At 64.8% G+C, this 54,949-nt stretch carries 58 protein-coding genes and 2 tRNA genes (2 of these 60 only partly in view); 27 read left to right on the top strand and 33 right to left on the bottom strand.

Features of this window, described 5'->3' with window-relative positions; translation table 11 throughout:
* Nucleotides 1–7, top strand: the 3' end of a protein-coding gene (locus FS845_RS02390; protein WP_144630529.1) for a Bug family tripartite tricarboxylate transporter substrate binding protein. The gene continues 962 nt to the left of window position 1, outside the view; only the last 7 of its 969 coding nucleotides appear in the window; its start codon lies beyond the left edge, outside the window; the stop codon is at nt 5–7.
* A 60-nt stretch (nt 8–67) separates the two neighbouring features.
* Nucleotides 68–1,411 carry a glucarate dehydratase gene (gudD, locus tag FS845_RS02385; protein ID WP_144630528.1) on the top strand — a complete coding sequence of 448 codons (1,344 nt, stop codon included), beginning with the start codon at nt 68–70 and terminating at the stop codon, nt 1,409–1,411.
* A gap of 93 nt (nt 1,412–1,504) precedes the next feature.
* On the opposite strand, the gene FS845_RS02380 is transcribed toward gudD, so the two are convergent.
* Nucleotides 1,505–2,038 carry a carboxymuconolactone decarboxylase family protein gene (locus FS845_RS02380; protein ID WP_144630527.1) on the bottom strand — a complete coding sequence of 178 codons (534 nt, stop codon included), beginning with the start codon at nt 2,036–2,038 and terminating at the stop codon, nt 1,505–1,507.
* 164 nt (nt 2,039–2,202) lie between these two features.
* Here FS845_RS02380 and FS845_RS02375 point away from each other — a divergent pair, with 164 nt between their 5' ends.
* Nucleotides 2,203–3,066: an AraC family transcriptional regulator gene (locus FS845_RS02375; RefSeq protein WP_144630526.1), complete on the top strand. Its 864-nt coding sequence runs from the start codon at nt 2,203–2,205 to the stop codon at nt 3,064–3,066.
* A gap of 144 nt (nt 3,067–3,210) precedes the next feature.
* Here FS845_RS02375 and ptsJ read toward each other — a convergent pair whose 3' ends face one another.
* Nucleotides 3,211–4,518 (bottom strand): transcriptional regulator PtsJ, encoded by a 1,308-nt coding sequence (ptsJ, locus tag FS845_RS02370; protein WP_144630525.1) that lies wholly within the window; start codon nt 4,516–4,518, stop codon nt 3,211–3,213.
* A gap of 60 nt (nt 4,519–4,578) precedes the next feature.
* On the opposite strand from ptsJ, the gene FS845_RS02365 reads away from it, so the two are divergent.
* The 3 genes from FS845_RS02365 to FS845_RS02355 all read left to right on the top strand — a co-directional run bounded on the left by FS845_RS02365 (nt 4,579) and on the right by FS845_RS02355 (nt 6,774).
* The gene (locus FS845_RS02365; RefSeq protein ID WP_260986108.1) at nt 4,579–5,361 is read left to right on the top strand and encodes a YggS family pyridoxal phosphate-dependent enzyme; all 783 of its coding nucleotides are present in this window, start codon (nt 4,579–4,581) and stop codon (nt 5,359–5,361) included.
* Nucleotides 5,358–6,056 carry a glutamine amidotransferase gene (locus FS845_RS02360; protein WP_144630523.1) on the top strand — a complete coding sequence of 233 codons (699 nt, stop codon included), beginning with the start codon at nt 5,358–5,360 and terminating at the stop codon, nt 6,054–6,056. Before FS845_RS02365 ends, FS845_RS02360 begins: the two co-directional genes overlap by 4 nt.
* A 241-nt stretch (nt 6,057–6,297) precedes the next feature.
* Nucleotides 6,298–6,774, top strand: coding sequence for a hypothetical protein (locus FS845_RS02355; protein WP_144630522.1), 477 nt, complete (start codon nt 6,298–6,300; stop codon nt 6,772–6,774).
* 3 nt (nt 6,775–6,777) lie between these two features.
* Here the strand turns inward: FS845_RS02355 and FS845_RS02350 are convergent, their stop codons facing one another.
* Complete coding sequence (locus tag FS845_RS02350; RefSeq protein WP_144630521.1) at nt 6,778–7,218, bottom strand: VOC family protein; 441 nt, start codon at nt 7,216–7,218, stop codon at nt 6,778–6,780.
* Nucleotides 7,219–7,305: 87 nt separating this feature from the next.
* Nucleotides 7,306–7,749, bottom strand: coding sequence for a DUF3592 domain-containing protein (locus FS845_RS02345; RefSeq protein ID WP_144630520.1), 444 nt, complete (start codon nt 7,747–7,749; stop codon nt 7,306–7,308).
* Between the two features lie 499 nt (nt 7,750–8,248).
* Between FS845_RS02345 and FS845_RS02340 the strand changes: the two genes are divergently transcribed.
* Nucleotides 8,249–9,091 carry an alpha/beta fold hydrolase gene (locus FS845_RS02340; RefSeq protein ID WP_222129948.1) on the top strand — a complete coding sequence of 281 codons (843 nt, stop codon included), beginning with the start codon at nt 8,249–8,251 and terminating at the stop codon, nt 9,089–9,091.
* Nucleotides 9,092–9,137: 46 nt separating this feature from the next.
* On the opposite strand, the gene FS845_RS02335 is transcribed toward FS845_RS02340, so the two are convergent.
* The 9 genes from FS845_RS02335 to FS845_RS02295 all read right to left on the bottom strand — a co-directional run bounded on the left by FS845_RS02335 (nt 9,138) and on the right by FS845_RS02295 (nt 18,747).
* Nucleotides 9,138–10,193, bottom strand: coding sequence for an RNA methyltransferase (locus FS845_RS02335; protein WP_144630518.1), 1,056 nt, complete (start codon nt 10,191–10,193; stop codon nt 9,138–9,140).
* 34 nt (nt 10,194–10,227) lie between these two features.
* Complete coding sequence (locus tag FS845_RS02330; RefSeq protein ID WP_409929243.1) at nt 10,228–11,283, bottom strand: DUF72 domain-containing protein; 1,056 nt, start codon at nt 11,281–11,283, stop codon at nt 10,228–10,230.
* A 74-nt stretch (nt 11,284–11,357) separates the two neighbouring features.
* A tRNA-Gly gene (locus tag FS845_RS02325) sits at nt 11,358–11,431 on the bottom strand.
* Between the two features lie 206 nt (nt 11,432–11,637).
* Nucleotides 11,638–12,414, bottom strand: a complete 777-nt coding sequence (locus FS845_RS02320; RefSeq protein WP_144630516.1) for an SDR family NAD(P)-dependent oxidoreductase — start codon at nt 12,412–12,414, stop codon at nt 11,638–11,640.
* A gap of 1 nt (nt 12,415) precedes the next feature.
* Nucleotides 12,416–14,041, bottom strand: coding sequence for an aldo/keto reductase (locus FS845_RS02315; RefSeq protein WP_144630515.1), 1,626 nt, complete (start codon nt 14,039–14,041; stop codon nt 12,416–12,418).
* A 358-nt stretch (nt 14,042–14,399) separates the two neighbouring features.
* Nucleotides 14,400–15,332, bottom strand: a complete 933-nt coding sequence (locus FS845_RS02310; protein WP_409929256.1) for a Bug family tripartite tricarboxylate transporter substrate binding protein — start codon at nt 15,330–15,332, stop codon at nt 14,400–14,402.
* A 213-nt stretch (nt 15,333–15,545) separates the two neighbouring features.
* Nucleotides 15,546–16,493: a hydroxymethylglutaryl-CoA lyase gene (locus FS845_RS02305; protein WP_144630513.1), complete on the bottom strand. Its 948-nt coding sequence runs from the start codon at nt 16,491–16,493 to the stop codon at nt 15,546–15,548.
* A complete protein-coding gene (locus tag FS845_RS02300; RefSeq protein WP_144630512.1) occupies nt 16,490–17,683 on the bottom strand; it encodes a CaiB/BaiF CoA transferase family protein in 1,194 nt (397 codons plus the stop codon). Before FS845_RS02300 ends, FS845_RS02305 begins: the two co-directional genes overlap by 4 nt.
* A 158-nt stretch (nt 17,684–17,841) precedes the next feature.
* Complete coding sequence (locus FS845_RS02295) at nt 17,842–18,747, bottom strand: LysR substrate-binding domain-containing protein (RefSeq protein WP_144630511.1); 906 nt, start codon at nt 18,745–18,747, stop codon at nt 17,842–17,844.
* A 119-nt stretch (nt 18,748–18,866) separates the two neighbouring features.
* Here FS845_RS02295 and trmB point away from each other — a divergent pair, with 119 nt between their 5' ends.
* From trmB to FS845_RS02275, 4 genes are read left to right on the top strand one after another with little or no spacing between them, the layout of a single operon-like run.
* Nucleotides 18,867–19,631, top strand: coding sequence for a tRNA (guanosine(46)-N7)-methyltransferase TrmB (trmB, locus tag FS845_RS02290; RefSeq protein WP_144630510.1), 765 nt, complete (start codon nt 18,867–18,869; stop codon nt 19,629–19,631).
* A gap of 41 nt (nt 19,632–19,672) precedes the next feature.
* On the top strand, nt 19,673–20,623 hold the full coding sequence (gene pip / locus FS845_RS02285) for a prolyl aminopeptidase (RefSeq protein ID WP_144630509.1): 951 nt from the start codon (nt 19,673–19,675) through the stop codon (nt 20,621–20,623).
* A gap of 17 nt (nt 20,624–20,640) precedes the next feature.
* The gene (gene thiS, locus FS845_RS02280; protein WP_144631209.1) at nt 20,641–20,841 is read left to right on the top strand and encodes a sulfur carrier protein ThiS; all 201 of its coding nucleotides are present in this window, start codon (nt 20,641–20,643) and stop codon (nt 20,839–20,841) included.
* 54 nt (nt 20,842–20,895) lie between these two features.
* Complete coding sequence (locus FS845_RS02275; RefSeq protein ID WP_144630508.1) at nt 20,896–21,675, top strand: hypothetical protein; 780 nt, start codon at nt 20,896–20,898, stop codon at nt 21,673–21,675.
* A gap of 40 nt (nt 21,676–21,715) precedes the next feature.
* Here the strand turns inward: FS845_RS02275 and ffh are convergent, their stop codons facing one another.
* The gene (gene ffh / locus FS845_RS02270; protein ID WP_144630507.1) at nt 21,716–23,119 is read right to left on the bottom strand and encodes a signal recognition particle protein; all 1,404 of its coding nucleotides are present in this window, start codon (nt 23,117–23,119) and stop codon (nt 21,716–21,718) included.
* A gap of 88 nt (nt 23,120–23,207) precedes the next feature.
* Between ffh and FS845_RS02265 the strand changes: the two genes are divergently transcribed.
* The 3 genes from FS845_RS02265 (at nt 23,208) to ampD (ending at nt 25,050) form a co-directional block, all read left to right on the top strand.
* Nucleotides 23,208–24,053 carry an inner membrane protein YpjD gene (locus FS845_RS02265; RefSeq protein ID WP_144630506.1) on the top strand — a complete coding sequence of 282 codons (846 nt, stop codon included), beginning with the start codon at nt 23,208–23,210 and terminating at the stop codon, nt 24,051–24,053.
* A gap of 1 nt (nt 24,054) precedes the next feature.
* Complete coding sequence (locus FS845_RS02260) at nt 24,055–24,339, top strand: PP0621 family protein (protein ID WP_144630505.1); 285 nt, start codon at nt 24,055–24,057, stop codon at nt 24,337–24,339.
* Nucleotides 24,340–24,471: 132 nt separating this feature from the next.
* A complete protein-coding gene (gene ampD / locus FS845_RS02255) occupies nt 24,472–25,050 on the top strand; it encodes a 1,6-anhydro-N-acetylmuramyl-L-alanine amidase AmpD (protein ID WP_144630504.1) in 579 nt (192 codons plus the stop codon).
* A gap of 102 nt (nt 25,051–25,152) precedes the next feature.
* Here ampD and tam read toward each other — a convergent pair whose 3' ends face one another.
* The 3 genes from tam to htpG form a co-directional block, all read right to left on the bottom strand.
* On the bottom strand, nt 25,153–25,926 hold the full coding sequence (tam, locus tag FS845_RS02250; protein ID WP_144630503.1) for a trans-aconitate 2-methyltransferase: 774 nt from the start codon (nt 25,924–25,926) through the stop codon (nt 25,153–25,155).
* Between the two features lie 132 nt (nt 25,927–26,058).
* Nucleotides 26,059–26,952 (bottom strand): spermidine synthase, encoded by an 894-nt coding sequence (locus FS845_RS02245; RefSeq protein ID WP_144630502.1) that lies wholly within the window; start codon nt 26,950–26,952, stop codon nt 26,059–26,061.
* 102 nt (nt 26,953–27,054) lie between these two features.
* Nucleotides 27,055–28,956, bottom strand: a complete 1,902-nt coding sequence (gene htpG / locus FS845_RS02240; protein ID WP_144630501.1) for a molecular chaperone HtpG — start codon at nt 28,954–28,956, stop codon at nt 27,055–27,057.
* A gap of 313 nt (nt 28,957–29,269) precedes the next feature.
* Here htpG and FS845_RS02235 point away from each other — a divergent pair.
* The 6 genes from FS845_RS02235 to FS845_RS02215 all read left to right on the top strand — a co-directional run bounded on the left by FS845_RS02235 (nt 29,270) and on the right by FS845_RS02215 (nt 35,245).
* Nucleotides 29,270–29,354, top strand: a tRNA-Leu gene (locus tag FS845_RS02235).
* 19 nt (nt 29,355–29,373) lie between these two features.
* Nucleotides 29,374–29,595, top strand: coding sequence for a hypothetical protein (locus FS845_RS26690; RefSeq protein WP_222129947.1), 222 nt, complete (start codon nt 29,374–29,376; stop codon nt 29,593–29,595).
* 62 nt (nt 29,596–29,657) lie between these two features.
* The gene (locus tag FS845_RS26685) at nt 29,658–30,218 is read left to right on the top strand and encodes a type IV secretion system protein (protein WP_222129946.1); all 561 of its coding nucleotides are present in this window, start codon (nt 29,658–29,660) and stop codon (nt 30,216–30,218) included.
* A gap of 535 nt (nt 30,219–30,753) precedes the next feature.
* Nucleotides 30,754–31,134, top strand: coding sequence for an antitoxin VbhA family protein (locus FS845_RS26930; protein WP_260986107.1), 381 nt, complete (start codon nt 30,754–30,756; stop codon nt 31,132–31,134).
* 165 nt (nt 31,135–31,299) lie between these two features.
* The gene (locus FS845_RS02220; RefSeq protein WP_144631204.1) at nt 31,300–32,133 is read left to right on the top strand and encodes a Hachiman antiphage defense system protein HamA; all 834 of its coding nucleotides are present in this window, start codon (nt 31,300–31,302) and stop codon (nt 32,131–32,133) included.
* A gap of 46 nt (nt 32,134–32,179) precedes the next feature.
* A complete protein-coding gene (locus FS845_RS02215; protein WP_186332125.1) occupies nt 32,180–35,245 on the top strand; it encodes a DEAD/DEAH box helicase in 3,066 nt (1,021 codons plus the stop codon).
* 455 nt (nt 35,246–35,700) lie between these two features.
* On the opposite strand, the gene FS845_RS02210 is transcribed toward FS845_RS02215, so the two are convergent.
* The 5 genes from FS845_RS02210 to FS845_RS02190 all read right to left on the bottom strand — a co-directional run bounded on the left by FS845_RS02210 (nt 35,701) and on the right by FS845_RS02190 (nt 39,885).
* Entirely contained in the window at nt 35,701–36,264 is a 564-nt protein-coding gene (locus tag FS845_RS02210) for a hypothetical protein (RefSeq protein ID WP_144630499.1), read from the bottom strand.
* Nucleotides 36,265–36,375: 111 nt separating this feature from the next.
* Entirely contained in the window at nt 36,376–37,761 is a 1,386-nt protein-coding gene (locus tag FS845_RS02205; protein WP_144631202.1) for an MFS transporter, read from the bottom strand.
* Between the two features lie 83 nt (nt 37,762–37,844).
* Nucleotides 37,845–38,702: an NAD(P)-dependent oxidoreductase gene (locus FS845_RS02200; RefSeq protein WP_144630498.1), complete on the bottom strand. Its 858-nt coding sequence runs from the start codon at nt 38,700–38,702 to the stop codon at nt 37,845–37,847.
* Between the two features lie 50 nt (nt 38,703–38,752).
* Nucleotides 38,753–39,052: an EthD family reductase gene (locus FS845_RS02195; protein ID WP_144630497.1), complete on the bottom strand. Its 300-nt coding sequence runs from the start codon at nt 39,050–39,052 to the stop codon at nt 38,753–38,755.
* An 8-nt stretch (nt 39,053–39,060) separates the two neighbouring features.
* Nucleotides 39,061–39,885, bottom strand: coding sequence for an oxidoreductase (locus FS845_RS02190; RefSeq protein ID WP_144630496.1), 825 nt, complete (start codon nt 39,883–39,885; stop codon nt 39,061–39,063).
* A gap of 165 nt (nt 39,886–40,050) precedes the next feature.
* Between FS845_RS02190 and FS845_RS02185 the strand changes: the two genes are divergently transcribed.
* Nucleotides 40,051–40,911, top strand: a complete 861-nt coding sequence (locus FS845_RS02185; RefSeq protein WP_144630495.1) for a LysR family transcriptional regulator — start codon at nt 40,051–40,053, stop codon at nt 40,909–40,911.
* 3 nt (nt 40,912–40,914) lie between these two features.
* On the opposite strand, the gene FS845_RS02180 is transcribed toward FS845_RS02185, so the two are convergent.
* The 5 genes from FS845_RS02180 to FS845_RS02160 form a co-directional block, all read right to left on the bottom strand.
* The gene (locus FS845_RS02180) at nt 40,915–41,607 is read right to left on the bottom strand and encodes an aspartate/glutamate racemase family protein (protein WP_144630494.1); all 693 of its coding nucleotides are present in this window, start codon (nt 41,605–41,607) and stop codon (nt 40,915–40,917) included.
* Between the two features lie 48 nt (nt 41,608–41,655).
* Entirely contained in the window at nt 41,656–42,426 is a 771-nt protein-coding gene (locus FS845_RS02175) for an ABC transporter substrate-binding protein (RefSeq protein WP_144630493.1), read from the bottom strand.
* 62 nt (nt 42,427–42,488) lie between these two features.
* The gene (locus FS845_RS02170) at nt 42,489–43,286 is read right to left on the bottom strand and encodes an ABC transporter ATP-binding protein (protein WP_144630492.1); all 798 of its coding nucleotides are present in this window, start codon (nt 43,284–43,286) and stop codon (nt 42,489–42,491) included.
* A complete protein-coding gene (locus tag FS845_RS02165; protein WP_144630491.1) occupies nt 43,283–43,993 on the bottom strand; it encodes an ABC transporter permease in 711 nt (236 codons plus the stop codon). The genes FS845_RS02170 and FS845_RS02165 overlap by 4 nt, the downstream gene beginning before the upstream one ends.
* A complete protein-coding gene (locus FS845_RS02160) occupies nt 43,990–44,685 on the bottom strand; it encodes an ABC transporter permease (RefSeq protein ID WP_144630490.1) in 696 nt (231 codons plus the stop codon). Before FS845_RS02160 ends, FS845_RS02165 begins: the two co-directional genes overlap by 4 nt.
* Before the next feature lie 205 nt (nt 44,686–44,890).
* Between FS845_RS02160 and FS845_RS02155 the strand changes: the two genes are divergently transcribed.
* Nucleotides 44,891–45,982 (top strand): succinylglutamate desuccinylase/aspartoacylase family protein, encoded by a 1,092-nt coding sequence (locus FS845_RS02155; RefSeq protein WP_144631200.1) that lies wholly within the window; start codon nt 44,891–44,893, stop codon nt 45,980–45,982.
* Between the two features lie 15 nt (nt 45,983–45,997).
* Here the strand turns inward: FS845_RS02155 and FS845_RS02150 are convergent, their stop codons facing one another.
* Nucleotides 45,998–46,816: an IclR family transcriptional regulator gene (locus FS845_RS02150; RefSeq protein WP_144630489.1), complete on the bottom strand. Its 819-nt coding sequence runs from the start codon at nt 46,814–46,816 to the stop codon at nt 45,998–46,000.
* 313 nt (nt 46,817–47,129) lie between these two features.
* Between FS845_RS02150 and FS845_RS02145 the strand changes: the two genes are divergently transcribed.
* The gene (locus tag FS845_RS02145; protein WP_260986105.1) at nt 47,130–48,239 is read left to right on the top strand and encodes an aminotransferase class V-fold PLP-dependent enzyme; all 1,110 of its coding nucleotides are present in this window, start codon (nt 47,130–47,132) and stop codon (nt 48,237–48,239) included.
* A 57-nt stretch (nt 48,240–48,296) separates the two neighbouring features.
* Here the strand turns inward: FS845_RS02145 and FS845_RS02140 are convergent, their stop codons facing one another.
* The 3 genes from FS845_RS02140 to FS845_RS02130 form a co-directional block, all read right to left on the bottom strand.
* Nucleotides 48,297–49,361, bottom strand: a complete 1,065-nt coding sequence (locus FS845_RS02140; RefSeq protein ID WP_144630487.1) for an alpha/beta fold hydrolase — start codon at nt 49,359–49,361, stop codon at nt 48,297–48,299.
* A gap of 143 nt (nt 49,362–49,504) precedes the next feature.
* A complete protein-coding gene (locus FS845_RS02135; RefSeq protein WP_144630486.1) occupies nt 49,505–50,020 on the bottom strand; it encodes a thioredoxin family protein in 516 nt (171 codons plus the stop codon).
* Nucleotides 50,021–50,038: 18 nt separating this feature from the next.
* The gene (locus tag FS845_RS02130; protein WP_144630485.1) at nt 50,039–50,728 is read right to left on the bottom strand and encodes a cytochrome c biogenesis CcdA family protein; all 690 of its coding nucleotides are present in this window, start codon (nt 50,726–50,728) and stop codon (nt 50,039–50,041) included.
* Nucleotides 50,729–50,943: 215 nt separating this feature from the next.
* Here FS845_RS02130 and FS845_RS02125 point away from each other — a divergent pair, with 215 nt between their 5' ends.
* Nucleotides 50,944–51,678: a response regulator gene (locus tag FS845_RS02125; protein ID WP_144630484.1), complete on the top strand. Its 735-nt coding sequence runs from the start codon at nt 50,944–50,946 to the stop codon at nt 51,676–51,678.
* A 6-nt stretch (nt 51,679–51,684) separates the two neighbouring features.
* On the top strand, nt 51,685–52,989 hold the full coding sequence (locus FS845_RS02120; RefSeq protein WP_144630482.1) for an ATP-binding protein: 1,305 nt from the start codon (nt 51,685–51,687) through the stop codon (nt 52,987–52,989).
* 51 nt (nt 52,990–53,040) lie between these two features.
* On the opposite strand, the gene FS845_RS02115 is transcribed toward FS845_RS02120, so the two are convergent.
* Nucleotides 53,041–53,241, bottom strand: coding sequence for a hypothetical protein (locus FS845_RS02115; protein ID WP_144630480.1), 201 nt, complete (start codon nt 53,239–53,241; stop codon nt 53,041–53,043).
* Nucleotides 53,238–53,609 carry a GFA family protein gene (locus FS845_RS02110; RefSeq protein WP_144630478.1) on the bottom strand — a complete coding sequence of 124 codons (372 nt, stop codon included), beginning with the start codon at nt 53,607–53,609 and terminating at the stop codon, nt 53,238–53,240. Before FS845_RS02110 ends, FS845_RS02115 begins: the two co-directional genes overlap by 4 nt.
* A 225-nt stretch (nt 53,610–53,834) precedes the next feature.
* Here FS845_RS02110 and FS845_RS02105 point away from each other — a divergent pair, with 225 nt between their 5' ends.
* Together FS845_RS02105 and FS845_RS02100 are read left to right on the top strand one after the other, a co-directional pair.
* Nucleotides 53,835–54,041 (top strand): hypothetical protein, encoded by a 207-nt coding sequence (locus tag FS845_RS02105; RefSeq protein ID WP_144630476.1) that lies wholly within the window; start codon nt 53,835–53,837, stop codon nt 54,039–54,041.
* 216 nt (nt 54,042–54,257) lie between these two features.
* Nucleotides 54,258–54,949 carry the 5' portion of a hypothetical protein gene (locus tag FS845_RS02100; RefSeq protein WP_144630474.1) on the top strand. The gene runs 517 nt beyond the window's last position, so only the first 692 of its 1,209 coding nucleotides appear in the window; it begins with the start codon at nt 54,258–54,260; its stop codon lies off the right edge, out of view.

Genomic DNA, 54,949 nt, shown 5'->3' with positions numbered 1-54,949 from the left:
GCAATGATCGCCGCAACGTAGCAACCCGCCCGGCCCTTCGCGGCCGGGCACAACCGGCAAGGCCTATATGTCCCACTCCCAGCAGTCTTCCACGCCCGTCGTCACGCAGATGCGCGTGGTGCCCGTCGCGGGCCACGACTCGATGCTGCTCAACCTGAGCGGCGCGCACGCCCCGTACTTCACGCGCAACCTGATCATCCTTACGGACAGCGCCGGCAACACCGGCGTGGGCGAAGTGCCCGGCGGCGAGAAGATCCGCACCACGCTGGAAGACGCGCGCGACCTCATCGTAGGCAGCTCCATCGGCAACTACAACCACACGCTGAACCGCATGCGGCAGACGTTCGCCGACCGCGACAGCGGCGGCCGCGGCCAGCAGACTTTCGACCTGCGCGTGGCGATCCACGCCGTCACGGCGGCCGAGTCCGCGTTGCTGGACCTGCTGGGCAGGCACCTGGGCGTGCCCGTGGCTGCCCTGCTGGGCGAAGGCGTGCAGCGCACCTCGGTGCAGATGCTGGGCTACCTGTTCTACGTGGGCGACCGCGCCCGGACCGACCTGCCCTACCAGAGCGCGCCCGACGCCGCCGACGACTGGCTGCGCCTGCGCCACGAGAAGGCGCTGACGCCCGAGGCCATCGTCAGGCTGGCCGAAGCCACCTACGAACGCTATGGCTTCGAGGACTTCAAGCTCAAGGGCGGCGCCCTGCGCGGCGAGGAAGAGGTCGAAGCCATCCGCGCGTTGCACGAACGCTTTCCGCAGGCGCGCATCACGCTCGATCCCAACGGCGGCTGGCTGCTTGCGGACGCCGTGCGCCTGTGCCGCGACCTGCACGGCGTGATGGCCTATGCCGAAGACCCGTGCGGCGCGGAAGGCGTGTACTCGGGCCGCGAAGTGATGGCCGAATTCCGGCGCGCCACCGGCCTGCCCACCGCCACCAACATGGTCGCCACCGACTGGCGCGAGATGGCGCATGCCCTGTCGCTGCAATCCGTGGACATTCCGCTGGCCGACCCGCACTTCTGGACCATGCAGGGCTCGGTGCGCGTGGCGCAGACCTGCCAGGCCTTCGGCCTGACCTGGGGTTCGCATTCCAACAACCACTTCGACGTCTCGCTGGCCATGTTCACGCACGTCGGCGCCGCCGCGCCCGGGCGCGTCACCGCCATCGACACGCACTGGATCTGGCAGGACGGCCAGCACCTGACGCGCAATCCGCTGCAGATCCGCAACGGCTGCGTCGAGCTGCCGCAAACGGGCGGCCTGGGCATCGAGCTGGACATGGACGCCGTCGAGCGCGCCCACGCGCTGTACCAGCAGCACGGCCTGGGCGCGCGCGACGATGCCGTCGCCATGCAATACCTCATCCCGGGCTGGAAGTTCGACAACAAGCGGCCCTGCATGGTGCGATGAACGGTACGGCCGGCCAGGACGCGCACCTGCCGGCCGCGCTCGCGCGAATACGGCTGCGCGGCTGCGGCCGGCAAAGCAGCAATAAGCGGCCGGCTACTTCAATGCCACCGCCGGAAAGTCCACCGGCACGTCCAGCGCCACATTGATGTAGTTGGTGTACAGATTGAGCGCCACATGCGCCAGGATCTCGACGACCTGACCGTCGTCGAAGCCCGCACTGCGCAGCGTGGCCACGTCCTGCGCGCCGACCTGGGCACGCGACTCCACCACCTTCAATGCGAAGGCCAGCGCCGCGGCGGTGCGGTGATCCTCGGACCGCCCCACCTGCGCGGCTGCCATCTCGGCGGACGACGCGCCCGCCTTCTGGCCCAGCACCGTGTGCGCCGCCAGGCAGTACTCGCAGCGGTTGCGGTTGGCGATCGCCACCGCGATCTGCTCGCCCAGCCTGGCGCCCAGCGTGCCGCGGCCCAGGGCCCCGAACGCGGACCACATGCTCTGCAGCGCGGCGGGCGAATTGGCCACCGCCTTGAACATGTTGGGCGTGGCACCGAAGGCCTGATGGATCTGCGACAGCAGCGCCTGGCTGGCGGCGGGAGTGTTTTCGGCTTGAAGATTGACACGGGACATGACGAGACTCCTCGAACAGGTTGAATGGGCGGGACTCTGGCTGCGCGCAGCGCGTTGCAGGTTCGGCCCGCCGCGTACGTGTTTGAACGCGTATCCATTCTGTCCGGGGTCGATGTACCATAAAGCACTTTCAATACATAAAACATATCTTTTCGTTCAAACCCATGACGCCCGCGCCCATCGACCGCCTGTCCGGCCTGCTTGAACGATTCCGCGTGCAAGCCCAGCTGCATCACGCGGGCGTGCTGTGCGGGGTCACGCACTTCGATGCCGCAGAAGGCCATGGCTACCTGCACGTGCTGCGCCGCGGGCAGCTCGAGGTCCGCCACCCCGGCGCGCGCGGCGTGCCCAGGACCCTGCGTCTGAACGAGCCCACGCTGCTGTTCTATCCGTGTCCCGTCACGCATCGCTTCGTCAACGCGCCGCGGGAAGGTTCGGACTTCACGTGCGCGCGGCTGCGCTTCGACGGCGGGCCGGAAAATCCGCTGGCGCGCGCCCTGCCCGCCCTGATCGCCTTGCCGCTGGCGCGCGTGCATGGCCTGGAAGCGGCGCTGGAGCTGCTGTTCGCCGAAACCGAACAGGTACGCTGCGGCCAACGGCTGCTGGCCGACCGCCTGTTCGAGGTCGTGGTGCTGCAGCTGCTGCGCTGGCTGCTGGATCATCCCGAAGAGGCCGGCATCCAGCCCGGCCTGATCACGGGCCTGTCGCACCCGCGCCTGGCCCGCGCTCTGGTGGCCATGCACGACGATCCGGGCGAGCCCTGGCCGCTGGAACGCATGGCCGACTACGCCGGCATGTCGCGCACGGCGTTCGCCACCACCTTCCGCGACGTCGTGGGCCAGACGCCGGCCGACTACCTGGCCGGCTGGCGCATCGCGCTGGCGCGCAGTCGGCTGCGGGAAGGGCGGCCCATCAAGCTGCTGGCCGAGGAGCTGGGCTACGCCAACGCATCGGCGCTGTCGCGCGCATTCTCGGCCAGGACGGGCCTGTCACCCCGGGCATGGATTGCGCGGGGCGACCCGGCCTGATGCCGGGCGGCAATCGCCACGGATAGGCGGCGGAATGCCTCAGGGCCCAGTGCCGCGGACACGCCGGCGTTCGCACTGCCCGCCGCGGCGCATGGCATGGAATGGCGCGGCACGCACAATCGATTGTCGTGGTCCGCGGCACGGTCAGGCCGCGTCCAGGCAACGCCGCAGGTCCGCCGCGAACCTCCTTGCCGCGCCGGGAGGCAAGGACGACGCGGTGATGCGCAGCGCGGCGCCATCGGTGGCGATGGCGAAGCTCTCTCCCCCGCGCACGCACCAGCCCAGGCGAGCCAGTGCATGCACCACGGCGGCCGAACCTTGCCGCCACGGCAAGGGCACCCAGACGTTGAGCCCGTCGCAGGGCTGCATCGCCGCCAGGCCCACCGACTGCAGCGCCGCGATCAACCCCTCGCGCCGCTGCGCGTAGGTCCCGGCGGCCTGCTCGATGCGCGCCATGGAGGGATCCGAGGCCAATAATCCGCGCACGGCCGACTGCAGCAGATGGCTGACCCACGCGGCGCCCGGCGCCAGCCGCATGCCCAGCCGCGCGGCCGTGGCCGCATCGCTGGCCACGAAGGCCATGCGCAGATCCGGCCCTAGCGACTTCGACACGGAGCGCAGCAGCGCCCAGCGCGCCGCGCCGGGCGGCACGATGGAAAAATAGGACGTGCGCGCGAGCAGCGCGAAGTGGTCGTCCTCGATCACCAGCACGTGCGGATAGCGCGCCAGCACACGCCGCAGCTCGCGCGCGCGCCGCTCGTTCAGACCGCATCCGGTGGGGTTCTGCGCGCGCGGCGTGCACAGCACGGCCTGCGCGCCATCGGCCAACACGGTTTCCAGCGCCCGGGGCAGCATGCCGTGCGCGTCCATCGCGACGGGACCTGCCTGCAGGCCCGCACAGCGCAGCACGTTCAGGCTGCCCAGGAAGCATGGGTCTTCCACTGCCACCTTGTCGCCGGGTACGAGATACGCGGCGAAGAGACGTTCGATGGCGTCGACCGCGCCGTGCGTCAGCGTAAGGCGATACTCCCTATCGCAATCGCGCAGCAGCCGGCGGCGCGCCAGGGCTTCCAGTTCGGCATCCAGCACCGGCGCCCCGTATACCGGAGGCCGGTAACCCTGCGCGCGCAACGCCTGCAACGGATCGGGCAGGCAGGACGCATCCGGGCTGCCCCCGGCCAGGTCCACCAGCGGCGATTCGGGCGGCGTGCCCTCTTGCTCGCCCGTGCGCGCCTGCGGCCGGATCACCGTGCCGTTGCGGCCGAGGGTGTCGGCGATGCCGGCGGCCGCGAGCTTGCCGTAGGCGGCTGCCACCGTGTTGCGATTGACGCCCAGCCGTTCGGCCAGCTCGCGCACGGGCGGCAGCGCCTGGCCAGCCTGCAGGAGCCCGCCATGCACCGCGTGGCGGACACTGTCGAAAATTTCAGACGCTGTGGTTCCCGTGATATCCATTTGTCCCGCGACAATATAAACTTTGTCCTATGTCAAAAATGTAGCAGTGTGGAGAACCTCTTGTCCACAAATGATTCCCCCTACCCTGCCGCGCACAGCGTCGCGGATTTCCAGCGCAATCTGGCGGCTGTCCGCGCCAGGATCGGCGCCGCCTGCGCGCGTGCCGGACGCGACCCCGCCGGCGTGCGCCTTCTGCCCGTCAGCAAGACCGTGCCGGAAGACCGCATCCGCATGGCCTACGCCGCAGGCTGCCGCGACTTGGGCGAAAACAAGGTGCAAGAGGCGCAACGCAAGGCCGATGCCCTGGCCGACCTGCCCGGGCTGCGCTGGTCGGTCATCGGCCATCTGCAGACCAACAAGGCCAAGGTGGTGGCCCGCTTCGCCAGCGAATTCCAGGCGCTGGACAGCCTGCGCGTGGCCGAGGCCCTGGACCGCCGCCTGCAGGCCGAAGGACGATCGCTGGACGTGATGGTGCAGGTCAACACCTCGGGCGAAGCCAGCAAGTTCGGCCTGTCGCCCTCGGACGTGGCCGCCTTCGTGCGCGCATTGCCCGCCTACAGCGCGTTGCGCGTACGCGGCCTGATGACCCTGGCGCTGCTGTCCGCCGATCCCGCGCACGTGCGCCCGTGCTTCGTGCTGTTGCGCGACCTGCGGGATCGGCTGCGCCAGCAGGCGCCGCACGGCGTCGCCCTGGACGACCTGTCCATGGGCATGTCCGGCGACTTCGAACTGGCCATCGAGGAAGGCGCTACCGTCGTACGCGTGGGCCAGGCCATCTTCGGCGCCCGCGCCCTGCCCGACAGCCACTACTGGCCCGAATCCGCCACGGAGTCCCCTGCATGAAAACCGCCCTCGCCCTGCGCCACGTCCATTTCGAAGACCTCGGCACGCTGGAGCCCCTGCTGCGCGAACGCGGCTATGACGTGCGGTACCTGGACCCCGCCGTCGACACGCTGGCGGCGGTGGACCCCGCCTCGGCGGACCTGCTGGTCGTGCTGGGCGGCCCGCTGGGCGCCTTAGACGAGGCAGCCTATCCCTTCCTGGCCGCGGAACTGCACCTGATCGAACGCCGCCTGGCCAGCGGCAAGCCGCTGCTGGGCATCTGCCTGGGCGCGCAACTCATCGCGCGGCTGCTGGGCGCCGCGGTCTCGCCCATGGAACTCAAGGAGATCGGCTTCGGCCCGCTGACGCTGACCGCCGCGGGCCGCGATTCCCCATTGGCGCCGCTGGCGGGCGTGCCCGTGCTGCACTGGCATGGCGACCGCTACGCGTTGCCGGCCAATGCGACCCTGCTGGCCAGCACGGACCGGTGCGAGCAACAAGCCTACGCGGTGGGCAGTGCGGTGCTGGGCCTGCAGTTCCACCTGGAAGCGGACGCGAACCGCATCGAGCCGTGGCTGGTGGGGCATTGCTGCGAACTGGGTCAGGCGGGCGTCGACCCGCGCACCATCCGGGAAGATGCGCGCCGGCATGGCGCGGCGTTGGCCGATGCCGCGCGCGCCAGCATCACCCGCTGGCTGGATGGCCACGGGACGTAAAAAAAGGCCAGCGCGGTCCATGCTTGCCGCGCCGGCCCTACAGGGGAGGAGACACGAACAAGGTACCAAGCCGGAACCTCCGGGCGAAGAACTGTTTTGCCATGACGACATAACCGAGGGCGCGCCAGGCCGCCGGCTGCCGCTTCGCTGTTGTGTGCAAGTGTGTGCGTTCCGGTTTGCCGCGCGGCCCACCTTCTACAATCGCGCGCTGTTCCGCTCAAACTGGCATCGGGGGGTCGATATGAATCATTTGCTGTCGCGCGTTGCGCTGCTGGCCGGCCTGTGTGCCGCCACGTCGGCATGGGCCCAGGCCCAGTCCAGGGAAGGACCGCGCGAGGTAACCGTGAAGGGCGCCCGCTACACGCTGGTCGACCGCCAGGGCAAGTGCGGGGTGCAGCGTGAAAGCGGTGAGGTCCTGCCCCTGGCCATCGACTGGCCGTGCGGTTTCGGCACCGACCGCGAAGGCCGCGCGCGCGTCGAGAAGTTCAACGCCAAGACGCGCACCAAGTCGCTCGAGGCCGCGCCCATCGTGCTGGTGCAGCACTTCCAGCCGCAGGCCCAACCCCAGCCCGAACCGCGCGTCGACTGCATTGCCTACAGCCAGGCGCTGCGCTGGAACGGCGACGAGGTCGAAGCGAACGAGCACGTGGGGAAATCGGCGTCGTGCCATTCCGGCGCCCACGACCAGAAGGCCTACACCGGCGTCTTCGACTGGTAGTACTCAGATCTCGTACATCGCCTCGAACGTACGGAACCCCTTCACCTCGATGGGATTGCCGAACGGATCGAGGAAGAACATCGTCCATTGCTCGCCGGGTTCGCCTTCGAAGCGCACCTGCGGTTCCAGCATGAACTCGACCTCGTGCTCGCGCAGGCGCTCGGCCAGCGCCTGCCATTGCGGCAGCAGCATCGCCAGGCCGAAGTGCGGCATGGGCACCAGATGCTTGCCCACCTTGCCGGTACGCGCCGTGGGAAACGGCTCGCCCAGGTGCAGCGAGATCTGGTGGCCGAAGAAATCGAAATCCACCCACGTGTCGGTGCTGCGGCCTTCCCGGCATCCCATCACCTGGCCGTAGAAGCGCCGCGACTCGTCCAGGTCGCGTACGTTGAATGCGAAGTGGAAGGCGGTTCGGGTCTGGGGCAGCGTCGAGGAAATGTCCATGGGGTTCCAGGTTCTATGGCGTGTGATTCGATGCACGCGCGGCCGTGCGCGGCAGGGCATGAGGCCCGATGATAAACGCTGGCGGAATCAGGTCCGCCAATACCACCACGACGACTCGCGCTCGCCCCGGAAGATGGCGGACAGCCCGACCAGCAGGAAGATGAGCCCCATGCCTGCCATCAGCGCGTCCATGCCCCACATCGCGCCGAAGGTATCGAGCACGGCGGTGGCCCGCGGGTTGTCGGCCATGTAGCGCACCTTCACCTGCTGCCCCGGTTCGTAGCCGTAGATCATTCCGCCCTGGGGGTACGAAATGCGTTCGTGGGCAGCGGTCTCGAACTCGATCTGGGGATGCGAGCCGCCGGCGTTCAGCTCGACCACCCGCCCGTCCGCGACCTGGGACGTGCGCAGGAACTGCACGCGCTCGTAGGCCAGGTAGCCGGTGCTGGCCACCAGAAACAGGCCGACAAGCGCGAACAGCAGGCCGCGCAGGAAATTGGCGGAAAAGCGGGAGGTCGTCGTGGCGCCCATGTGTGGTGTCTTGCCCTTTTGGCGGGTGGAAGGATGGCGGCTCGTGGATGATGGCGACGTTCAGCCTCGGCGCCATCGCCGGCCCGCGGCCCTGGATGCGAGACGGATGTTCGCACAGGCCGGATCGTGCAGTCGTTACCGTTTCATACCTCGCGCCCGCGGCGAGAACGGGTCGGCGCGACGTCCGACGCGCTGTCGCCACGCGTTCGAACGACGTGGTCGCACGTTTCCGGCGCAGCGATTCCTGGACAAGCACGAACGTCTTCAGCAAGAATATCCCGGCCATGACGCCCCGCCGGAGACCTCATCGCGGCCCTTGCCGCGACGTCATCAACGGGAAGGAAACGCGACCCATCATGGCGGTCCGGAATCGGGATTGTCCCCTGCACCACACCACGTCTTGCTCACGGGCGCCGCTCGCGCCGTTGCGATTTCCCTGTCCGCGGCACGAGCCAGCCGCGGCGGCATTTTCTCCCCTGCCCAGAAAGGAAAAAACCAAATGACCGAAAGCTTCGTCAAGACCCGCGATGGCGTCCACATCTTCTACAAGGACTGGGGCCCGAAGGACGCCCAGCCCATCGTCTTCCATCATGGCTGGCCGCTTTCCTCGGACGACTGGGACGCCCAGATGCTGTTCTTCGTGCAGCAAGGCTATCGCGTCGTGGCGCACGACCGCCGCGGACACGGCCGCTCCGAGCAGGTCAGCGAAGGCCATGACATGGATCACTACGCCGCCGATGCCGCCGCGGTCGCCGAGCATCTGGACCTCAGGAATGCCGTGCACATCGGCCACTCCACCGGCGGCGGCGAAGTCGCGCGCTACGTCGCCAAGTTCGGCGAGCCCCAGGGCCGTGTCGCCAAGGCGATTCTCGTCAGCGCCGTGCCGCCGCTCATGCTGAAGACGGCCTCCAACCCCGGCGGCCTGCCGATCGAAGTCTTCGACGGATTCCGCTCGGCACTGGCGGCGAACCGCGCGCAATTCTTCCTGGACGTGCCGACCGGCCCGTTCTACGGCTTCAACCGCGATGGCGCCAAGGCATCCCCCGGCGTCATCCAGAACTGGTGGCGCCAAGGCATGATGGGCAGCGCCAAGGCCCATTACGAAGGCATCAAGGCGTTCTCGGAAACCGACCAGACCGAAGACCTGAAGCAGATCACCGTGCCCACCCTGGTGCTGCACGGCGACGATGACCAGGTCGTTCCCATCGGCGCCTCCGCCGAACTGTCCGTCAAGCTGCTGAAGAACGGCACCCTGAAGGTCTACAAGGGCTATTCGCACGGCATGCTGACCGTGAACGCCGACGTCATCAATCCGGACCTGCTGGCTTTCGTGAAGGCCTGAGTCTTCCGCGCCCCGCACACGCCGCCTGGCGCCCTCGCAGGGCGTCCTAGGCGGCTTCGCGCCTTGCGGCGCGCCCGCGCCGCAACTCGACGACCTGCTCCGCCCCCACGGCCCGGGCCCGCAACTGCCCGCAGCCGGCGTCCACATCCTGCCCGGCGCTGTTGCGCACCTTGGTCAGCACGCCGCGGCTGTGCAGATTGCGGACGATCTCCTGGATACGCTCGGGGTCCGGACGCTGGTAGTCGTCCCCTTCGAGGCTGTTGAACGGAATGACGTTGAGCACGCCGTACTTGCCCTTGAGCAGGCGCACGACGGCATCGAGCTCGTCGTCGCCATCGTTGACGCCCTTGAGCAAGGTCCACTGGTACTGGATCGGATAACCGGTATCGCGGGCATACGCTTCGCCCAGTTCGATCAATTCCCCGGGCGCAATCTTCGGCGCACGGGGCAGCAGGTGCTCGCGCAATTCCCGCCTGGTCGAATGCAGCGACAACGCCAGCGCAGGCTTCACGCGCTGCCGTGGCAGGGCCTCGAACACGCGCAGGTCGCCGACGGTAGACAACACCAGGTTCTTGTGGCCGATACCGCCCTCGGTGCCGAGCAGGTCGATGGCCTCCAGCACGTTCTCCAGGTTGTGGGCAGGCTCGCCCATGCCCATGAACACGACCTTCTTCACCGGGCGCCGGCGCCTCGCCAGCACGACCTGGGCGAGGATCTCCATGCTGGTGACCTGCCGGATCAGGCCGCTCTTGCCCGTCATGCAGAACCGGCAGCCCACCGCGCAACCCACCTGCGTGGACACGCACAGACCATCGCGCGGCAACAGCACGCTCTCCACCATCTGGCCGTCCGCCAGCTCGACCAGCAGACGCGACCCGTCGTGGCCGGGATGCTCGGAGCGGATACAGGCCAGGCCGTCCAGTTCCGCCGTCAAGGCGGGCACGGCCTCGCGCAGCGCCAGCGGCAGGAAATGTTCGGAATGCCGCCGCTTCGTGCCGCTGTCCAGCGCCAGTCCGTTCAGCCAGACGCGCGCGACCCGGCCGCGATGAACGGGCTGGGCGCCTAGCGCGGCAAGGCGGTGTTCGAAGTCGGCGTAGCGCATGGGAGAGCGATTTTACTCATCCTGGACGGCGCACCTACCCCGCAATGGCCTGGGCCAGCTTCTGGATGGACAGCGGCGCGCAGCCCTCGGCATCGTTGCTGATCGTCACGTAGGCCGGCTGGCCCGCGCCGGTGATGCCGCGGATCGTGCGCGCCAGCACTGTGCGGGTAGGAAGATCCTCGCTGAGTATGGCATTGAACGGATCGTGCTTTTTCTGCGCAGCGGCATAGCCATACGGGCCGAAAATGCGGTTCAGGTTCCAACGGCAGACCAGCGGCCCCGGCCATAGCGCGCGCAGTATCGGCAGCTGTGCTTCGATCGGCGGCATCTTGCCATGCAAGCCCAGGCAGAAAGTCGCGCCATGCGCCTTGAGCGTATCAACCAGCGCCTGGCCCAATAGTTCAGGGTCCCGAACTTCCACCGCGACGATCACGGCGCCATGCGCGGACAAAGCCTCCCGGACTGCCGCCAGCATGTGGCCCAGCTTCTCGAACAGCGTGGCGGGCCGGCCCAGCCATTCCAAAGGCAGGGGACTCAGCTGGAACACCAGAACACCGAGCTTGGCGCCCAGGCCTTCGAGCGCCGGCTGCACACAGTCCTGGACGGCCTGCAGCGGCTCGAGAAAAGCCGGATTGGCCCCGCGCGCCCTGCCCTCTTCGCCGCGCACCTGGGCGTCGGTGATGCTGGCGGGACACTTGACGACGAAACGGAACTCGTCATCGACCTGCCCCGCATAAGCGGCATACTGGCCTGCGGACAACGGGCGCCAGAAAGCGCGGTCCACACACACCGTGCGCAAAAGCGGATGTTGTTGGTAGGCGCGAAGACCGTGCTTCGACAGCGTGCTCGAGTCGTATTCGCCATCCCAGACCAGCCCCTCCCAGCCCGGGTACGACCAGGTGGAGACGCCAAGGCGCAACTGCGCCGGAAGCTGCCGTGCGAGCGCGCTCCACTCCTGCGCCGCAGGAGCGGGAAGCACCTTGGCCATGCTGCGGAGGGCGGAAACCTCTGGAAGTTCACGAGGGGCCTCATGGCCCGGGGAATTGCCTGGAGACTGGAGAGGCGCGTCTCCGAAAAGATCGTCTTGCATACTTGTCATGCTGACGTCTGCGAGGAGTGGACTCAATCACTTTGGTATCACTTGCCAAAGTGACGAGATGGGTATGGAGCGGGTGATGGGAATCGAACCCACGCTTGAGGCTTGGGAAGCCGCCGTTCTACCATTGAACTACACCCGCACTTTCCACTACTGTCGTCACACGGCCGCCAAGCGAATCAGCGCCGCCGGCCTCATTGCAGTGTCCGGGACGGCCCGGAAAGTTGCGAAGCGCGGGCTGTGACAGCCTTGCGGATCGTACCACAACGGCATAACGTGCCCGGCCATGGCACCGTGCCGCCAGAACAATGGAGCATTGCTCCAGCGGCTACGCTTTGGGCTTGAGCTTCACCACGACGTCCAACCGCCGTCGACCGGGATATTCACCCCGGTGACGAAGGATGCGGACGGCGAAGCCAGGAACGCCACGGGGCCGACAAGATCCAGCGGCTGGCCGATCCTGTTCATGGGCACCTTGGCGACGATCCTGCCCATCAATTCCGGATTATTGGCTTGAGCGGCCAGCGAAGGAAATGGACCTGGCGACACGCAATTCACCCTGATTTTTTCCTTGGCGAATTCGCAAGCGGCGTACTTTGTCCATTGAATCAGCGCCGCTTTCGCCGCCCCATAGAAAGGCGGATTCGTTCCTGCGGCGGAATCATAGATCCTGGGGTCGGGAGAGACCATTCCATACATCGAGGCTACGTTGATCACGGAAGCGTAGCCATTTCGGATCACCGCCTTCCTGAGATGAGGCAATAAATATCTGACCAGATTCGCGCAGGCGATGACACTGGACTGATAGCTGGACGCATAATCGGCACCTTCGGAGATCTCCACGGTGCCGCCCGCGCCGGCGTAGGAGTTGTTTACCAGCACATCCAGCGAATCGATCGACTCGGCGAATTTCTTTATCTGTTCGACGTCCGTCACGTCGAAGCTTGCGGCGGTCGCGGCTCCGCCCGCCTTTTCAATGTCGAGAGCCAGGCTTTCACAATTCGCCTGGGTCCGTGAATTGACGATGACATGTGCCCCCATCTCACCCAGCGACAGCGCCAATTGCCGTCCAAGATGCCCGGTCGCACCCGTTATGAAGATGCTTTTTCCATTCAAGCTGAACATATCAGTTCCACGTCGAGGGATTCAGGGATTGCGCGCTCACCTTCGGCCTGCTCCTGTCGATATCCTGCAGGGCAGAATCGCTCAGCGTGAACATGGATACCGATTGCAGGTTCGGATAAAGGTTGGAGATCGAATCCACCCCCACGACGACCGAGTCCACCCAGCTCTGGGAGTTCACATACCCGATGCAGAGGTCTGATACGGACATTTTCTCGTGCTGCTTGAACTTGGACTCCAGCCAATCGACTATCTCGCGGTGATTGTCGATTCCGGCTCGCTTCCAGTCCTTTTCGTCCTTCGAGCACAGCAGTCCCTGCAACAGGGCGCTTCGCGCATGCACGATCAGTTCACGACGCTTCTTGACGCCCTGGAGCTTCGCGATTGCCTTGTCCCATCTGTAGTCTAGGATGTTGAAGGGCATCTGTACGACCGCGACGAATTCATGCTCGAGGGCAAGCTCCAACTCCTCCGGAGATTGCACCGAAACACCGATCCTTTCCACGAGACCTTCGCCCCTGATATTCAGAAGCTCCTTCACGATCGGCGCGACGAGGAGATTGCTCGCCCTGTGGAGCATCAAGGTATCGATTTTCCTTGAATTCAGATTCACGCTCGACTGCAGGAACGAATTCCTGACAGCCAACGACCAGGACTTTTCGTCCGCATATTCGTCGTTATTGAATGGGCGAAGCTTCGTGATGACCTTGACCCGATTGCTCCATCCGCCACGCAATGCATCTCCGATCACCGATTCGCTGCCGCCATAGGCAGCCGCCGTATCGATGTATTCGACGCCCTCCGTGATCGCGATCTTCACTATCTCTATGGCGTCCTGCTTCTTCGTCTTTCCCGCCTTGTTCGTGATGCCGTAATCCAGACCGAACTGCGCCGTACCGAGCGTCATGGGCTTGACGGCGGATTCATAATAAGGCCTGTATTTCATCTTGCCGAAGTTGCGAAGCAACGAAGACATGGGCTCGTTTACGACGTCAGCGACGTCCGTGAACAACGACTTCACGGAAATATAATCGTCCAGGGTATCGATGGTCACCCTGAAATTGCTGAGACCGCGATACTTGCTCGACTGGAACACTGCGTGAGTACCGTGCCGATAGATATAGGGCGTGACGTGTTCCCTATCGTAATCCGTCTCGGCGCCCCCGAAAGCCTCCGCCAGCTTCTCGACCCTGAACACTTCAGCAGAGATGCCATAGGGCAGGTTTGACACCTTGGACGCGCAGCTCAATATATCGACGTCCAGGCGGCGGAATTCATTTTCCATGTCGTCCAGGAAAGTTCCGTCGGGCACGACATTATCCGCGGTGAGCCTGAAAACTATTCTCCGCTTCGGCTGGTTGGCGAGCGCGCAATGGAAACGCTCGAGGACATTATCCAGAGAGCCTCTAAAATATTTTATTTCGCGCCGTTCCAGTGCCTTGCAGACCTCATCGTCCGTCGGTTCCGAGGACGTCAGGACAAGCACCTCTTTCCCCGTATTCGCTGCCCTCAACGCAGTCAATACGACCACAGGAATGCCTTCGATCGGAAGCAGCGCTTTACCCGGCAATCGGCTCGAGTTGAAACGCGATTGGATCAGAACCAGGCTTTCATCAAAATCTACAGTCATTGCTCATCCCTGGGTAACCTCGCCGGATTGTATCAAGCAAATGACAGGGGGATGACAGCTAGTTGAACAACTGCTTACTGAATGCGCGCCCCATGATGAACTGATTCGATGACGCCGTGACGGGAATTGCCGTTTCCTCGAGTAACTGGTTTATAAAAATAATGACTTATATGCCGACACCAAGACAGTCGGCGCTTCACGAGATGTGGGTGCGGTCCCAGCCTGCCGATTCCGTCCGGTTCCGCCATGGCTCCACCACATCGTGCCGCTAGGCCTGCCCGCCAAAGCAAAGCGGGCGGACCACCCGAGGATATCCGCCCGCCTAGAACCGAAGCGGCATATCAGCCGCCTTGCCCACTCACTCGGCAGTGATGTTCGCCGCCTTCACCACCTTGTTCCAGCGCGCCAGCTCGTCACGCGTGTAGTCTCCCAGCTCCTTCGGACCCATGAAGCGCGCCTCGGCGCCCTGCTCCGCGGCCTTCTTGCGGAATTCATCGGTCTTCATGATCTTCTCGATCTCGCCGGCCAGTTTGTTGACCACTTCGGGCGGCGTGCCGGCCGGCGCGTACATCGCGAACCACGACGACACCAGCAGGTCGGGATAGCCGGCCTCCTTGGCGGTGGGCACGTTGGGCAGCGACGGCAGGCGGTTCTCACCCGTGATGGCCAATGCACGCAGCTTGCCGGCGTTGATCTGGCCCAGCAGCGGCGGCGGCGTGGTGATGGTCATGTCCACCGAACCGCCCAGCAGGTCGTTCAACGCGGGACCGGTGCCCTTGTACGGGATGTGCGCGGTCTTGATGCCGGCCATCTGGTTCAGCAGCTCGGTGGCGACCTGCTGCAGCGAGCCATTGCCCGACGAGGCATAGTTCAGCTGGCCGGGATTGGCCTTCGCGTAGTCCACCAGCTCTTTCAGGCTCTTGATCGGCAGCGCCGGGCGCACCACGATGACCTGCGGCGCCGACAGCACGTTGGCCACGGGCGCGAAGTCCTTGATGGGGTCCCAGCCGATGTCCTTCATCACGCTGGGCGTGATGACCTGGTAGCCCGAGTACTGCAGCAGCAGCGTGTAGCCGTCGGGCTTGGCGCGCGCCACGGCCTGCGCGGCGATGCCGCCCGAGCCGCCGGGACGGTTCTCGACCACCACGCTCTGGCCCAGGGCCTGGCCCAGGGGCTGGGCGATCAGGCGCGCGGCGATGTCGGTGGTGCCGCCGGGCGCGGCGGACACGATCAGCGAAATCGGATGGTTGGGGTAGTCGGCGGCTGAAGCGGCGCCGGAGGCGGCCAGCATGGCGGCGCCGGCGGCCAGGCCGCGGATGAAAGTGGGCAGCGGTTTGCGGGATAGCGAGGATTTCATCTGGGGTCTCCTGGATATTATGAGGAAGCGATGCAACGGACTGGGCGCGAACGGAATGAACGACAACGGCAGGGCCAGACGCACGGACGCAAGCGCCCCCGCGGCCCGCACCAACGAGCCGCGTGAGAAACAGAAAAGGAACGGGAACTAGCCGGGGAAGCGCTCGGCCAGCCAGGCGGGCGGCGCATGCGTCGCCAGGCGCGGGCCGGCCGCCAACAGGGGATTGCTCAGCTCGCGCTCGACCAGCGTGGGCAGGCCGCGCACGATCTCCATCAGGGCGGGCAGGTCCACGCCCGTCTCCACGCCCATGCAGGCAAACATGTGCACGATTTCTTCGGTGTTGACGTTGCCGCTGGCGCCGGGCGCGTAGGGGCAGCCGCCCAGCCCGCCCGCCGCCGCGTCGAAACGCGTGATGCCGGTCTGCCAGGCCGCCACGGCATTGGCCAGCGCCATGCCGCGCGTGTTGTGCAGGTGCACGGTCAGCGCGATGCCGGGCAGCTCGCGCGCGGCGCGCTCGCTCAGCTCGGCCACCTGCGTGGGAAACGCCATGCCGGTGGTGTCGCACAAGGTGATGCCCTTGGCGCCCGCCTCGACCAGCACATGCGCCAGGCGCAGCACCTCGTCGGTCGGCACGTCGCCGTCGAAGGGACAGCCGAACACCGTGGACAGCGACACGTTGCACGGCGCGCCCGCCTGGCCTGCCACCTTCAGCACGGAGGTCAGTTCGGCCAGCGACTGCTCGCGCGTCATGCGCAGATTGGCGCGGTTATGCGTTTCGCTGGCCGACATGACCAGGTTCATCTCGTCGGTGCCGCACTCCAGCGCGCGCTCCAGGCCGCGCACGTTGGGCACCAGCGCGGTGTAGATCACGCCGGGCCTGCGCTGGATGCGGCGCATGACCTCCTGCGCGTCCGCCAGCGCGGGAATGGCCTTGGGCGACGTGAAGCTGGTGACCTCGATGCGCGCGAAGCCGCATGCCGACAGGGCATCGACGAAGGCAACCTTGTCATCCGTGGCGACCATGGCCTTCTCGATCTGCAGGCCGTCGCGCGGCCCGACTTCGTTGATCTCGATACGGGCGGGACCGTTGTTCATGCGATGACTCCCTGCGCGCGCAGCCGCGCGATCTGCTCGGCATCCAGGCCCGCGGCCTGGAGCACGGCGTCGGTATGCTCGCCCAGCAAGGGCGCGCGATGATGGACCTCGCCGGGATTGCCCGACAGGATGGGGAACACGGCCGGCATCTCGACGTCGATGCCGCTGGCGGCCTTCATGCCGATGATGGCGCCGCGTTCGCGGTAATGGGGATCGGCGGCGATGTCGGCCACGGAATACACGCGGCCGGCAGGCACGTCGGCCTCGCGCATGGCGTCCAGCACTTCGTCGATGCTGCGTTCGAGGGTCCAGGCGCCGATGGCGGCGTCCAGCTCCTGCACGCGCGCGGCGCGGCCGTCGTTGCGCGCCAGGCCTGGGTCCTGTCCCAGGTCATCGCGGCCGATGCGCGCCATCAGTCGCGTGAAGATGCCGTCGCCGTTGCCCGCGATCAGCACGTAGCCGTCGCGGCACAGATAGGCGTTGGACGGCGCGATGCCGGGCAGCGCGGCGCCCGAGGGCTCGCGCACCGCGCCGAACACGGAGTATTCCGGCAGCAGACTCTCGGTCAGGTTGAACAGGCTTTCGTACAGGGCAGCATCGATGACCTGCCCCACGCCGCCGCGCGCGTCGCGCTGGTACAGCGCCATCATCACGCCCAACGCGCCATGCAGGCCGGCGATGGTGTCGCCCAGCGACAGGCCGCCACGCACGGGCGCGCGGCCAGGCTCGCCGTTCAGGTAACGCAGGCCGGCCATGGCCTCGCCGATGGCCGCGAAGCCCGGCTCGCGCGCCTTGGGGCCGGTCTGCCCATACCCCGACACGCGCAGCATGATGAGCTTGGGATTGAGCGCGTGCAGCGCCTCCCAGGACATGCCCCATTTCTCGAGCGTGCCGGGCCGGAAGTTCTCGATCAGCACGTCGGCCTCGGCCGCCAGCATGCGCACCACGTCCTGCCCTTCGGGCTTGCGCAGGTCGACGCATACGGATTGCTTGTTGCGGGACTGGGCTTCCCACCACACGGACGTGCCCTCGTGCAGCAGGCGCCACTTGCGCAGCGGATCGCCCTGGCCGGGCGGCTCGATCTTGACGACCTGCGCGCCGAAGTCCGCCAGGGTCTTGGCGGCAAAGGGACCGGCGATCAATTGGCCGAGTTCCAGCACGCGTATGCCGGCCAGTATCTGCGCTGCCATGTCTGCTCCGTTTATAGATTTACTTGGTTTCAGGGTCCAGAGTCTGCCCGCAACGCGGTGCGGCAGGGAATCGACTTTATGGGAAAAGGGGTTTCTCGGGATGAGAAAGCCCTGCAACATGGCATGGCGATGCCGCCGCCCGCGCCCGGACACACGCCTTACTCGTGCTGGAGGTCGCTGCGCAGATGCGTCACCAGCAGCCGCGCCGCCACCGTAAGGGTCTCGACATCCCGTACGGCCAGCAGCAGGCCGCGGTGCGCCCAGTCGTCCACCAGTGGGATCAGCCGCAGCCGCATCGAGCGTGCATGCGGCTCCGCCGCCAACCGGGGCAGCAGCCCCACGCCGCCCGTCGCCGCCACCATCCTGCAGATCGCGTCGAAGCTGCGCACCTGGATGCGCAGCCGCATCGGGCGCTCCAGCCGCGCGCTGGCCTCCGCCAGGCGCATCGCCAGCGAGGTCGTGGGCGGCAGGCTGACGTAGTCGTAGTCCAGTGTATCGGCGAAGGTCAGGCGGCGGCGTCCCGCCAGCGGATGGCCGGGCGGCGTCACCAGCACCAGCTCGTCCAGGCGATAGGGCATGGTCTGCAGGCCGCGCATCGGCGTGCGGTCGGCCACGATGCCGACGTCGGCGCGGTTCTCGACCAGCGCGGCCACCACGTCGCTGCTGTTCTGCTCTTCCAGCTCGATGTGGACGGCCGGATGGGCCTCCATGAAGGTGGTCAGGTCTTCGGGCAGGAACTGCGTGATCGACGAGGTATTGGCGGCAATGCGCACCTGGCCGCGCACGCCCTGAGCGTAGTCCGACAACGCGCCGGCCATCTGCTCGATCTCCTGCAGCACGCGGCGGGCATGCGCCAGGCAGGCCTGGCCGGCATCCGTCAGCGCGACGCCGCTGGCGTTGCGGAACAGCAGCGGCGTGCCCAGCGCGGTCTCCAGGTCGGAAATCCGCCGGCTGGCCGCGCCGACCGCCAGGTGCGAATGGCGCGCCCCGCCGGAAATGCTGCCGTGCCGGGCCACGGCGATGAACAGCGCAAGCGTGGTGAGGTCGATGCGGGCGAGATTCATGGATCGATGCTACCCCAGGCGGACGGATCCGATGTCAATGCGGCCCCAATTGTCGATCGATTCGCCTCGGCCGTCCGGGCCCGGGACGAGACCCCGCGCCGCCCACTACAATCGCGCCTATGAACACCCGCATTCCCGAACAGAACGACCCGCCGGCCCCGCTGTCGGCCGGCACGCAGGCTGCCCTGGAACCCGCCGCCCATGCGCCGGCCAGCCCCGGCGCCACGCACATCCGCAGCTTCGTGCATCGCCGCGGCCACATCACCCAGGGCCAGCGCGAAGCGCTGGAAACCCTGATGGACAAGTGGTCGCTGCCCTATGCGCCCACGCGCCTCGATCCTGCCGCGGTCTTCGGCCGCACGGCGCCGACCATCCTCGAGATCGGTTTCGGCATGGGCGAGACCACCGAGAAGATCGCGCTGGCGCGCCCGGGCGACAATTTCCTGGGCGTCGAGGTCTTCAACGCCGGCGTGGGCTCGCTGCTGCGCCGCATCGAGGACTCGTCCATCGGCAACCTGCGCATCATCCAGCACGATGCCGTCGAAGTGGTCCGCGACATGATCGCGCCTGACTCGCTGGACGGCGTGCACGTGTATTTCCCGGACCCTTGGCCGAAGAAGCGCCATCACAAGCGCCGCCTGCTGCAGCCGCCGTTCGTGGCGTTGCTGGCCAGCCGCATCAAGCCGGGCGGCTACCTGCACTGCGCCACCGACTGGGAAGACTACGCCGTGCAGATGCTCGAGGTATTGAGTGCCGAGCAGTTGCTGCGCAATTCGGTCGACGGCTACGCGCCGCGTCCCGACTATCGCCCTCTGACCAAATTCGAGACCCGCGGCCTGCGCCTTGGCCATGGCGTGTGGGACTTGATCTTCAAGCGGGGCTGACATGCAACACATCCCCACGCTCGCTACGTTCAGAGGCTGACATGCTGTATCCGCCGATCGAACCCTACCGCCACGGCCTGCTGGACACCGGCGACGGACACCAGGTCTATTGGGAAATGTGCGGCAACCCCGAGGGCAAGCCCGCGGTGTTCCTGCATGGCGGGCCGGGCAGCGGGTGCTCGCCCGTACATCGGCAGCTGTTCGATCCGCGCCGCTACAACGTGCTGCTGTTCGACCAGCGCGGCTGCGGCCGCTCGCAACCGCACGCCAGCCTGCAGAACAATACCACCTGGCACCTGGTGGCCGACATCGAGCGCCTGCGTACCGAGGTCATGGGCGCCGAGCGCTGGCTGGTGTTCGGCGGCTCGTGGGGGTCGACGCTGGCGCTGGCGTATGCGCAGCGCCATCCCGAGCACGTCAGCGAGATCGTGGTGCGCGGCATCTTCGGCCTGCGCCGCGCCGAGATCCAGTGGTTCTACCAGGACGGCGCCTCGTGGCTGTTCCCGGACCACTGGGAAGACTACGTCGCTCCCATCCCGCCCGAAGAGCGCGGCGACATGGTGGCGGCCTACCGCAAGCGCCTGACCAGTTCCGACCCGCAAGAGCAGCTGCGCGCCGCCCGCGCCTGGAGCCGCTGGGAAGACAACACCATCACGCTGCTGCCCAGCCCGCGCCATCAGCAGAGCCATGCGGCCGACCGTGCCGCGCTGGCCTTCGCGCGCATCGAGAACCATTATTTCGTGCACGGCGGCTTCATGGAAGTGGACGGCCAGCTGCTGCGCGACGCGCACAAACTGCACGGCATTCCGGGCACCATCGTGCAGGGCCGCTACGACGCCTGCACCCCCGCGCGCACCGCGTGGGAGCTGCACCGCGCCTGGCCGCAGGCGCGCTTTCACCTCATCCCCGACGCGGGCCATGCCTTCGACGAGCCGGGCACGCTGGCCCGCCTGATCGAAGCCACCAACGGCTATGCCGACACCCGCGATTGATGCTATCTGACATGGACATGCACATCACCCTGAACGGCGAGGCGCGCCAGCTGCCCGCCTCCACCACCGTCATCGGCCTGCTGGAAAGCCTGGGCTACGCGGGCAAGCGCGTGGCGGTCGAACGCAACGGCGACATCGTGCCCAAGAGCCAGCACGCGCAGACCGCGCTGGCCGACGGCGACCAGGTGGAAATCGTGGTGGCGGTGGGCGGCGGCTGACCACAGCCGCCAGCCGTCAAAGACGCGTCCGTTTCCACCCTGCCGTTTGCCTCCATGCTGCCCGATCACCTGCATGCCGTGTGCGTCAGCACCGGTCCCGCGTTCGACGACCTCGACATCCACCGCCTGCACCACATGCTGCAGCGGCACTGCCCCATCCCTTTCACGCTGCACTGCTACACCGACCGGCCGCGCAACACGCCGGCGGCGGTGCAGATTCACCTGCTGGACGACTGGCACGAGCTGGAACGCCCGGACATGCGGCAGACGACCAAGAAGCTGCGCCTGTTCGCCGGGCACGGGCTGCCCGCGGCCGAGTTCCTGTACATGGACGTCAGCCTCGTGATCCGCGCCGACATGCGCGACATGCTGGCGTACGCCTTCAATTCGCCGGCCGACCTGGTGATCGTGCCGCACTGGCGCAACGAGGGCTTCAACTCGTCGGTGATGCGCATCCGCACGGGCGCGCTGTCGATGGTGTATGACGCGTTCCGCGCCGGAGAGGCCTATGTGCAGGACGTGAAGGGCGACCAGGAATTCATCTATTTCAGCCTGCGCGCGCGCGGGCTGCTGGGCCGCACGGCCACGTTTCCCGACGGGCAGATCATCAGCTACAAGACCACGCGCCGCCTGTGCCGCAAGGACAGCAAGCGCGCGCACCAGCGCCTGGCCCATGCGACGATCGTGAAATTCCACGGCAAGCCCAAGCCTGCCCAGGTACTGGGCGGGTTCTGGGAAAGCCTGCGGGCGCGGCTGCGCCGTTGCGGCAACTTCGGCCGGCGGGAACTGCGCCGGCACTGGCGCCTGCCGGCCAGCGCGGGCAAGCGAGGCTGAATCGCGCCGCCGCCTGGCGACAGGCGGCGCAAGGCGGGGTTCAGCGCCCGAAGCGCCCCAACCCCTTCATTCCGCCCATGGCCCGCATCATCTTGGCCATGCCGCCCTTCTTCATCTGCTTCATCATGCCCTGCATCTGCTCGAACTGCGAGAGCAGGCGGTTGACCTCTTGCACGGGCACGCCGGCGCCGGCCGCGATGCGGCGCTTGCGCGAGGCCTTGATGAGTTCGGGCTTGGAACGCTCGCCCGGCGTCATCGAATTCAGGATGCCTTCGGTACGGCGCATCTGCTTCTCGGCCTGGCCGCCCTGCAACTGGCCGGCGGCCTGCTGGAATTGCGCGGGCAGCTTCTCCAGCAGCGAATTCATGTCGCCCAGCTTCTTCACCTGGCCGATCTGCTCGCGGAAGTCGTTCAGGTCGAACTTGTTGCCCGACTTGATCTTGGCCGCCAGCTTTTCCGCCTCGGCGATGTCGATGTTCTTCTGGGCCTGCTCGACCAGCGAAACGATGTCGCCCATGCCCAGCACGCGCTGCGCCATGCGCTCGGGGTGGAAGGGCTCCAGGCCGTCGAGCTTCTCGGACACGCCGACGAACTTCAGCGGCTTGCCGGTGACGTGGCGCACCGACAGGGCCGCGCCGCCGCGCGCATCGCCGTCCAGCTTGGTCAGCACCACGCCGGTCAGGGGCAGCGCTTCCGCGAAGGCGCGGGCCGTGTTGACCGCGTCCTGGCCCTGCATGGCGTCGACCACGAACAGCGTCTCGACCGGCTTGACCAGCTCGTGCAGCGCGCGGATCTCGCGCATCATGGCCTCGTCGATGCCCAGGCGGCCGGCCGTGTCGACGATCAACACGTCGTAGTGGTGGCGGCGCGCGTGCTCGACGGCGTTGCGGGCGATGTCCTCGGGCTTCTGGCTGGCGTCCGAGGGCAGGAAATCGACGCCCGACTGGGCCGCGACGGTCTTCAGCTGCTCGATGGCCGCGGGACGGTACACGTCGGCGCTGACCACCAGGACTTTCTTCTTGCCGGTCTTGCGGCCGTTCTGGCTGTGCTGGCCCTCGGCCAGCCAGCGGGCCAGCTTGCCGGTGGTGGTGGTCTTGCCGGCGCCCTGCAGGCCGGCCATGAGGATGATGGCGGGCGGCTGCACCGACAGGGACAATTCCCCGGCGCCGGCACCCAGGTCGCCGCCCATCAGGCTGGTCAGTTCCTTGTGGACCACGCCCACCAGGGCCTGGCCGGGACTGAGGCTGGAAGCCACTTCCTCGCCCAGGGCTTTTTCCTTCACGCGCGCGACGAATTCGCGCACGACGGGCAGCGCCACGTCGGCCTCCAGCAGCGCCATGCGCACCTCGCGCAGCATCTCCTGGGTATTGGCCTCGGTCAGGCGAGCTTCGCCGCGCAGGGTCTTGACCACGCGCGACAGTCGTTGGGTAAGGTTATCGAGCATGAGTGATAGGCGTTTCGCTTAAACTAGCCGGCTGAACCGAAGCAACGGCGGGCGTCGCGCCCGCGGGCTTCCATCCAAAATGGTTTCTATGTCACCAGGCATTGTATTTCACGCCGCGGCGGCCCTGGCCTACGCGGTGCTGGGCGCCGTGCTGGCGGGCCGGCTGCGGCAGGGCGCGGGCAGTGTCGAACAGACCGGCCGCACGGCGCGCCTGTGGCTGCTGGGCGCCCTGGTGCTGCACGGCACGGGCCTCTACCAGACCATGCTGGGCGACGGCTCGCTGTTCATCGGCTGGGCCTCGGCCCTGTCCGCGGCGGTGTGGCTGGGCCTGGTCGTGTTCTGGCTCGAAAGCCTGCTGGTGCGCCTGGACGGTCTGCAGCTGCTGCTGGTGCCCGCCGGCATGCTGGTCACGGCGCTTGCGGCCCTGTTTCCGCAAGGCGTGTTCGTGCAGCATGCCGAAAGCCCCTGGTTGCGCGCCCACCTGCTGGTGGCGCTGGCCGCCTACGGCCTGATCACCATCGCCGCCCTGCAGGCCACGCTGATGGCCCTGCTCGACCGCCACCTGCACCGCCCCCAGGAAGTCCCCGGGCAGCGCGGCATCGTGGCGCGCATCCTCGACGTGCAGCCGCCCCTGCTGGTGCAGGAACAGCTGCTGTTCCGCGTGATCTGGATCGGTTTCGCCGTGTTGACGCTGGCCGTGTGCCTGGGGTCGCTGGCCTCGCTGTCGCTGACGGGCCGCGTGCTGCCCTTCGACCACAAGACGGTCTTCACCCTGCTGTCGTGGCTGACCTTCGGCGTGTTGCTGCTGGGCCGCCACATCCACGGCTGGCGCGGCCGCGTGGCGCTGCGCTGGACGCTGACGGGCTTCGCCCTTCTGATCCTGGCCTATACCGGCAGCCGGTTCGTGCTGGAAGTGATTTTGCATCGAGGTTGACGTGGGCAAGCTGATTTTCTGGGTCCTGATCGTGCTGGCGGCGCTGGTCGCGTGGCGCATCGTCAATGCACGGGCCGCGGCGCGCATGCGCGATGAACAGCGTGGGTCGGCCGCTCGCGGCGCCGGGCCGCGTGGCGGCAGCAGCGGCAAGGCCGCCTTGCCAGCCGAGTCCATGGTGCGATGCGCGCACTGCGGCATCCACCTGCCGCGCTCCGAAGCGCTGCTGACCAATGGCAGCACCTGGTGCAGCCCCGAGCACGCCCGGCTGGGCCCGCAAAAGACCTGATCCGCGCCGGTTCGCCGCCGCCACGAGCACGGCCTTCCTTTATCCGCCGGCCGCAAAACCCCTTTTTCCAGGGCTTTTTGCATCCCGGCGCATGCCCGGCATAATGGCTGCTGGACCACTACCGAGTCGCCTATGCATCTGCATCTCGATCGGCACGGCTGGCTGATTCCCGGGCCTTCCGTCGTGCTGCTGCCGTCCCCGAATGTCGACCGCCGCCCTGCCGGCGCGCAAGTCTCACTGCTGGTGCTGCACAACATCAGCCTGCCCCCGGGCCGCTTCGAAGGCCCATGCGTGGCGGATCTCTTCCTCAATCGCCTGGACTACAGCGCCCATCCCTGGCTGGAACGCCTGCGCGGACTGCGCGTGTCGGCCCACTTCTTCATCCGCCGCGACGGCTCCGTCATCCAATTCGCCTCGTCCGATGCGCGCGCCTGGCATGCGGGCGTGTCGCGCTTCGGCGGCCGGGAGCGCTGCAACGATTTCTCCGTGGGCATCGAGCTGGAAGGCGCGGACACCGTGCCCTATACCGACGACCAGTACACCACCCTGGCAAAGCTGACGCGGCTGCTGCGCGTGCGCCATCCCATCGCCCACGTGCGCGGCCACGAGCACGTCGCACCGGGACGCAAGACGGATCCCGGCCCGGCGTTCAAATGGGCGAAGTTCGGACGTGAGACGGGGATTCCGCGGCGGGCCTTGCCGCCGGGTTGATGTGATGCCAGGACAGCGGCATATTGCTTGCAGGCGCGGCCTCTCGTCCAACCTGCAAGCAGGTTTGCGGCCGGCTGGCGCGAGCTGGCCGCGCCCAGGCCATTACCGCGTCGCCACGATGAACAGGCGCGGAAACGGCAGCAGCACCGTGCCGTCCGGCAAGGCCGGATACGCCTTCGATATCTCCGCCTCGTAGCGCACCAGGAATTCCGTTTTCTCGTCCTCGTCCAGCTTGGCCAGGTACGGCCGCAGCGCGCTGCCCTTGAACCATTCCACCACCGCCGCCGCATTCTCCAGCGGGTGGAAGTAGAACGTGCGCCACACGTCCAGCTCGGCGCAATGCGGCTTGAGCAGCGCGTAATACCAGTCGGCCGGCGCACGTGGCTTGCGGTTGGCATTGGCCACCTTGGGCGCCCACGGTCCGTTGTCGGCAACCTCGCGGATCAGGCGGTGCGCCGGCTCTTCCCAGTTGTCCGGCGTCTGCACCGCCAGGCAGCCGCCCAGCGCCAGCTTGCCGACCAGGCTGGGATACAAGGTCTCGTGGTCAGGCACCCATTGCAGCGAGGCATTGGCCAGGATCACGTCGTACGGGCCCGGATCGTCCCACTTGCCGATGTCGGCCAGCGTGAACGTGTGCGACGGCATGCGCTTGCGGGCCGAATCGATCATGTCGGGCGCGCTGTCCACGCCGCTGACGCGCGCGTCGGGAAAGCGCTCGGCCAGCACCTCGGTGGAATTGCCCGGCCCGCACCCCAGGTCGACCGCGATGCGCACCTCGCGCTCGGGGATCGCCGCCACCAGGTCGCGGACGGGACGGGTGCGCTCGCGCTCGAACTTCACATACTGGCGTGCGGATTCCTCGGTGGACCAATTCATGGCGGTGCTCCTGTTGCGGCGACGGGGATGGGATCGAGATGCGGGCAGCGTACGCCGGTCGGGCGAAGATTTCCAATCTTCAGGCGTCGCGCGCAGCGCGGCGTCGCAGCGCACGACGGCGTGCGGGCCGCGTCAACTTCCGTCGCGCAGCACGCGCGTGCCCTCGGGAAAGGTGATCCCGCGTTCGAAGCGCTCGCGCTCATGCGTCACATCCACGCCATACGTGGACAAGGGCTTGGCCCAGTGCTCGGCGTTGCGCTTCAAGGCCTCGTCGTCGGGCAACGGCCCGTTGACGGCGATGATGACGCGATTATTCGCCCGCAGGTTGAAGACGGACGGAAACACGCTGGCGTACGTGGCCGACTCGCGGTCGTAGAACTCGCTGTTGGAGAACGTATTGGCCGCCGCCACGCCGCCCGGGGCCAGCAGCGCGCGCACCTGCTGCAGGAACTCCAGCGTGGTCATGTGGCGGGGGATGTAGTCGGCGTCGAACGCGTCGATCAGCACCAGGTCGTACTGCTTGCCGTCGCGCACCGCCTGCTCGACGTAGGCGCGGCCGTCCTGGTGATGCACGCGCAGGCGGTCCGAGGTCTTGAAGCCGAACCAGCGCTGCGCCACGCGATCCACCGCCGGGTCGATCTCGACCACGTCGATGCTGGCCTTGGGCAGCACTTCGGACAAGGCCTTGGGCAGCGTGCCGCCGCCCAGCCCGATGATGAGGATGCGCGAAGGCTCGGGCTGCGCCAGCAGCGTCGCCATCATCATGCGCGTGTACGCGAACGGCATGCGCGCCGAGCCATCGGTGTAGATGCAGGTCTGGCGCGCGTCCGCGTCGGCCGAGCCGAACGAGATGCAGCGCTGCCCGTCGTCGGTCTCGTAGACCACCACGGGCGCGTACTCGGACATCTCGGTGTGCAGCACCTGCAACGCGGCGGCAGGCGTGGCGACCAATGCGACGGCCAACGCGCAGGCCGTCGCGGCCAGCAGCGCGGCGGCCCAGCGGCGCGCAAGACGGGGAAAAGCCATGGACGACTCTCCGGTGGGGAACGCCCAGCAGTATGGCACGCCGCAAACGACTGCGGGCGCCCTGGGGCGCCCACATGGTTCACCGCTTGGACAGGCGGCGGCTTATGCCTTGAGCAGCAGCGCGTTCATGCGCTTGACGAAGGCGGCCGGGTCGGCGATCTGCGCGCCTTCGGCCAGCATGGCCTGGTCCAGCAGCAGGCGCGCCCAGTCGCCGAACTCCTCGTCCGACGCATTGCGGATGCGGGCGACCAGCGCGTGCTCGGGATTGATCTCCAGCACGGGCTTGACGTCCGGCGCTTCCTGGCCGGCGGCCTTCAGCATGCGCAGCAGGTGCGGGCTGAGTTCGTTCTGGCCCACCACCACGCACGCCGGCGAATCCACCAGGCGCAGCGTGACGCGCACTTCCTTCACCTGGTCGGCCAGCGTCTGCTGCAGGCGCTCGACCAGCGGCTTGAAGTCCTCGGCCACTTCGCTCTGGCGCTTCTTCTCTTCCTCGTCCGCCAGCTCGGCCAGGTCCAGGCCGCCCTTGGCCACGGACACCAGCGACTTGCCGTCGAACTCGCGCAGGTACGACAGCATCCACTCGTCCACGCGGTCGGACATCAGCAGCACTTCGATGCCCTTCTTGCGGAAGATCTCCAGGTGCGGGCTGCTGCTGGCGGCCGAGAACGAGTCGGCGGTCACGTAGTAGATCTTGTCCTGGCCTTCCTTCATGCGCGACACGTAGTCGGCGAAGGACACGGTCTGCGTGGCCTCGCCCGTGTGCGTCGACGAGAAGCGCATCAGCTTGGCGATGCGCTCCTGGTTGGACGTGTCCTCGCCCGCGCCTTCCTTCAGCACCTGGCCGAATTCGGTCCAGAACGCGGCATAGTCCTCGGCCTTGTTCTCGGCGATGTCTTCCAGCAGCGACAGGATGCGCTTGGCCGAGCCTTCGCGGATGGCGCGCACGTCGCGGCTTTCCTGCAGGATCTCGCGCGAGACGTTCAGCGGCAGGTCGGCCGAATCGATCACCCCGCGCACGAAGCGCAGGTATGAGGGCAGCAGCTGTTCGGCGTCGTCCATGATGAAGACGCGCTTCACGTACAGCTTCACGCCGCGGCGCGCATCGCGGTCCCACAGGTCGAACGGCGCGTGCTTGGGCACGTACAGCAGTTGCGTGTACTCGCTGCGGCCTTCGACGCGGTTGTGCGTCCAGGCCAGCGGATCATCGTAGTCGTGCGAGACGGTCTTGTAGAACTCACGGTACTGCTCGTCCTCGATCTCGCCCTTGCTGCGCGTCCACAGGGCGTTGGCCTTGTTGACGGTCTCCAGCTCTTCGGTCTTGGCCTGCTCGCCCTTCTCTTCGTTCCACTCTTCCTTGGCCATGCGGATGGGCAGCGAGATGTGGTCGGAGTAGCGGCGCAGGATCTCGCGCAGCTTCCAGCCGTTCAGCAGCTCGTCCTCGTCCGCGCGCAGGTGCAGCGTGACGTCGGTGCCGCGGCTGGCGCGCTCCGCTTCGGCGATGGTGAACTCGCCCTGGCCGTCGGATTCCCAGCGGATGGCCTGCTCGGCGCCCGCGCGGCGGCTGACCACGGTGACCTTGTCGGCCACGATGAACGAGGAATAAAAGCCCACGCCGAACTGGCCGATCAGCTGCGCGTCCTTCTTCTTGTCGCCGGTCAGCTGGCTGAAGAACTCGCGCGTGCCGGAACGAGCGATGGTGCCCAGGTTGGCGATGGCTTCTTCGCGCGACAGGCCGATGCCGTTGTCGGAGATGGTGATGGTGCGCGCCGCCTTGTCGTAATCGACGCGGATGGCGAGATCGCTATCGCCTTCGAACAGCTCGGGATGGTCGATGGCCTCGAAGCGCAGCTTGTCGCAGGCGTCGGAAGCGTTGGAGACCAGCTCGCGCAGGAAGATTTCCTTGTTGCTGTACAGCGAGTGGATCATCAAGTGCAGCAGCTGCTTCACTTCGGCCTGGAAACCCAGGGTTTCGGATGCGGAAGGGGCGGCGGATTGGCTCATGGCGGTCCGGGTGTGAGTCTAGTGATGGGTGGAATTTGGTGCGGTGCAAGGTCGCGGCGAGGCGGGGCCTGGGCGACGTGAGGGAGGTTGTGGGGACGGGGGTGGGGTTTTTCAAGGGGTGGGTGGGGGAATTTGCTGGGGAGCCGGGTCCGACGCTGGGCGGAGAGGGGCGGGTTGCCGGGCCGCTCCGGAGGCTATGAGCCTGTGGCCAAGACGCCCGTGGCAAAGTCGGCTTATAATCCAGGGCTTCGCATCGCCTGCTGCGCCATCTTGGCCGGGCGATGCCCGCCTCGGCAATCCCCTTGCCGACGCTGCCCGAGTGGTGAAATTGGTAGACGCAGGGGACTCAAAATCCCCCGCCGCAAGGCGTGCCGGTTCGATTCCGGCCTCGGGCACCATTCAAAAAATTCCAAAATCTTGGCGTTGCGCGCTCGCGACTACCTGTCGTGGGGTGTCGAGGCATTGCGTGGTCTGGAAACGGGCGTCGCTGGCCCCCTCTCGGCATCGGGCAGCGATACGTCCGCCATCTCGATTTATCAGGTGCTCGATAAGGCCGTTTCCGACGGCGTCCAGATCGGTGGCGATATGCTCGACAAAATGGTCAAACGGCGCTGGTATGACATTGGCATGGTGTTCTGAGATCTGCTGAGCTAACTCAGCATCTATGCCGCGCCGCTCATCATTGCCATTCCTGCCGGGCAATGGTGATCGTCGCCAAGATCATGCATACCCTCATGCTTGGCATCGGACCATTCTTCATCGCTATGCTGATGTTGCCGGTGACTGCGAAGTGGTTCGATAGCTGGTTCGGGCAAGTGATGACCTACATCATGCAGATTGTCTTAGTGACAACGGTGCTCGGTATGGGCATGAAGTTCTTTAGCGCGCTGAAGGCCAAGGTGCTCGCTGTCACTACCGACTACCCTATTGCCACGATGCTTGAAATCCTGATCGTCACAGACGTTACGCTGTTCTTGCTGCAACGGGCCTATGAGGCCGCATCGCACTTGGCTGGCGGCGTGTCATCGGCAGGCATCACATTGAGGCAAGTCAGCCAGGCGGCCGCATCCCCGGTTACTCAAGTTCTGAACCGCCAAACGACTCGCCGCGATATGCAGAGTGGCATGATGGTTACCGGGGGCCGGCTTAATCATCTTGCCGCAGGTAACACGATGTGGAACCCCGCGTATCGGCAGCACGTCATGCAGAACATGGGCAAGAATTGGGGGGCTGCCAAAGGCGGCTCAATTAACGGGAATTGATGCGCCTATCCCGTTCACATCGGCCTCGCCATCGGCGGGGCCATTTTATTTATCGAGCTGCATCTCTCCGCGCTTCGCTTGGGCAACCTCTTCGGTTGCATCCCGCGTCCGTTCTTGCCGGACTGGCTGCGGGGGCAGGTACAGCGGCTTTGCCTTGTTCCTACCCCTTGCCGACAGGCTGCATGGCCTCCAGATGCGTCAAGGGTGAAGGCTGCGCCCGGCATCCTCACCCGTTCCCTACGCCTTGCTCCGGGCTGCGGCCTCCGGTCCCGCCCTTGACACCTCTTCCAGCCAGAATCACTACACGCATGCCGAATTGCGCCATAGACAGCGCGGATGACGGGTCAAGGGGTTGGTGCGGCCCGCAGCCCTACGGGCGAGGACACGGCCCCTTGACGCGGCAGGAGTGCCCAAACGCTGCGCCCCGGGGGGAGGTGTTCAGGGCCATCGGCCCGTAACCCCTTCCCCCGAGGTCCCGCCGGCGAGGGTGGAGAGTCCAGAGAGGCAAAGCCTCTTTGGGAAGTGTCCATCACGGATGGCAGCCAATACCGCCGTCAATCGGGAAAACCTATCGATAGCCACAAAAACAAGACAATTTCTGCGTGAAACCTTTTTGCCTGTTTTCTCCACAAATCACCAAAAAAATCCCACACCTTGTAAAATAGCGTTACCTAAAGCACGGGGGACAACCATGGCTGAGATGGGTACGCACGAAACGGAACTAACTAAAACGATATCCGGTGCCGAGCGCGACCGACGTATAGCGGCCGTCAATTACGCACGCGCATCAGTCGGCTTGGAGGGGTTCTCGCTCAGTGCAGCAGATGAAGAACATGCTCAACGGTTCATCAACGGGGACATTGACCTCGAAAAATTTGTGCAACCGCGTAGTGCCTTGGTAAGCCCAAAAGCTTAGTCATGACGAAGAAAATATAAGTGGTTGAAGCTAGTGCAGGATAGGCTGTCGCCGGCATTTGTAGTGCATCGCTTTAACGGCAGCGGCGAAGGAACGAGAACGATCTAGGAGAGGTTGGCTTTGATTCCGAGCGTAAGAAAGACGACGACTAACGCCGGCAAGACGGTGAAACGCAGCGCTTCGTGTCTTCCCCATTCGGCATGGCTCAAAAAATTGGAGCCAATATTGACTGCCGAGAATAGGAAAATAGTCCTATACGAATTTTGTTATGACTCTTCTGACGAGCATACGTTATCGGCTTGGGCAAGGCACTTCCGCCAGCAATATTGCCTAGATGCACATATCGACAGACTACGCCATGGCACTCGGCTCTCTCGGGCAGAGTACCTTACGACGCTTAAATTTCCCTCAGAGTTCGACAAGCCTGGACCTAGCATTCGATCAGGAGATTTTTCTGAGATATTGGTAGCTGACTTACTTGACTCCATGTACAGCTACTTTGTCCCAAGAACGCGATACGGTGATAAAAAGGTAAAAAACGAATCATCCAAAGGAAGTGACGTTATCGGGTTAAAGATAACTAGCAAAGACCCTTCACGAACTTCTGAGAAAGACACACTTCTAGTTGTGGAAACAAAAGCAAAACTGAGTGGACGGAAGCCGACAAACAGGCTTCAGGACGCCGTCTCTGATTCTTGGAAGGACTCGGTTCGCATTGCGGCCTCCCTCAATTCAATGAAGCAGCGCCTATATGACTTAAACCAAGATGCGGAAGCAAGTTACGTAGAAAGGTTTCAAGATCCAATGGGCAAGCCGTACTTGCAGAAATATGGGGCTGTAGCTGTATTTAGCTCTTCCATATTTAATGCGGAATTACTGGCGAAGACAGTCTGCTCGGCCCACCCCGGCAATTCAACGCTCGTCCTTCTCTGCATTCACGGGGAAGATCTTATGAAGTTGGCTCACGCTATTTATCGACGAGCGGCAGATGAGGCCTAGTCGAAAAGCCCGCCAATTCGCGTCAATCACCCTTTCGAAGGGGAAGATGTACGAATACGAAATACCAGTGGAGGATCACATTGAGATCCCCCGCCACGTCAATCTCGAACATCAATTCCCATTAGCAATTGGTACATTGGGAGATTTTGCCGCTGAGATTTTTGCGAATCAGATTGGTAACACACGCGCTCAACAAACCAAGAGAAGCGAAGTTATTTTCTCAGCGCAAGTCTTGTCAGCCATTGCAGCAGCCAAGATTGCAGAACAATTTTCGGAGTTATTGCTTCTTCTAGCAGCGGCGGGTTTCTATCTAGCTGGATCACCAGGTACCGCAACGGCCATCATAAAAAAACTAAAGGCAGGTGATTTCCAAGATAATGAAAATGCCGGAATTCTTCACCACGCATTGGCACAGCCCTGGCTTCGATGCCCAATAGAGACCGCTTCCAAGTTAGCCGAGCCGATACTCAATCATATAAATAGGCACTACTCTGAGGGCGAAGAATTAACGACTGCGCTCCCTCAATTAAAGCGCTTAAGAGAGCATGCATATGCACAGGCTGACGCGCTTGACTTTCTACTTCTCGAAGTATTTGGAGCTGTAGTTATTCAGCGATATCGTTGGTCCGCATGGACCATGCTACCTGAATCGACTGCTCTAGAGAAAAGCGTATGGACACCATTTCTCTCGCGAATACAATCCATCAAGGAGTTTTGGCCTTCGCAAATGGCAATCGCTCAAGCAGGTCTGCTGAGGGGACATTCAGCCGTAGTTCAGATGCCAACTAGCGCTGGAAAAACCAAAGCGACAGAGCTGATAATTAGGGCTGCTTTCCGGTCAGCGCGCACAAATATTGCAGTCATCGTTGCCCCGTTTCGCGCGTTATGCCACGAAATAGCCAATGATCTCGATGAGGCTTTCTCCGAGGATGGCTACTCTGTTAATCAACTTTCAGACGCACTTCAAAAAGACTATATTGCTGCCCTATTTGATGATGGCGTGGACTCGGAATCAAGGCCAAAAGTTTTGGTGATTACGCCAGAAAAGCTCGTTTATGCCCTACGACAAGAAGAAAATTTCCTCGAAAACGTGGGACTTTTGATTTATGACGAAGCTCACCAGTTCGATACGGGACGGCGGGGCGTTACTTATGAGTTACTGTTAACTGCCATTAAAAACAGCACTCCAGCACAAACCCAAAGCGTGTTGATCTCAGCTGTCATAGGAAACGCTAATGACTTAGCACGCTGGCTTTTCAGCGACGAGAGAAAAATAGTCGAAGATGATGTGCGACAAAGCCGCAGAACAGTTGCTTTCACTAGTTTGCCAAGCGGTCACAGGGGGCAGCTGCAGTTTCAGCCAGCAGTTGAAGGAGAACAGGGTTTTTTTGTCCCAGGGGTAATTTCCCCTCTAGCACTGGATCACACAACACGAGAACGTCCTCGGTTCTTCCCAACAGATGAACCTTCCTCCATAGCTCTCTATCTAGGTTTGAAACTTGCCAAGTTTGGCCCAGTAGCTATCTACTCACGCCTTCCAGCATCTGCTACCAAGATTGCAAAGCAAGTTATAACGTACTTGAAGAAACGCAATGCTCAATTGACCTATCCCAGCGCCTACAGCAACCAAACTCAGCTCGAGCGATTGCACAACCTTTATGTCGCAAATTTTGGCGCGGCCGAAACTTTGAGCGAAGCGGCTAAGCTGGGTGTGTTTGTGCATCATGGAGAAACACCGCACGGAGTTAGGTTAGCCATTGAACATGCGATGAAGGAGTCCCACATCAGGTTTATCGCTTGCACATCGACGCTGGCTCAAGGAGTAAATCTCCCCATAAGATATCTAATAATCAATAGTTCGCTGGTCGGTCCAGATGCAATTAAGGCGCGCGACTTTCAGAACCTAATCGGCCGTTCTGGCCGAGCCGGCATGCATGAAGAGGGGACTGTCATATTCTCTGACCCAAGTCTCTTTGACGAGCAAGGGGAGGCGTGGGACATATGCAAGAGTTTCGTTGATCCAAACAGGGAAGATGCAACCGGCAGTTCCCTACTAAATCTAATTCGGCCGCCGATCATAAGGCGTCAACTGGCAAGTCTACTGGAATGGGAACTAGATGAGATTATCTATCACCTAATCGACACACCAGATGATATCTACGAACAAATCTCAGGCATAGACTCCGATAAACTAAGGCCATCGGCAGAAAGACTAAAAAAAGACCTGAAAGAAAAGTATGCCGCAATTGAGGCTATCGAAAGCTTTCTGATGATAAGCAAGCCGGACAGCGAATCAACTGACTCGCTGTCGGCCGCCGGCGATCTTGTTAGAAGCACATTCGCCTATTCTTTAGCCGATGATCAGGAGCGCGCTCGGCTAGAATCGGTATTCGTACGTATTGCACAGCGGATAAATTCATATGCCCCTCAGGTTGAGATCCAACATAGGTATGGACGCAGCTTGCTGGGCCTAGACTTGTCGCTGAAAGTCGATGAATGGGTTAACAGGAATGAATTCTCAATAGCCTACTCGGAAACGACAGAGGCTTTATTCGAAACCGTTTGGGATTTTTTTGCAGAGAACGCATACAACAGTGACATTGTAAAACTGATGCCAAACACCTCGGCCAAAGAAATGGCACTTATGTGGATAGCCGGCGACCCCTACCATCAAATTATGTCGCACCTCGAAAAAGTAGAGGCAAAGATTCAACACGCAAAAAAGCGAGAGACTATAACCTGCGACACACTAGTGAATATTTGCGAAAGAGGGTTCGGGTTCGAGTTTTGTTTATATCTAGCTGCGATCAAAGAGAGTTATATCGACAGCCAAGGTGAAAACTCTTTGCCCAGCGCCATGGAAGAGAAATTTGATGTTTTGGCGAAGCGTCTTAAGTATGGCCTTCCTTCAAGTAGCTCGATTGCGCACTTCGAAGCTGGCTTTGCGGACCGGGTAATCGCGCAAGAGCTATCCAAGATACACCCCAAAAATGAAATTCATTACCCTTTTGAATCGCGAAGAATCCTTCGGCAGAACAAGGAACTCGCGAAAAATTGCATACTTCGTTATCCGGATTATTACGAAAGAATACTAACTAGAATAATGAAATAAATTAATTCTCGTTTTATCCTTCCGAATTGTGGTGCTTGAGGGAAAAGCGAGAAGATAGGCGGCATTGCTTTTTCAAGATAGAAGAGTCCTATCGGACTGGTACCTGTACTGTACCGAATTTTCGGTACAGTACAGGTACAGTGACCAGTTTTCACCAATTCAGGTAAAATACGCTAACCTACTGATTTGAAACTGGTTTTACCTATTTCAACCTACGCTAGAATTCGCCCCATTTCCCTGTAGAAACACTGTAAATCACCGACTCTAAATCCCCCGCCGCAAGGCGTGCCGGTTTGATTCCGGCCCCGGGGCACCATCCACAATTCCAGCTTCAACGCTGCGCAAGTTTTTCAAACTCCTCCATGCCCGTGGGTTCTTTGGACAGCGCGGAATAATCCAGCCACAGCCAGCACGCTTTAGCTTGTCATGATGCCGCGGCTGCCCGGCGAACTCCATCAGGTAAAGTCGAAATAGTCCGCTAAAATCATGCCGTTCGGCGACTGCTGTAGCGAATGCTCGCCATCTATTCCTATCAACTCTACGTTGTCTTTGCGCAGAGATTGAATTTCCGAACGACCGAACTTTGGTCCTGGATTCCCGTCTTGCCGGGGATCAACGATCGCAATTCGCATGCGCTCCGGCGAAAACTTGTTTCGTGTCTTAGTACATACAGCGGTTAGATCGGGCATCCGGTTTGCGGCAAAGGGCTGCATGGCACATGCGAGATTGAGACGGCGGAAGCCTAGCCGGGCAGCGCGCTCTTCTGCGCTTACGATCGTCCTGAAAAACTCATCGACACTTTCATTTCGCTCATGCGGCGACGTCAACCGAACAAACAAACAACGTTCGCGAGACAAGGCAACCAATTTAATGCGCGACTGTGCCGGAATTAGGCCTCTTGTCCCGAACCGAGGATCGATAAACATGCTCCTCAACGCTGTACTCTTTCCGGCATTCTGGGTGCCGACAACGAAAAGAATTCGTTCAATGTGCAGCGCTCTGCTGGATGGCGATGGCATGGCCCTTCCGATAAGACGTTATTAATATTTGAATTATTTTAGCGGCTCTCAAAGCGTTGCAGCACAATGCCATTGGCTCATCGATAGCGATGGGTTCGATATCTAAAGCCTCTACCTGGAAGATGCTCCCCTCCGCCCCAACGTCACCCCCAACCCCGCCCCCGCCACCAAACACCCGGCAATACAAAGCACAGCCACCACAAACGCCCGGGTAATCACCTCCGGCTCCGGCCTTCCGTCCATCAAGTTATAGAAAATCCCCCCGATCACGGCCACGCTGAGTGCCACCCCGATCTGCAAAGTCGAAGTCACAATTCCGGCAATCATTCCCGAATAAGCCGGTGCCACCCTTCCCGTCACCATCCGCATCAAGCTCGGCATTCCCAACCCTTGCCCGAAACCGGCGACGAACAGGATCACCGCAAGCGGCGCAGCCGCGGGAGCCGTATCAGCCGGCGTCGCCAGGACGAGCCAGACCAGCAGCACCATCCCCACCGCCTCCAGCCCCAATCCAACCGGATTCACATACTCCCCGACTATCCGCCGGAAAAACGGCGCTGTCAGCGGCCCCACCAGATATCCCAGCCCGAACGGCAGGAACACCAGCCCCGCGCTCAACGCCGAAGCGTGCAATGCCCCCTGCAGATACACCGACAACAGCAGGAAGAACGAGCCCGTGGTGTAGAACAGCAGTGCGATCAGCAGCGCGCGGCCCAGGCCAGGCGCCCGCAACGCAACCGGATCGAGCAACGGCGCCCCGCCCGCGCGGGACAGCCGGGTTTCATACCCCCAGAACACCCGCGCCAGCACCGGCACCGCGGCCAGCGAGACCCACGACCACCACGGCCAGCCCGCCTCGCGTCCCTCGATCAGCGGCACGATCAGCGCGGCCAGGGTCACCACCGACAGCACCATGCCGCCCAGGTCGGGCTTGCGCGCGTCGGCCGCGCGGGTCTCCTTCAGCAGGGGGATGCCGAACAGCACCACCAGGATCGCCACCGGCAGGTTGAGCAGGAAGATCGCGCGCCATCCCAAACCGAACAGATCCAGCGAGATGAGGATGCCGCCCATCGCCTGTCCGATGACCGACGCCAATCCAAACACCGCCCCGTAGATGCTGAGCGCAAGAGGCTTCTCCGACTCCGGAAAGATCGCCTGCACCGAGGCCAGCGCCTGCGGCGCCATCACGGCCGCCGTCACGCCCTGCAGGGCGCGACCCGCCACGAGCATCCAGGGCGAAGTGGCGAAGCCGCACAGCGTCGACGCGATGGCGAAGCCGATCAAACCGAGGAAGAACATGCGGCCGCGCCCGTACAGGTCGCCCAGCCGGCCGCCGGTGGTCAGCGTCACGGCATACAGCGCCGCGTACGAAGAGATGACGAGCTGCTCGGCCGAGGATGACGCGCCCAGGTCGCCCTGGATGGACGGCAGCGCGACGTTGACGATGAAGAAGTCGAGCGGCGGCAGGAACGCGCCGACCAGCAGGACGACGAACATCGCCCAGCGGCGCGGCTCGGGCGCGGAGCCCTCGTTGCGAAGCGCAGCGGCCGGCAGGGCCGCCGCGGAAGAGGTAGTCGTGCTCATGGCCGGCCTCCCTGCTCGATGGTGAACTTGGCGATCGCGGACCAGTCCAGGTCGCCCCAGCCCGCGTCCACCGCGTCGCCCATGCGGGCATGGACGGCATCGAGCATGGGCAGCACGCGTTGCGCCGCGCCGGCCGCTTCGCGCGCCAGGCGCAGGTCCTTCAGGCCCAGGCGGGCCTTGAAGCCGGGCTCGTACGTTTCCGTGGCCATGTTGGCGGAATAGCTTTGGTAGGGCCGGCTGCCGAACAGCGTGCCCAGGATCAGTTCGAAGAAGCGCTCGCGCGGCACGCCGTTGGCTTCGGTCAGCACGACGGCCTCGGCCATGGACTCGATGGCCATGGCGATCATCATGTTGCAGGCGATCTTGGCGGCGTAGGCCGCGGGCGCCGAATCGCCCATGGGCCAGACGCGGGAACTGATCACCTCGAGCAGGGGCCGCACGCGCTCGATGGCCGATGCCGCGCCGCCCACCAGCACGTTGAGCTTGCCCTGGGCGGCTACGTCGGGCCGGCCCAGCACCGGGGCCGACACGATGCCGACTCCCGCAGCTTCGTGCGCCGCGACGAGCTCGTGCGCGAACGCCACCGAGATCGTCGACGACACGACGTGCACGAGCCCCGGACGCGCGGCGCCCAGCAGGCCCGCGTCGAGGATGACGCTGCGTATGGCTGCGTCGTCGGAAAGCATCGTGATCACGACCTCGGCGTCGAAGGCGTGGGACGCGGCATCCAGCATGGTGACGCCCTCCACGGAACCGCCCGAGCGGTTCCAGGCCCGCACGCAATGGCCCGTGGCCGCGAGGTTTCTTGCGATGGCCGAGCCCATGGCGCCCAGCCCGATGAAGCCGATATCCATGATGTTGGCCTCCTTCGAATGAAAAGAATTGATTGGCAAGAAGCCGCCGCTCAAAGCGGCACCGCCAGGCTGCGCTGCGGCTTGAGGGCGGTGACGAGATCGACGTCGGCCATCACGCGCGCGGTCTCGGGCGAAGCCAGGGCCGCGTGCATGGCGGCCTCGTCGCGGAACACGCAGACGCCGATGGCGAGCAGGCCGCCGCCGTCGTCCGGCGGGAAGAAGCCGTGGGCGCGTTCCAGCCCATACGGGCCCCAGCATTCGCGCACCAGCGGGAAATGCACGTCGATCCAGTGCTTGCGGTCGAAGGGCGTATCGGCGTTGCCGGTGTAGGTCACGTACATCGTGGTCATCGCAGCCCTCAGAAATCGGTGGCGATGGAGACGTCGCGCCAGGCATCGATGTCGGCACGGAAGGACTTCAGCTTGTTCTCCGCGATCCGGTGCGCGACCGGCCCCAGGGGCAGGTGCAGCGGCGGATTCTCCGCGTCGATGGCCAGCAGCATCACGGCGATGGCCTTGGCCGGGTCGCCCGCCTGCTTGCCGTCATTGGTTTCGCGGTAGTGCCGCCGGGCCTTCGCGGTGTCGGCATAGGCGTCGATCCGGCGCGCGGCGGTGGCCATCGAGCGGCCGAGGAATTCGGTGCGGAAGGGGCCGGGCTCGACGATGATCACGTTCAGCCCGAGCGGGCGCAGCTCCTGCGCCAGCGCCTCGGACACCCCTTCCACCGCGAACTTGGTGGCGTTGTAGTAGCCCGAGCCGGCCGACCCGGCGATGCCGGCGCCGGACGACAGGTTGACGATGCGGGCGCCCGGACGCTTGCGCAGCGCCGGCAGCGCGGCCCGGGTCGTCTCGATCAGGCCGAATACGTTGGCCTCGAACACGGGCCGGTACTCGTCAGGCTCGGCTTCCTCGATCGCGCCGATGAAGCCGAAGCCGGCGTTGTTGACCAGGACGTCGAGTCCGCCAAACGCGCTCTCAGCCAAAGCGACGGCGCGCGCCGCATCGCCGGGCCGCGTGACGTCCAGCGCCACGCACCGCACCGTGTCGGGATAACGAGCCTCCAGGTCCCGCAGGCTATCGGCGGAACGCGCGGTGGCGACGAGGCGGTCGCCACGGGCCGCGACCGCTTCGGCCAGGACCTTGCCCAGGCCCGTGGAACATCCTGTGATCAGCCAGGTTTTCATGCTGTATCTCTCCATGCGTGGGACGAGCGGGGCGCGATCCAGTACACGCCAGGCTCGAATGGGCTCGCGATCGCGAGCGGCATGGAGCAAAGTCTAGGACTACAAGATTTGTTCTAAAACTGACAGAATTGCATTCCTGCCGTTCAGTTCTGTAGGGGTACGAAAATGGAGTGGAGCGACGTCAGGATTTTCCTGGCCATTGCCCGGGCGGGCAGCCTGGGCGGCGCCGCGCGCGCCTTGCATCTCAGCCATCCGACCATCGGCCGCCGACTGCGGGCGCTGGAACTGGCCACGGGCCACACGCTGTTCCAGCGCACCGCCGACGGGTTCGTGCCGACCGAGGAAGGCGCGGCCATCGTCGCGCTGGCCGAGCAGATGGAAGAAGGCGCGCTGGCCCTGGAGCGGCGTCTGGCGGGGCAGGAGCAGCGGCTGCAAGGCAGCCTGCGCATCTCGTCGGCCGACTGGTTCGGCGCCTATGCGCTGCCGCCCATCCTCGCGGACTACACCCGGGCCTATCCCCACGTGGACGTCGAGGTCCTGACAGGCACGCGCCTGTTCAGCCTGGCCCAGCGCGAGGCCGACATCGCCTTCCGGATCGTGCCGTTCGACACGCCCGACGTGGTGCAGCGGCGTCTGATCAAACTGCCGTATGGCGTCTACGTGGCGGCGGGATCGCCCGAGCCCACCTACGGCGATGGCGCGGGCTTTCGGCTCATCACGCACGACACCTCGACGGGCAAGTTCCCCGACATCGATTGGCTGAAGGAGAAGTTCCCGAACGCGCGGACCGTGATGCAGTCGAACAACCGCAACGTGCAGGGACGCATGTGCGGCATGGGCATCGGCATTGCCGTGCTGCCGCGCGTGGTGGGCGACCAACTGCCGGCCCTGCGCCGGCTGAACCTGCCCGCGCAGCCGCCCACGCGCGACATCTGGATGGGCTATCACCGCGACATGCGGCGTCTTCAGCGGCTGCGGGCCTTCATCGACCTGGTGATCCAGCACTTCGACAACATGCAGTCCTGACGCCTACCGATCCAACGCCCAGTCGATGGCGGCCTCGCAATGGATCAGGGTGGTATCGAAGACGGGGACCTGCACGTTGCCCGTATCGAGCAGCATGCCCACTTCGGTGCAGCCGAGGATCACGCTGTCCGCGCCCTGCCCGACCAGCCGGCCGGCGATGGCTTCATACACCGCACGGCTGTCCTCGGACACGATGTCCTTGCACAGTTCGTCGTAGATGATGCGATGCACCTCGGCCCGATCCGCCTGGCCGGGGATGATGGGCCGCAGCCCCGCGGCCTTCAGGCGGTCGACGTAGAAGGCCTGCTCCATGGTGAATGCGGTGGCCATCAGGCCGGGCGTCTTCAGGCCCGCCGCGGTGATCCGCTGCGCCGTCGCGTCCGCGATGTGCAGCAGCGGGATGCCGACGTCGTCCATCATCTGCTCGGCCAGCTTGTGCATGGTGTTGGTGGCCAGCACGATGACGTCGGCCCCGCCGCGCGCCAGCGCGCGGGCCTCGACGTTCAGGATGCGGCCCGCTTCGTCCCATTGGCCGCTGGCCTGCAAGGCTTCGATGCCCGCGAAATCCAGCGAGCGGATCAACAGCTCCGGGGAATGCAGACCACCCAGCCGCCGGCGAGTGATGTCGCACATCGTCCGGTAGTAGGTCTGCGTCGAGGCCGCGGACATGCCGCCCAGGATTCCGATGGTCTTCATTGCATTCCGATTCAGTGGTTCGTGGTGGCCCAGGCCACGAGAGCGCCCTCAGCTTCCGTAGGGATCGAACTGGAAGTACTTGCCGGCGAGCCGTTTGTACGTGCCATCGGCAAGCATATCCGCAATTGCGCGATCGATCTTTTCCCTCAGCTCGACGTCTGACTGGCGCAGGCCGATGCCCGCGCCGTTGCTGGCATAGACGTTGCCGCCCGTGAACTTGAAGTTCGCCCCTTGCGGCGTGCGCAGGAAGCCATACTCGCCGACCGCCGCGTCCGTGAAGCAGCCATCCAGGCGACCCGCCGCCAGGTCGGCGAACACCTGGTCGAAGTTGGGATAGGAGACCACGCGCGCGCCAGCCGGCGCCCAGTGTTCCTTGGCGTAGCTCTCGGGCACGGTGCCCTGCTGTACGCCGATCGACTTGCCCTTGAGCGACTCGGCGGTGGGCTCGAGGTTCGCCTCCTTGCGCACGATCAGCTTGTTCGGCGTCTTGTACAGCCGGGACGTGAACGCGATGACCTGCTTGCGCTTTTCCGTGATCGACATGGACGCCAGGATGGCATCGAACTTCTTGGCCTGCAGCGCCGGGATCATGCCGTCGAAGTCGTTCTGCACCCACTCGCATTTCGATTTGATGCGGGCGCAGATCTCGGTGCCCAGGTCGATGTCGAAGCCCACCAGCTTGCCGCTGGCATCGCGCGACGAGAACGGCGGATGCGAGGGGTCCACGCCATAGCGCAGCACGGACGTGTTCTGGGCGTGGGCCGGCACGGACACGATGGCCGACGTGCCCAGCATCAGGGCGAACATGAATCTTTTCATAGTGGATCTCTCCGGCGGTCAGATGCGATGAAGGGTCGATGCGGTACGTCAGGGGCCGCGCGCTACGCGGCCGAAAGAAACTTCCGTAGCCTGTCGCTGGCGGAATTGGCAAAGATGTCCTCGGGCTTGCCCTGTTCCTCGATGCGGCCTTCATGCAGGAACACCACCTCGCTGGATACGCTGCGGGCAAAGCTCATCTCGTGCGTCACGACGATCATGGTGCGGCCCTCCGCGGCCAGTGCCCGCATGACCTTCAGCACTTCGGCGACCAGCTCGGGATCGAGCGAGGACGTGGGCTCGTCGAACAGCAGCACTTCGGGATCCATCGTCAGCGCACGCGCGATGGCAACGCGCTGCTGCTGCCCGCCAGACAGGTGCGCGGGGTAGCGGGCATGGATGCTGGCGCCCAGCCCGACCTTGTCGAGATTGGCGCGGGCGCGCTGCTCGGCGTCCTTGCGGCCCAGCCCCAGCACGTGGATGGGCGCATGGCTGACGTTCTCCAGCACCGTCATGTGGGGCCACAGGTGGAAGTGCTGGAACACCATGGCAAGCTTGGCGCGGATGCGCCGCAGCTGGGCCTGGTCGACGGGCCGCAGCGTTCCTGACTTGTCCGGCTTCATCCGGATCTCCGCCTGGTTCACCGTGATGCGGCCGGCGGAGGGACATTCCAGCAGGTTCATGCAGCGCAGCAGGGTGCTCTTGCCCGAGCCGGAAGACCCCAGGATGCTGATCACGTCGCCGCGATGGGCGCGCAGCGATACGCCCTTCAAAACCTCTTGCGGACCGAAGCGCTTGTGCAGGCCGTCCACGGAGATCATCACGTCGGGACGGGCCGTTCGGGTAGGAAGTTCGTGGATCATTGCTGTGGTTTCAGGTAAGCGAGCCAACGGTCTTCTGCCTTGCGAAACAGCCAGACCAACGCGAAGGTGATGCCGGTGTAGATCAGGAAGGCGATGCCGAAGGCGGCGAACGATTGATAGGTGGCCGAGTTGACGTCGCGCGCCACCTTCAACAGATCGGGCACCGTGGCCGCGAAGGCGACCGAGGTCGAATGGAACACCAGGATCACCTCGTTGCTGTAGCTGGGCAGCGAGCGCCGCAGCGCCGAGGGCAGGATGATGTGCAGGTACAGCTGCACCCGCGACATGCCCGCGGCCAGTCCCGCCTCGATCTCGCCCGCGGGCGTGGTCTTGATGGCGCCCGCGAAGATCTCGGTGGTATAGGCGCAGGTGTTCAGCGCGAACACCAGCAGCGCGCAGTGCATGCCGTCGCGGAAGAACGCATTGGTCAGCGCGTTGTTGCGGATGATCTCGAGGCTGAAGACGCCCGTGTAGCAAAGCAGCAGCTGCACGAACAGCGGCGTGCCGCGAAAGAAGTACGTGTAGAGCCAGACGCCGCGGGATACGAAGCGGTTGCGCGCATTGCGCGCGATCGCCATGGGCACTGCAAGAAGAGACCCCACGACGATGGAGAAGAGGAACAGCCAGATCGTGACCACCAGCCCGGTCCACTGATAACCATCGGTGTACAGGTACAGGCGCCAGTACTCGCTGAAGACGTCGATCATGCGCCCACCTCGCGCACGCCTGCGCTATAGCGTTTTTCAAGATGGCGCAGCACCAGGTTGGAGAGCGTCGTGATCAGCAGATAGACGATGGTGGCCACGGCGATGAAGAAGAAATAGCGCGTCGTGCTCTTGCCCGCGTCGTGAGCGGCCTTGATGACGTCCGACAGACCGATGACGGAGACCAGCGCGGTCGACTTGACGATCACCTGCCAGTTGTTGCCGACCGCGGGCAGGGCGAAGCGCATCATCTGCGGAAAGAGAATGTGCGACAGCACGTGCCGGTACGGCAGGCCCAGCGAGAGCGCCGACTCCTGCTGCCCGCGCGGAATGGCGAGGAACGCGCCGCGGAAGGTCTCGGTGAAGTAGGCGCCGTGGATCAGGCCCAGCACGATGACGCCGGCGGCGAAGGGCTTGATGTCGATCTGCGCCCACTGCAGGCGCTCGGTCAGCCCGTTCAGCAGGATCTGGATGCTGTAGTACAGCAGCAGCATCAGGACCAGATCGGGCGCGCCGCGCACGATCGTGGTGTAGCACTGCGCGGTTCGCGCGATCCACCGCTTGCCCGACAGCTTGGCCGTGGCGCCCAGCAAGCCGATCGCGAAAGCCAGGGCCAGCGAGCCCAGCGCCAGCTTCACGGTTTCCATCGCCCCCCAGAACAGCAGGGGGCCATACCCATCGAACAAGGTTTTCATCAGAACGCGTCTCTCTATACATGCCTTACCCGGCAGAACGCATTTGATCCCACCAACCCGTCTAGCGTCAACGAAAACCCAATTAGTGGAACTACCAAGTACCGATTAATGGAATTACATGAAAAAATGCCGGCACAGTCCCACCATCGTGGGCGCGGCCGCTCGCCTGGCATCCGCCGTCGGCATCCGCAGTGAAAAGGCAACCATGATCGCCAACCGCATCCCCCTGCTTTCGTCGACGCTCGGCACCCAGCGCGACATCGTCAGCCTGACGTTCGGCCCGCAAGATGCCGGGATGAAGGTCTATGTGCAGGCGTCGCTGCACGCCGATGAAACGCCGGCCATGCTGGCCGCGGTGCTGCTGCGCAGGCGCCTGCAGGCGCTGGAATCGGAAGGCAGCTTGCGTGCGCGGATCGTCCTGGTGCCCGTGGCCAACCCGATCGGACTGAGCCAGCACGTCATGGGCCAGTTCTTCGGCTGCTTCGAGCTGAACGGCATGGCGAACTTCAATCGGGGCATACCGCGCGCGTCCGATCTGTGCGCGGTGCTGGAAGGACGGCTGGGCGGCGATGCCGCGCGGAACAAGACGGTGATCCACGAGGCCATGCGCGAGCGGCTGGACGCGCAGCAGCCCAGGACGGAACTCGAGTCGCTGCGCCTGGCCCTGATGAAGATGGCGTACGACGCCGACGTCGTGCTCGACATCCATTGCTCACTGGAGGCCGTGGTCCATCTCTATACGACCAACGCCGCGTGGCCGCGCCTGGAGCCGCTGGCGCGCCATCTGCGATCCGAGGCCCAGCTGCTGACCGGCGACACGGGGCTGGGCCTGTTCGTCGAAGGGATCAACCTGACCTGGGAGGACCTGCATGCCCGCTACGGCAAGACGTGCGCCTTGCCCGATCCCGCGGTGGCGGCGATCCTGGAACTGGGCGGCGAAAGAGAGGTTTCCTATGCGGCTGCGCAGCGGCACATGGAGGCGATCATCGCCTTTCTCGTCGGCCAGGGCGCGATCGGCGGCGTCGCGCCCGCCGCGCCCGCGCTGCGCCATCCTGCCGTCCAGCTGTCGGCCAGCCAGCACTTCAATGCGCCCGCCAGCGGCATCGTCGTGTACCGGGCGGGCATCGGCGACGTGGTGAAGGCGGGAGATCCCATCTGCGACATCATCGACCCCATCACGGACGCGTGCACGACGCTGACGTGCCATGCCGAAGGGGTGTTCTACATGCGGCGAGCCATCCGATTCGTGACGGCCGGCGCGGAGATCGGCCGGGTCACGGGCCGCGCCGCGGCGTAAGCGCGGAGCTTGCCGCTACGGTTCCTGGCCGTCGTCGTCCGCGCCCTCGGCCACGCCCAGTATCTGGGTGACGCGCAGCGCCGCGGCCTGCAGCACGGGAACCAGGGCGCGGATGTCGTCGAGCGACTTGCGGGCCTTCGGCGCCGAGATGCTGAGACAGGCGATGATGCGCCCGCTGGGACCCATGATGGGCACGGCCGCGCCGACCACGCCGATGGCGAATTCGGAGTCGTTGACGGCATAGCCGTTCTTGCGCACCAGCGCGACCTCAGTCCGCAGCTGTTCGGGATCGACGATGGTGTTGGGCGTGTAGGGTTCCCACGGACCGCTGAGCAGGTAGGCGTCGAGCTGGCGCTTCTCCATGCTGGCCAGGAATACCCGCCCGCTGGACGTGCAGTACGCCGGCGTGCGGTGGCCCTTCTGGAAATTGAGGGTGAGCGGCGAGCGGCCGATGGCGCTGTCGATGTAGACGACCTCGGAACCGCGCAGCACGCCCAGGCTGATGGTCTCGGCGGTAAGCCGCGACAATTCGGTAAGCAGCGCATGGATCGGCCCGCTGGACGCGGACACGGCCAGGATGTTGGTCGCAAGGTCCAGCAGGCGCGCGCCGACCTGGTAGCGGCCGCGCTCCATGCCATGTTCGAGGAAGCCGGACTCTTCGAGATTGCTGACCAGGCGATGGGCGGTGGTCTTCGGCATGGCCAGCTCGGAAACGATGTTCGCGGTGGTGACGCGGCCCGTCTGGGCGACCATCTCGATCACCTGGAATGCGCGCTCGGTCGGCGACACCTCGGGCTCGGGTGCGGAGGGGACGGTGCTGTCTTCCTTGCGCATGTCTGCTGTTCTTGTCCGGATGCGTGAAGATGAGGCCGCCCGCCGGAAGTGCCGCGGCGGCGACCGCCTAGGTTACCTGATCGAGCTGCACGCGCCGCCGGCCTGGTTGCCGGCGCCGACACGCCATGTCCGATGTCAAATCTGCTTTTTAACGTAATAATACCAATAAATGGAACCATAAATACCATTTAATGGAATTAAATCACGGGATTCCTTGTTGCCGACATCCTTGATTCTCCCCGTGAGGCCCCCGCCCATGATTCCGCAAGAAAGACTCGCCCTGCTTCGGGAGCAGTTCCCGGTCACTCGACACATGCTGTACCTCGACTCGGCGCACCAGACGCCGCTGGCGCGCGACGTACGCGATGCGTTCGCCGCGTTCCTGTCGGAAGGGTATGACCTGGGCGGCCCGAAGACCGTATGGCTGGAGCGCGCCGAACGGACGCGGGCGGCGGTGGCGGCGTTCTTGAATGCCGCCCCGTCGGAGATCGCCTTCACCAAGAACACGTCGGAAGGGCTGAACATCGCGGCGCAGGCCGTGCCGCTGGCGGCCGGCGACAACGTGGTGCTGATCGAAGGCGACCATCCCAACAATGCGTATGCGTGGCTCAACCTGAAGAGCAAGGGCGTGGAGGTACGGTTCGTGCCGCTGGCCGACGACGAGATCGCCACCGCCCGGACGTTCGAGCCCTACATCGACGAACGCACGCGGGTCGTCACGCTGTCCCACGTGACGTTCCACGCTGGCCAGGTGCACGACCTGGCCAGCATCGGGCAACTGTGCAAGAAGCGCGGCATCTATTTTGTCATCGATGCGATGCAGTCCGTCGGCGTCATTCCGATCGACGTGAAGGCGCTGAACATTTCGGTGCTGGCGGCGGGCACGCACAAGGGCCTGCTGGTGCCGCAGGGCCTGGGCCTGCTGTACGTGGCCGACGGCCTGGACGAACTGCGGCCCGCCTACCTGGCGATGTCCGCGATGGCGAATCCTCCGCCCGACTACATTGCGCGTCCGGACGACATGGCGGTGCGCAAGGATGCGCGGCGCTTCGAGTTCGGCAACATCAACCTGCCGGACGTCCATGCGCTGTCCGCGGCCATCGAACTCATCCAGAGCGTCGGCATCCCGGACATCCAGCGCCACGTGGCGCGCCTGGGCGACCTGCTGCTTGCGCAGCTGGACACGTTGGGCGTGGACGTCGTGGGACCGCGTGAAAGCGGCCAGCGCAGCCACATCTACGTGCTGAGGCTGCCCGTCGCGACATGGGCGGAGCACTTCGCCCGCCACGACGTGCGGGTGTCGCCGGAACGCGGCGGCATCCGGATCTCGCTGGCCATGTTCAACAGCGAAGACGACGTCGAGCGCCTGATCGAGGTGATACGCGCCGGCCTGGAAAAGCCCGGCGTGATCATCGCGGCGTAACGCTGCGGCACGGCGCTCGATCAGGTCATCGCATCGCCGCACAGCAAGAGCCATGCGTCACAGGCGCGCCACCTGCAGCACCGCGTCCGCGAATGCCTTGGGCGCCTCCTGCGGCAGATTGTGGCCAATGCCGCCGTCGACGTTGCGATGCTGGTACTTGCCCGTGAACTGCCTGGCATAGGCAGCCGGCGCGGGATGCGGCGCGCCGTTCGCATCGCCCTCCATCGTGATGGTCGGGATGGCGATCTTCGGCGCAGTGGCCAGGCGCTTTTCCAGGTCGTCGTAACGCGGCTCGCCTTCGGCCAGGCCCAGGCGCCACCGGTAGTTGTGGATCACGATGGCCACGTGGTCCGGGTTGTCGAAGGACCGGGCGGAACGCAGATAGGTCGCGTCGTCGAAGTCCCACGTCGGCGAGGCCAGCTTCCAGATCAGGCGATTGAAGTCGTTCAGGTTCGCGGCATAGCCGGCCGCGCCGCGCTCGGTGGCGAAGTAGTACTGATACCACCACTGCAACTCCGCCGCTGGGGGCAGCGGCTTGCGGTTGGCCTCCTGGCTACCGATCAGGTAGCCGCTGACCGACACCAGCCCCGCGAAGCGCTCGGGCCACAGCGCGGCCACGATGTCGGCCGTGCGCGCGCCCCAGTCGAATCCCGCCACGACGGCCTTGTCGATCTTCAGCGCGTCCATCAGCGCGATGACGTCCAGGGCCAGCGCGGCCTGCTGGCCGTTGCGCGGCGTGTCGGCCGACAGGAAACGCGTGGAACCGTAGCCGCGCAGGTAGGGCACGACCACGCGGTAGCCGGCGGAAACCAGTTGCGGCGCGACCTCCGCGAAACTGTAGATGTCGTACGGCCAGCCATGCAACAGGATGGCGACCGGCCCGTCGACGGGGCCCAGCTCCACATAGCCGACGTTCAGTGTGCCGGCGTCGATCTGGCGGACGGGACCGAAGGCGGCCGCGGCCGCCGCGTGGCGGGCAGCCGACGCGCCTTGCGAAGCGGGCCGAGACGGGGGCTGGGCCCGGGCCACGCCGCCCAGGCTCAGGTCCAGCAGGCCCAGGCCAGCCAGTGCGGACGTCGTTCCCAACAGGCGGCGGCGTTGGGGATTCATGGGATGGGACATGTTCGATGCTCCGGATGAGATGGCCGTTGGCGGCGCTCTGTGCGGCGCCTCTCTGGCCGGGGTCTGGTGATGGAAGGAGGGAAGACGCCGCGCCGACGGCCGTCGACAGCAACGGCGGTGTCGCGACGAAGGATGGCGAACCGTCAGCCCGGCTGGCCCAATAGGCGTTGGATCTCGGCTTCGGTCTCCTTGTAGCGGCCTTCGCCGAAGTGGCTGTAGACCACGCGGCCGTGCTTGTCGATCAGGTAGAACGCAGGCCAGTAGCGGTTGCCGTAGGCCTCCCAGGTGGCGTAGCGGTTGTCCTGGGCCACGGGATACTCGATGCCGAAGCGGCCGAGGGCCTTCTGCACGTTGGCGGTGGCGCGCTCGAACGGAAACTCCGGGGTATGCACGCCCACGACCACCAGGCCCTGGTCCTTGTATTTCTGGTGCCAGCTCTTGACGTAAGGCAGGGTGTTGATGCAATTGATGCAGGTGTAGGTCCAGAAATCGACCAGCACCACCTTGCCTCGCAGCCCCTGCAGGGTCAGCGGCTCGCTGTTGAGCCACTTCTCGATACCGGTGAATTCAGGGGCCGCGGCGGGCGCGGACGGCGTAGCGGCGGCCACGGACGCGAGCAGCACCGCGGAAAGGGAAAGCGTCTTCAGGAACGTCAGCATGATTCGAACCTTTCGAGGTCAACGGAACAGTTGGGCGATCCAGGCATAGGCCAGGACGTCGTATTGGAAGTGGATGGCCAGCGCGGTCAGCACCAGCAGCACGCCGAACGCGCGCTGCAGCGTCGCGGCATGGCGGGCGATGCCGCGCACGTGCGCCGTCGCATACTTCCCGCCGTAGGCGATGGCCAGCATCGGCACGCCCGCGCCCAACGCGTAGCACAGCAACAGCCAGCTGGAATGCGTCAGGTCTTGCGCCTTGGCGGCCAGCACCAGGATCGAGGCGAGCACCGGCCCGGCGCAGGGCGTCCACACCGCGCCCAGCGACATGCCCAGCACGAAGCCGCCTGCGTTGCCGCTGCCCGCATTGCCGCCAAGATCGGCCAGGCGTTGCAGCGGCCCGCCTGTCCGAGCCATCAGCCAGTCATAGGGCCGCGGCCAGATGCGCGCCAGGCCGAACAGCGCCAGCAGCACGATCGAGGTGGACCGCACCGCCTCGTGCGCCACCAGGCTGGCGCTGGACAGCAGGCTGAGCGCGATGCCCAGCCCCGCGAAGGCCAGCACGAAACCGGCCACGACGAACAGCGGCCGGCGGCGGCCAGCATGCTCGACGGACGTGCCCAGCAGGATGGGAAGCAGCGGCAGCACGCAAGGCGACGCGATGGTCAGCATGCCGGCAAGCAGCGCGATGGGGGTCGAGACGAAATCCATGGCAGTCAGTCCTTGGCGAAACGGAGTGACTGCATTTCATCGGAGCAAGGTATCCGGCCTGTACCAGAACGACGGCGGATTCTCGACGTTGTGTGTCTGCCGGGCCGCTCGATACACTGCCATACAAAGCCGGGTTCCCCGCCGCCTGGGGTGGCCGTACAGTACGCTCAGCGCCGGGGGCCGGGATGGCCCCAAAGCACCACTCGAGGACCCGCATGGAACACGCAGACCACGTGATGATCGTGGACGATGATCGAGAGATACGCGAACTGGCCGGCAATTTCCTGAAGAAGAACGGCCTGAACGTGACCTTCGCCGCGGACGGGCGGCAGATGTGGTCGCAGCTGGAGAAGACGTCGGTGGACCTGATCGTGCTGGACATCATGATGCCCGGCGACGACGGCCTGGTGTTGTGCCGCGAGCTGCGCGGCGGCAAGCACCGCAAGATTCCCATCCTGCTGCTGACCGCGCGCAGCGACGACATGGACCGCGTGCTGGGCCTGGAGATGGGCGCGGACGACTATCTGGTCAAGCCGTTCGTGGCGCGCGAGCTGCTGGCTCGCATCAAGGCGATCCTGCGCCGCACCCGCATGCTGCCGCCCAACTTCCAGGTGACCGAGCCGGGCCGGCAGATCCGCTTCGGCGACTGGCGGCTGGACACCACGGCGCGCCACCTGCTGGACAAGGACGAGACCATCGTGTCGCTGAGCGGCGCGGAGTACCGCCTGCTGCGCGTGTTCCTCGACCATCCCCAGCGGGTGCTCAACCGCGACCAGCTGCTGGACCTGACGCAAGGGCGGGAGGCGGACGTGTTCGGCCGCTCGATCGACCTGCTGGTCAGTCGGGTGCGGCAGCGGCTGCGCGAGGACGCGCGCGAGCCCGTCTACATCAAGACCGTGCGCAGCGAGGGGTACGTTTTCTCGGCGGCCGTCGAAGTCTCGGAAGACTGACGCGACATGGCCTGGCCCCGCACCCTGGTTGCACGCCTCTTCCTGATCTTCGCCATCGGCCTGGCGGTGGCGCACGCGCTGTCGTTCGCGCTGCTGTTCTACGAGCGCTTCAGCGCCACCAAGAACCTGATGCTGGGCGACCTGGAACGCGATGTCGCCGTCGCGATGGACATCCTCGACCGGCTTCCGGCTTCCGAGCGCGGCGACTGGCGGGCCAGGCTGTCCAGCGGCAATCGGCAGTACCTGCTGGGACCAGGCGAGGCAGACCAGCCGCTGACGATCCCCGAGGCGCGCACGGCGGCCGCGTCGATCACGGCGGCCTTGCGCGGACAACGTCCCCTGCTCATCCAGGCGGTGCGCGGCGATCCCCGCCACATACAGGCCCGCGTCACGCTGTCGGACGGCAGCCATGCGGTGCTGGACATCCATCTGCAGATGCCGCCTCTGGCCGTGTGGCTGCCGGTCGTGCTCGGCCTGCAATTGCTGCTGCTGATCGGCTGCGCATGGATGGCGGTGCGGCTGGCCGTGCGCCCGCTCACGCGGCTGGCGGGCGCCGCGAATGCGCTGGAGCCGCACAAGCCGCTGCCGCCGCTGCCTGAAGCCGGGCCCAGCGAAGTCGCGCACGCGGCGGCCGCCTTCAATGCGATGCAGGAGCGGATCCGGTCGCACCTGGCCGAGCGCATGCAGATGCTGGGCGCGATCTCGCATGATCTGCAGACGCCGATCACGCGCATGAAGCTGCGCGCGGAGTTCATGGAGGATTCGGCCGACAAGGCAAAACTGGAGCACGACCTGGCCGAGGTCGAGCGCCTGGTGCGCGAGGGCATCGACTATGCGCGCAGCGCCCACGGCAGCCAGGAGAAGCCGGCCCGCATCGACCTGGACGCGTTCCTCGACACGCTGGTCTACGACTACGCGGACACGGGCCGCCGGATCTCGTGGGACGGGCGTTCCGGCGCATCGCTGCTGACGCGGCCGCACGCGTTGCGACGCGTGCTGAGCAACCTGACCGACAATGCGCTGAAGTTCTCCGGCGCGGCCGAGCTGCTGCTGCGCGTGCGCGGGCCCCAGGACGTGTCGATCTTCGTGCTGGACCGCGGCCCCGGCATTCCCGAACACGAGCTGGCGTCGGTGTGCGAGCCGTTCTACCGCGTCGAGACCTCGCGCAATCGCGGGACGGGCGGCACCGGACTGGGCCTGGCCATCGCCAAGCAACTGGCCCAGGCCATCGGCGCGGAGCTGATCCTGGGCAATCGGCAAGGCGGAGGATTGTCCGCCGAGTTGCGTATCGGCTCGGTGGACCTGTCGTAGAAGTCATCGCGGCGGAAGCGCCTTCGACTCGCGCGGCCCGGCCGCGCCGGGTCAATCGCCGCGCCTGCGCCGCCCGTCCCGTTCCGGCCGCACGTGCCCGTCGCGCGCCAGCAGATTGCATTGCGTGGGATGCGCCAGTTCGGCACTGAATCCACCGGCCAGCAGCGCGAGAACCGCCAGCAGTCGTTTTACTGGCGCCGCTTCGTGCCGCGCACGCCGGGGTTCGCCATTGGAGCAGCCCGGCGAAGTCATGCGTCCTCCAAGACCGACAGGCTGGCGCCATCGGCCAGGTCCGACGGCAGGGCATAGGCATCCACGCCTTCCAGGCAGCCCAGGTTGACGCGCCACAAGGCCGCGTCCTTGCGCGTCTGGTGAAACGGATAGATGCCGCAGTGGCGGCAGAAATAATGCCGGGCCACGCGCGTATTGAACTGGTACAGCGTCAGCGCATCCTCGCCCGACAGGATACGCAGCGACTCGGCCGGAAACGCCGGCGACATCAACGCGCCCTTGCGCCTGCACAGGCTGCAATTGCAGCGGGTCGCGGGCGCCAGCGGGGTGCTCACCTCGAAACGGATGCTGCCGCAGTGGCAGGAACCCAGGTACGTATCGCTCGCCATTCATCGCTCCTTTTGTGTGATCGGCCAGCGGGTTATAGCGCCGTGGGCGACGGCTTGTGTGTAGTACTGTATCCAGCCCACGGACGGATACGAAACACGGCAAATCGGCGGGAAAAATGCCGTGGCGCGCATACGCTGTCGTTCAAGGAAGCAATCGGTAGAACTCTGCGGTCCGTGGCGGTGCTACGGTAAAGCATCGCAACGCTTACCCTGAAGGAGGTGACGATGAAGACCCAGATCTCGTATTCCCAACTGGACGGCGACCAGGGCGTGGCCCTGGTCAATGGCGACATCGGCGACGGCGAGCAGGCCAAGCAGGAGCTGGCGAACAAGCTGGGGCTGCCTGCGGTGGCCGGCCAGGACCAGAACACCCGCTTGAAAAACGGCGGCATCGATCCGGCTTCGGTGAAGGCCACGCATATCAGCGAATGAGCTGCCACGTCAGGCCGCGTGCCTGATGAAAAACACAGAGCCCGCGGGTCTCGCGACCGCGGGCTCTGTATTTGACGTCGTCACGCTTTCGCGTCGCCGCGCGCACGCTGCCCACCGCACTCTGTGATAAACATCTACCTCTTCGCGGACACGCGATTGAGCGGCATCGAATTCAACTTCCAGTAAGAAAAATACGTAGCCAAAGGATCTTTCGGTATGAACGCGACCACCATCACGCCCACCATCCTGGGCGCGAATTTCGGTGCGGATCCCGTTGCCGCATCCGCGCCGGACACGCAATCCGGACTGCAGTTCCCGCAGAATTTCCCGCTTGCCCTGCCCGCGGATCAACTGACCGCCATCCAGCGCCGCGTCGACGAATTCGATTTCGCGGCCGCGCGCCTGCAGGACCTCGCGCTGCTCGGCCAGGAGCCAACCCATGCGTTGAACCGCACGCTGGACGGCTTCCTGGACCGGGTCAACAAGGCCGAGAATCCGCAGCTGTTCCAACTGGTCGACACGCTGTCGGAAGAGATCGCCAAGGAACGCATCGGCGAACTGGCCGAGCAGATCCTCGCGGCCAAACCCAGCCTGTGGCATCGCTTCCTGGGCCTGTTCAGCAAGAAGGCGCTGCAGCGCGGCCTGGACGTCGCCTACGAAGAACTGGGCCGCATCGCCCGCAACAAATCCAAGTCGCTGTCGGACCTGGTGCAGGACCGCGAGCGCACGCTCAAGGCCGAGATGCAGCGCCTGTCCGCCGAGGTGCAGGCGATGGAGGCCATCAAGAACCAGTACCGCGAGGCCTTCAACACGTTCGCCGTGGAAGTGCTGTTCCTGCACAATGCGTTGCTGAAGGCCCAGGCCCAAGCGCCGGCGCTGCTGGCCGCCGCGCAGGACGACACGATGGC

The organism is Bordetella genomosp. 13, from assembly GCF_007679965.1.
Taxonomy (GTDB): domain Bacteria; phylum Pseudomonadota; class Gammaproteobacteria; order Burkholderiales; family Burkholderiaceae_B; genus Bordetella.
The sequence above is the reverse complement of the archived record's forward strand: the minus strand, read 5'-3'. Positions and strand labels throughout refer to the sequence as shown.

Excerpts from the sequence above, each read along its gene's own strand:
- FS845_RS02310 (WP_409929256.1), bottom strand. The coding sequence starts at position 15,332 with ATGCTGGCCGCCTCCGGCGCCGCTTCAGCCGCCGACTACCCCAACCAT.
- pip (WP_144630509.1), top strand. The coding sequence starts at position 19,673 with ATGCTGTATCCGCCGATCGAACCCTACCGCCACGGCCTGCTGGACACC.
- FS845_RS02380 (WP_144630527.1), bottom strand. The coding sequence starts at position 2,038 with ATGTCCCGTGTCAATCTTCAAGCCGAAAACACTCCCGCCGCCAGCCAG.
- htpG (WP_144630501.1), bottom strand. The coding sequence starts at position 28,956 with ATGAGCCAATCCGCCGCCCCTTCCGCATCCGAAACCCTGGGTTTCCAG.
- FS845_RS02120 (WP_144630482.1), top strand. The coding sequence starts at position 51,685 with ATGGCCTGGCCCCGCACCCTGGTTGCACGCCTCTTCCTGATCTTCGCC.
- FS845_RS02305 (WP_144630513.1), bottom strand. The coding sequence starts at position 16,493 with ATGAACAACGGTCCCGCCCGTATCGAGATCAACGAAGTCGGGCCGCGC.
- FS845_RS02200 (WP_144630498.1), bottom strand. The coding sequence starts at position 38,702 with ATGGATATCGGCTTCATCGGGCTGGGCGCCATGGGCTCGGCCATCGCA.
- FS845_RS02355 (WP_144630522.1), top strand. The coding sequence starts at position 6,298 with ATGAATCATTTGCTGTCGCGCGTTGCGCTGCTGGCCGGCCTGTGTGCC.
- FS845_RS02165 (WP_144630491.1), bottom strand. The coding sequence starts at position 43,993 with ATGATCGACGTCTTCAGCGAGTACTGGCGCCTGTACCTGTACACCGAT.
- FS845_RS02350 (WP_144630521.1), bottom strand. The coding sequence starts at position 7,218 with ATGGACATTTCCTCGACGCTGCCCCAGACCCGAACCGCCTTCCACTTC.
- FS845_RS02190 (WP_144630496.1), bottom strand. The coding sequence starts at position 39,885 with ATGAAAACCTGGCTGATCACAGGATGTTCCACGGGCCTGGGCAAGGTC.
- FS845_RS02335 (WP_144630518.1), bottom strand. The coding sequence starts at position 10,193 with ATGCGCTACGCCGACTTCGAACACCGCCTTGCCGCGCTAGGCGCCCAG.
- ptsJ (WP_144630525.1), bottom strand. The coding sequence starts at position 4,518 with ATGGATATCACGGGAACCACAGCGTCTGAAATTTTCGACAGTGTCCGC.
- FS845_RS02205 (WP_144631202.1), bottom strand. The coding sequence starts at position 37,761 with ATGTTCGTCGTCCTGCTGGTCGGCGCGTTCCTGCCGCCGCTCGACTTC.
- FS845_RS02135 (WP_144630486.1), bottom strand. The coding sequence starts at position 50,020 with ATGCTGACGTTCCTGAAGACGCTTTCCCTTTCCGCGGTGCTGCTCGCG.
- FS845_RS02110 (WP_144630478.1), bottom strand. The coding sequence starts at position 53,609 with ATGGCGAGCGATACGTACCTGGGTTCCTGCCACTGCGGCAGCATCCGT.
- FS845_RS02160 (WP_144630490.1), bottom strand. The coding sequence starts at position 44,685 with ATGAAAACCTTGTTCGATGGGTATGGCCCCCTGCTGTTCTGGGGGGCG.
- FS845_RS02195 (WP_144630497.1), bottom strand. The coding sequence starts at position 39,052 with ATGACCACGATGTACGTGACCTACACCGGCAACGCCGATACGCCCTTC.
- FS845_RS02150 (WP_144630489.1), bottom strand. The coding sequence starts at position 46,816 with ATGCGCAAGGAAGACAGCACCGTCCCCTCCGCACCCGAGCCCGAGGTG.
- ffh (WP_144630507.1), bottom strand. The coding sequence starts at position 23,119 with ATGCTCGATAACCTTACCCAACGACTGTCGCGCGTGGTCAAGACCCTG.
- FS845_RS02360 (WP_144630523.1), top strand. The coding sequence starts at position 5,358 with ATGAAAACCGCCCTCGCCCTGCGCCACGTCCATTTCGAAGACCTCGGC.
- FS845_RS02245 (WP_144630502.1), bottom strand. The coding sequence starts at position 26,952 with ATGGCTTTTCCCCGTCTTGCGCGCCGCTGGGCCGCCGCGCTGCTGGCC.
- FS845_RS02125 (WP_144630484.1), top strand. The coding sequence starts at position 50,944 with ATGGAACACGCAGACCACGTGATGATCGTGGACGATGATCGAGAGATA.
- FS845_RS02345 (WP_144630520.1), bottom strand. The coding sequence starts at position 7,749 with ATGGGCGCCACGACGACCTCCCGCTTTTCCGCCAATTTCCTGCGCGGC.
- FS845_RS02340 (WP_222129948.1), top strand. The coding sequence starts at position 8,249 with ATGACCGAAAGCTTCGTCAAGACCCGCGATGGCGTCCACATCTTCTAC.
- FS845_RS02215 (WP_186332125.1), top strand. The coding sequence starts at position 32,180 with ATGTACGAATACGAAATACCAGTGGAGGATCACATTGAGATCCCCCGC.
- trmB (WP_144630510.1), top strand. The coding sequence starts at position 18,867 with ATGAACACCCGCATTCCCGAACAGAACGACCCGCCGGCCCCGCTGTCG.
- FS845_RS02105 (WP_144630476.1), top strand. The coding sequence starts at position 53,835 with ATGAAGACCCAGATCTCGTATTCCCAACTGGACGGCGACCAGGGCGTG.
- thiS (WP_144631209.1), top strand. The coding sequence starts at position 20,641 with ATGCACATCACCCTGAACGGCGAGGCGCGCCAGCTGCCCGCCTCCACC.
- FS845_RS02315 (WP_144630515.1), bottom strand. The coding sequence starts at position 14,041 with ATGACTGTAGATTTTGATGAAAGCCTGGTTCTGATCCAATCGCGTTTC.
- FS845_RS02185 (WP_144630495.1), top strand. The coding sequence starts at position 40,051 with ATGGAGTGGAGCGACGTCAGGATTTTCCTGGCCATTGCCCGGGCGGGC.
- FS845_RS02375 (WP_144630526.1), top strand. The coding sequence starts at position 2,203 with ATGACGCCCGCGCCCATCGACCGCCTGTCCGGCCTGCTTGAACGATTC.
- FS845_RS02130 (WP_144630485.1), bottom strand. The coding sequence starts at position 50,728 with ATGGATTTCGTCTCGACCCCCATCGCGCTGCTTGCCGGCATGCTGACC.
- FS845_RS02210 (WP_144630499.1), bottom strand. The coding sequence starts at position 36,264 with ATGCCATCGCCATCCAGCAGAGCGCTGCACATTGAACGAATTCTTTTC.
- FS845_RS02155 (WP_144631200.1), top strand. The coding sequence starts at position 44,891 with ATGATCGCCAACCGCATCCCCCTGCTTTCGTCGACGCTCGGCACCCAG.
- FS845_RS02330 (WP_409929243.1), bottom strand. The coding sequence starts at position 11,283 with ATGCAAGACGATCTTTTCGGAGACGCGCCTCTCCAGTCTCCAGGCAAT.
- FS845_RS02175 (WP_144630493.1), bottom strand. The coding sequence starts at position 42,426 with ATGAAAAGATTCATGTTCGCCCTGATGCTGGGCACGTCGGCCATCGTG.
- gudD (WP_144630528.1), top strand. The coding sequence starts at position 68 with ATGTCCCACTCCCAGCAGTCTTCCACGCCCGTCGTCACGCAGATGCGC.
- FS845_RS02320 (WP_144630516.1), bottom strand. The coding sequence starts at position 12,414 with ATGTTCAGCTTGAATGGAAAAAGCATCTTCATAACGGGTGCGACCGGG.
- tam (WP_144630503.1), bottom strand. The coding sequence starts at position 25,926 with ATGAATTGGTCCACCGAGGAATCCGCACGCCAGTATGTGAAGTTCGAG.
- FS845_RS26930 (WP_260986107.1), top strand. The coding sequence starts at position 30,754 with ATGGCAGCCAATACCGCCGTCAATCGGGAAAACCTATCGATAGCCACA.
- FS845_RS02170 (WP_144630492.1), bottom strand. The coding sequence starts at position 43,286 with ATGATCCACGAACTTCCTACCCGAACGGCCCGTCCCGACGTGATGATC.
- FS845_RS02115 (WP_144630480.1), bottom strand. The coding sequence starts at position 53,241 with ATGACTTCGCCGGGCTGCTCCAATGGCGAACCCCGGCGTGCGCGGCAC.
- FS845_RS02140 (WP_144630487.1), bottom strand. The coding sequence starts at position 49,361 with ATGTCCCATCCCATGAATCCCCAACGCCGCCGCCTGTTGGGAACGACG.
- FS845_RS02145 (WP_260986105.1), top strand. The coding sequence starts at position 47,130 with ATGCTGTACCTCGACTCGGCGCACCAGACGCCGCTGGCGCGCGACGTA.
- FS845_RS02300 (WP_144630512.1), bottom strand. The coding sequence starts at position 17,683 with ATGGCAGCGCAGATACTGGCCGGCATACGCGTGCTGGAACTCGGCCAA.
- ampD (WP_144630504.1), top strand. The coding sequence starts at position 24,472 with ATGCATCTGCATCTCGATCGGCACGGCTGGCTGATTCCCGGGCCTTCC.
- FS845_RS02295 (WP_144630511.1), bottom strand. The coding sequence starts at position 18,747 with ATGAATCTCGCCCGCATCGACCTCACCACGCTTGCGCTGTTCATCGCC.
- FS845_RS26685 (WP_222129946.1), top strand. The coding sequence starts at position 29,658 with ATGGTGATCGTCGCCAAGATCATGCATACCCTCATGCTTGGCATCGGA.
- FS845_RS02275 (WP_144630508.1), top strand. The coding sequence starts at position 20,896 with ATGCTGCCCGATCACCTGCATGCCGTGTGCGTCAGCACCGGTCCCGCG.
- FS845_RS02265 (WP_144630506.1), top strand. The coding sequence starts at position 23,208 with ATGTCACCAGGCATTGTATTTCACGCCGCGGCGGCCCTGGCCTACGCG.
- FS845_RS02180 (WP_144630494.1), bottom strand. The coding sequence starts at position 41,607 with ATGAAGACCATCGGAATCCTGGGCGGCATGTCCGCGGCCTCGACGCAG.